Source organism: Endozoicomonas sp. ALC020 (assembly GCF_049275935.1).
In the GTDB taxonomy this organism is placed as follows: domain Bacteria; phylum Pseudomonadota; class Gammaproteobacteria; order Pseudomonadales; family Endozoicomonadaceae; genus Endozoicomonas_A.
Genome location: NZ_CP184830.1, coordinates 3,265,001 through 3,322,671, shown reverse-complemented (window position 1 = coordinate 3,322,671; position 57,671 = coordinate 3,265,001). Strand labels below are relative to the sequence as shown.

43 protein-coding genes, 2 rRNA genes and 1 pseudogene (2 of these 46 running past the window's edge) are annotated in these 57,671 nt (G+C 47.5%); 26 read left to right on the top strand and 20 right to left on the bottom strand.

The genetic code is table 11. The annotated features are described in order from the left end of the window. The 4 genes in view from ACOJUO_RS12515 to ACOJUO_RS12500 are tightly spaced (at most 19 nt apart) and all read left to right on the top strand, a layout consistent with a single transcriptional unit that may run on beyond the window. Positions 1 to 3,578 carry the 3' portion of a response regulator gene (locus ACOJUO_RS12515; protein ID WP_422139966.1) on the top strand. It extends 580 nt beyond the left edge of the window, so only the last 3,578 of its 4,158 coding nucleotides appear in the window; the start codon falls outside the window, past its left edge; it ends in the stop codon at positions 3,576 to 3,578. Then, positions 3,575 to 4,405 carry a CheR family methyltransferase gene (locus tag ACOJUO_RS12510; RefSeq protein WP_422139965.1) on the top strand — a complete coding sequence of 277 codons (831 nt, stop codon included), beginning with the start codon at positions 3,575 to 3,577 and terminating at the stop codon, positions 4,403 to 4,405. The genes ACOJUO_RS12515 and ACOJUO_RS12510 overlap by 4 nt, the downstream gene beginning before the upstream one ends. After that, positions 4,405 to 4,980 (top strand): chemotaxis protein CheB, encoded by a 576-nt coding sequence (locus tag ACOJUO_RS12505; RefSeq protein ID WP_422139964.1) that lies wholly within the window; start codon positions 4,405 to 4,407, stop codon positions 4,978 to 4,980. Before ACOJUO_RS12510 ends, ACOJUO_RS12505 begins: the two co-directional genes overlap by 1 nt. 19 nt (positions 4,981 to 4,999) lie before the next feature. Beyond that, a complete protein-coding gene (locus ACOJUO_RS12500; RefSeq protein WP_422139963.1) occupies positions 5,000 to 6,364 on the top strand; it encodes a diguanylate cyclase domain-containing protein in 1,365 nt (454 codons plus the stop codon). A 635-nt stretch (positions 6,365 to 6,999) separates the two neighbouring features. Here the strand turns inward: ACOJUO_RS12500 and ACOJUO_RS12495 are convergent. The 3 genes from ACOJUO_RS12495 to ACOJUO_RS12485 all read right to left on the bottom strand — a co-directional run bounded on the left by ACOJUO_RS12495 (position 7,000) and on the right by ACOJUO_RS12485 (position 11,329). Further along, positions 7,000 to 8,538, bottom strand: coding sequence for a hypothetical protein (locus tag ACOJUO_RS12495; protein ID WP_422139962.1), 1,539 nt, complete (start codon positions 8,536 to 8,538; stop codon positions 7,000 to 7,002). A gap of 227 nt (positions 8,539 to 8,765) precedes the next feature. After that, entirely contained in the window at positions 8,766 to 10,994 is a 2,229-nt protein-coding gene (locus tag ACOJUO_RS12490) for a hypothetical protein (RefSeq protein ID WP_422139961.1), read from the bottom strand. Then, positions 10,991 to 11,329, bottom strand: a complete 339-nt coding sequence (locus tag ACOJUO_RS12485) for a hypothetical protein (RefSeq protein WP_422139960.1) — start codon at positions 11,327 to 11,329, stop codon at positions 10,991 to 10,993. Before ACOJUO_RS12485 ends, ACOJUO_RS12490 begins: the two co-directional genes overlap by 4 nt. A 321-nt stretch (positions 11,330 to 11,650) precedes the next feature. Between ACOJUO_RS12485 and ACOJUO_RS12480 the strand changes: the two genes are divergently transcribed. After that, positions 11,651 to 11,902 (top strand): hypothetical protein, encoded by a 252-nt coding sequence (locus ACOJUO_RS12480; RefSeq protein WP_422139959.1) that lies wholly within the window; start codon positions 11,651 to 11,653, stop codon positions 11,900 to 11,902. A 706-nt stretch (positions 11,903 to 12,608) separates the two neighbouring features. Here ACOJUO_RS12480 and ACOJUO_RS12475 read toward each other — a convergent pair. From ACOJUO_RS12475 to livH, 4 genes are all read right to left on the bottom strand, one after another. Continuing rightward, on the bottom strand, positions 12,609 to 13,328 hold the full coding sequence (locus ACOJUO_RS12475; RefSeq protein ID WP_422139958.1) for an ABC transporter ATP-binding protein: 720 nt from the start codon (positions 13,326 to 13,328) through the stop codon (positions 12,609 to 12,611). A gap of 138 nt (positions 13,329 to 13,466) precedes the next feature. After that, on the bottom strand, positions 13,467 to 14,234 hold the full coding sequence (livG, locus tag ACOJUO_RS12470) for a high-affinity branched-chain amino acid ABC transporter ATP-binding protein LivG (RefSeq protein WP_422139957.1): 768 nt from the start codon (positions 14,232 to 14,234) through the stop codon (positions 13,467 to 13,469). Positions 14,235 to 14,248: 14 nt separating this feature from the next. Then, positions 14,249 to 15,571: a high-affinity branched-chain amino acid ABC transporter permease LivM gene (locus tag ACOJUO_RS12465; RefSeq protein ID WP_422139956.1), complete on the bottom strand. Its 1,323-nt coding sequence runs from the start codon at positions 15,569 to 15,571 to the stop codon at positions 14,249 to 14,251. After that, positions 15,568 to 16,494 (bottom strand): high-affinity branched-chain amino acid ABC transporter permease LivH, encoded by a 927-nt coding sequence (gene livH, locus ACOJUO_RS12460; RefSeq protein WP_422139955.1) that lies wholly within the window; start codon positions 16,492 to 16,494, stop codon positions 15,568 to 15,570. Before livH ends, ACOJUO_RS12465 begins: the two co-directional genes overlap by 4 nt. Before the next feature lie 228 nt (positions 16,495 to 16,722). Here livH and ACOJUO_RS12455 point away from each other — a divergent pair, with 228 nt between their 5' ends. Then, entirely contained in the window at positions 16,723 to 17,871 is a 1,149-nt protein-coding gene (locus ACOJUO_RS12455; RefSeq protein WP_422139954.1) for a tyrosine-type recombinase/integrase, read from the top strand. On the opposite strand, the gene ACOJUO_RS12450 is transcribed toward ACOJUO_RS12455, so the two are convergent. From ACOJUO_RS12450 to ACOJUO_RS12430, 5 genes are all read right to left on the bottom strand, one after another. Then, positions 17,872 to 18,126 (bottom strand): pyocin activator PrtN family protein, encoded by a 255-nt coding sequence (locus tag ACOJUO_RS12450; RefSeq protein ID WP_422139953.1) that lies wholly within the window; start codon positions 18,124 to 18,126, stop codon positions 17,872 to 17,874. A gap of 216 nt (positions 18,127 to 18,342) precedes the next feature. Next, positions 18,343 to 18,645 carry a hypothetical protein gene (locus ACOJUO_RS12445; RefSeq protein WP_422139952.1) on the bottom strand — a complete coding sequence of 101 codons (303 nt, stop codon included), beginning with the start codon at positions 18,643 to 18,645 and terminating at the stop codon, positions 18,343 to 18,345. Between the two features lie 4 nt (positions 18,646 to 18,649). Beyond that, positions 18,650 to 19,159: a hypothetical protein gene (locus ACOJUO_RS12440; protein ID WP_422139951.1), complete on the bottom strand. Its 510-nt coding sequence runs from the start codon at positions 19,157 to 19,159 to the stop codon at positions 18,650 to 18,652. A gap of 12 nt (positions 19,160 to 19,171) precedes the next feature. After that, on the bottom strand, positions 19,172 to 19,375 hold the full coding sequence (locus ACOJUO_RS12435; protein WP_422139950.1) for a helix-turn-helix transcriptional regulator: 204 nt from the start codon (positions 19,373 to 19,375) through the stop codon (positions 19,172 to 19,174). A gap of 96 nt (positions 19,376 to 19,471) precedes the next feature. Then, positions 19,472 to 20,467, bottom strand: a complete 996-nt coding sequence (locus ACOJUO_RS12430; protein WP_422139949.1) for a DUF6387 family protein — start codon at positions 20,465 to 20,467, stop codon at positions 19,472 to 19,474. 561 nt (positions 20,468 to 21,028) lie between these two features. On the opposite strand from ACOJUO_RS12430, the gene ACOJUO_RS12425 reads away from it, so the two are divergent. The 5 genes from ACOJUO_RS12425 to ACOJUO_RS12405 are packed head-to-tail and all read left to right on the top strand — an operon-like array spanning position 21,029 to position 31,307. After that, a complete protein-coding gene (locus ACOJUO_RS12425) occupies positions 21,029 to 24,148 on the top strand; it encodes an anti-phage-associated DUF499 domain-containing protein (RefSeq protein ID WP_422139948.1) in 3,120 nt (1,039 codons plus the stop codon). Between the two features lie 50 nt (positions 24,149 to 24,198). Then, a complete protein-coding gene (locus tag ACOJUO_RS12420) occupies positions 24,199 to 24,837 on the top strand; it encodes an anti-phage-associated DUF3780 domain-containing protein (protein ID WP_422139947.1) in 639 nt (212 codons plus the stop codon). Positions 24,838 to 24,878: 41 nt separating this feature from the next. Then, positions 24,879 to 27,917, top strand: a complete 3,039-nt coding sequence (locus tag ACOJUO_RS12415; protein WP_422139946.1) for an anti-phage-associated DUF1156 domain-containing protein — start codon at positions 24,879 to 24,881, stop codon at positions 27,915 to 27,917. Positions 27,918 to 27,946: 29 nt separating this feature from the next. Further along, positions 27,947 to 30,682 carry a phospholipase D-like domain-containing anti-phage protein gene (locus ACOJUO_RS12410; protein WP_422139945.1) on the top strand — a complete coding sequence of 912 codons (2,736 nt, stop codon included), beginning with the start codon at positions 27,947 to 27,949 and terminating at the stop codon, positions 30,680 to 30,682. A gap of 28 nt (positions 30,683 to 30,710) precedes the next feature. After that, positions 30,711 to 31,307, top strand: coding sequence for a hypothetical protein (locus ACOJUO_RS12405; RefSeq protein WP_422139944.1), 597 nt, complete (start codon positions 30,711 to 30,713; stop codon positions 31,305 to 31,307). Positions 31,308 to 31,591: 284 nt separating this feature from the next. Here ACOJUO_RS12405 and ACOJUO_RS12400 read toward each other — a convergent pair whose 3' ends face one another. After that, positions 31,592 to 32,050 carry a hypothetical protein gene (locus tag ACOJUO_RS12400; protein WP_422139943.1) on the bottom strand — a complete coding sequence of 153 codons (459 nt, stop codon included), beginning with the start codon at positions 32,048 to 32,050 and terminating at the stop codon, positions 31,592 to 31,594. A gap of 279 nt (positions 32,051 to 32,329) precedes the next feature. On the opposite strand from ACOJUO_RS12400, the gene ACOJUO_RS12395 reads away from it, so the two are divergent. Then, positions 32,330 to 33,346, top strand: coding sequence for a hypothetical protein (locus ACOJUO_RS12395; RefSeq protein WP_422139942.1), 1,017 nt, complete (start codon positions 32,330 to 32,332; stop codon positions 33,344 to 33,346). Between the two features lie 262 nt (positions 33,347 to 33,608). Here ACOJUO_RS12395 and ACOJUO_RS12390 read toward each other — a convergent pair whose 3' ends face one another. Next, positions 33,609 to 34,052: a terminase small subunit gene (locus tag ACOJUO_RS12390; protein WP_422139941.1), complete on the bottom strand. Its 444-nt coding sequence runs from the start codon at positions 34,050 to 34,052 to the stop codon at positions 33,609 to 33,611. 233 nt (positions 34,053 to 34,285) lie between these two features. Here ACOJUO_RS12390 and ACOJUO_RS12385 point away from each other — a divergent pair, with 233 nt between their 5' ends. Continuing rightward, positions 34,286 to 34,846: a recombinase family protein gene (locus ACOJUO_RS12385; protein ID WP_422139940.1), complete on the top strand. Its 561-nt coding sequence runs from the start codon at positions 34,286 to 34,288 to the stop codon at positions 34,844 to 34,846. Positions 34,847 to 35,338: 492 nt separating this feature from the next. Here ACOJUO_RS12385 and ACOJUO_RS12380 read toward each other — a convergent pair. Further along, positions 35,339 to 35,443 (bottom strand): annotated as a pseudogene (locus ACOJUO_RS12380) (branched-chain amino acid ABC transporter permease LivH); the annotation flags it as partial. 419 nt (positions 35,444 to 35,862) lie between these two features. Here ACOJUO_RS12380 and ACOJUO_RS12375 point away from each other — a divergent pair. From ACOJUO_RS12375 to ACOJUO_RS12340, 8 genes are all read left to right on the top strand, one after another. Continuing rightward, positions 35,863 to 38,097 carry a type I restriction-modification system subunit M gene (locus tag ACOJUO_RS12375; protein WP_422139939.1) on the top strand — a complete coding sequence of 745 codons (2,235 nt, stop codon included), beginning with the start codon at positions 35,863 to 35,865 and terminating at the stop codon, positions 38,095 to 38,097. Continuing rightward, positions 38,094 to 38,684 (top strand): DUF1016 N-terminal domain-containing protein, encoded by a 591-nt coding sequence (locus ACOJUO_RS12370; protein WP_422139938.1) that lies wholly within the window; start codon positions 38,094 to 38,096, stop codon positions 38,682 to 38,684. The genes ACOJUO_RS12375 and ACOJUO_RS12370 overlap by 4 nt, the downstream gene beginning before the upstream one ends. Further along, positions 38,684 to 40,063 carry a restriction endonuclease subunit S gene (locus ACOJUO_RS12365; RefSeq protein WP_422139937.1) on the top strand — a complete coding sequence of 460 codons (1,380 nt, stop codon included), beginning with the start codon at positions 38,684 to 38,686 and terminating at the stop codon, positions 40,061 to 40,063. The genes ACOJUO_RS12370 and ACOJUO_RS12365 overlap by 1 nt, the downstream gene beginning before the upstream one ends. Before the next feature lie 149 nt (positions 40,064 to 40,212). After that, a complete protein-coding gene (locus ACOJUO_RS12360; RefSeq protein ID WP_422139936.1) occupies positions 40,213 to 40,806 on the top strand; it encodes a nucleotidyltransferase domain-containing protein in 594 nt (197 codons plus the stop codon). Further along, positions 40,803 to 41,219: a hypothetical protein gene (locus ACOJUO_RS12355; protein ID WP_422139935.1), complete on the top strand. Its 417-nt coding sequence runs from the start codon at positions 40,803 to 40,805 to the stop codon at positions 41,217 to 41,219. The genes ACOJUO_RS12360 and ACOJUO_RS12355 overlap by 4 nt, the downstream gene beginning before the upstream one ends. Before the next feature lie 59 nt (positions 41,220 to 41,278). Further along, complete coding sequence (locus tag ACOJUO_RS12350; RefSeq protein WP_422139934.1) at positions 41,279 to 42,238, top strand: PDDEXK nuclease domain-containing protein; 960 nt, start codon at positions 41,279 to 41,281, stop codon at positions 42,236 to 42,238. A 238-nt stretch (positions 42,239 to 42,476) separates the two neighbouring features. Next, positions 42,477 to 43,697, top strand: coding sequence for an RNA-guided endonuclease IscB (iscB, locus tag ACOJUO_RS12345; RefSeq protein WP_422139933.1), 1,221 nt, complete (start codon positions 42,477 to 42,479; stop codon positions 43,695 to 43,697). Between the two features lie 209 nt (positions 43,698 to 43,906). Then, entirely contained in the window at positions 43,907 to 47,194 is a 3,288-nt protein-coding gene (locus ACOJUO_RS12340) for a type I restriction endonuclease subunit R (protein WP_422139932.1), read from the top strand. Positions 47,195 to 47,258: 64 nt separating this feature from the next. Here ACOJUO_RS12340 and ACOJUO_RS12335 read toward each other — a convergent pair whose 3' ends face one another. Next, positions 47,259 to 47,546 (bottom strand): hypothetical protein, encoded by a 288-nt coding sequence (locus ACOJUO_RS12335; protein ID WP_422139931.1) that lies wholly within the window; start codon positions 47,544 to 47,546, stop codon positions 47,259 to 47,261. Between ACOJUO_RS12335 and ACOJUO_RS12330 the strand changes: the two genes are divergently transcribed. Continuing rightward, a complete protein-coding gene (locus ACOJUO_RS12330; RefSeq protein ID WP_422139930.1) occupies positions 47,533 to 47,847 on the top strand; it encodes a hypothetical protein in 315 nt (104 codons plus the stop codon). The genes ACOJUO_RS12335 and ACOJUO_RS12330 overlap by 14 nt on opposite strands. 139 nt (positions 47,848 to 47,986) lie before the next feature. Beyond that, complete coding sequence (locus tag ACOJUO_RS12325) at positions 47,987 to 49,039, top strand: PDDEXK nuclease domain-containing protein (RefSeq protein WP_422139929.1); 1,053 nt, start codon at positions 47,987 to 47,989, stop codon at positions 49,037 to 49,039. Between the two features lie 109 nt (positions 49,040 to 49,148). Here the strand turns inward: ACOJUO_RS12325 and ACOJUO_RS12320 are convergent, their stop codons facing one another. After that, positions 49,149 to 50,264 carry a branched-chain amino acid ABC transporter substrate-binding protein gene (locus tag ACOJUO_RS12320; protein WP_422139928.1) on the bottom strand — a complete coding sequence of 372 codons (1,116 nt, stop codon included), beginning with the start codon at positions 50,262 to 50,264 and terminating at the stop codon, positions 49,149 to 49,151. A gap of 243 nt (positions 50,265 to 50,507) precedes the next feature. On the opposite strand from ACOJUO_RS12320, the gene ACOJUO_RS12315 reads away from it, so the two are divergent. Further along, positions 50,508 to 50,630 carry a hypothetical protein gene (locus ACOJUO_RS12315; RefSeq protein ID WP_422139927.1) on the top strand — a complete coding sequence of 41 codons (123 nt, stop codon included), beginning with the start codon at positions 50,508 to 50,510 and terminating at the stop codon, positions 50,628 to 50,630. Positions 50,631 to 50,734: 104 nt separating this feature from the next. Here the strand turns inward: ACOJUO_RS12315 and rpiA are convergent, their stop codons facing one another. Next, on the bottom strand, positions 50,735 to 51,406 hold the full coding sequence (gene rpiA, locus ACOJUO_RS12310) for a ribose-5-phosphate isomerase RpiA (RefSeq protein ID WP_422139926.1): 672 nt from the start codon (positions 51,404 to 51,406) through the stop codon (positions 50,735 to 50,737). A 188-nt stretch (positions 51,407 to 51,594) separates the two neighbouring features. Here rpiA and ilvA point away from each other — a divergent pair, with 188 nt between their 5' ends. Together ilvA and ACOJUO_RS12300 are read left to right on the top strand one after the other, a co-directional pair. After that, complete coding sequence (ilvA, locus tag ACOJUO_RS12305) at positions 51,595 to 53,109, top strand: threonine ammonia-lyase, biosynthetic (protein ID WP_422139925.1); 1,515 nt, start codon at positions 51,595 to 51,597, stop codon at positions 53,107 to 53,109. Positions 53,110 to 53,662: 553 nt separating this feature from the next. Continuing rightward, positions 53,663 to 54,559, top strand: coding sequence for a hypothetical protein (locus ACOJUO_RS12300; RefSeq protein WP_422139924.1), 897 nt, complete (start codon positions 53,663 to 53,665; stop codon positions 54,557 to 54,559). 674 nt (positions 54,560 to 55,233) lie between these two features. On the opposite strand, the gene rrf is transcribed toward ACOJUO_RS12300, so the two are convergent. Then, positions 55,234 to 55,349: ribosomal RNA gene (rrf, locus tag ACOJUO_RS12295) — 5S ribosomal RNA — on the bottom strand. 166 nt (positions 55,350 to 55,515) lie between these two features. Next, positions 55,516 to 57,671, bottom strand: a 23S ribosomal RNA gene (locus ACOJUO_RS12290) (it continues 1,326 nt past the right edge of the window).

Sequence of the window (57,671 nt, the reverse complement as noted above, 5' to 3'; positions counted from 1 at the left end):
AGAAAGTCAGTTTTTTTATTTTGCCGCTGGTGGACGAGAGAGAGAAAGCCATTGGTTTTTTGGCGGTTCAGATTCTGGCTCACAACGTTCAGGACATTTTTGAGAGTGAAAACCAGTTTAGTGATGCTCTGAAATCTTATCTTATTGGTGAGGATGGCTACATTCGCTACGGTACAGACCTGGATTCAAGCCAGTCCATGATATTGAAAGCAGATAACATCCTGACGCAGGACTGGATAGCTCATATTGATGTCGAAGGTGTATTCCATGAAATCCATGACCATGACACGGAGGATGAAAGTCACGGTCTTGATAGCGATGCAGAGTTGAATGAGCTTTTTGGCGGAGAGCTTGATCTTCACTCGGAAGCCTCCGACAGTCATAAGGTCGATCAGCATTTTCATATCAAGAGCTACACCAATGTTTACGGCGAGAGGGTTCTGGGAACCTTTTATGCCATTGAGGTAGCCGGCACACCTATGGCACTTATCTCTGAAGTAAGCCAGAAGGATGCCTTCGACTCAGTTGTTCAGTTCAGAAACCGCCTGATCTATATCACAGCCATTACAGCCCTGATTGTTATTCTGATTGCACTGGTCATTACCCGAAGGTTGGTCAGACCTATCAGAGCCATCACGGCCTGGGTCAACCGGGTTGCGTCGGGAGATTATGCCCAGGGAGCTGTGCTCAGTGGCCACAATGAAATCAGTGACCTGAGTCGCAGCTTCTCTGAGATGACGGAGAAGTTGAGAAATGTCATCAGTGATAACGATCGCAAGAGCTGGCAACAGGAAGGTCAGGCAGGCTTGAATAACTGTATGAGGGGAGAGCAGGAGTTATCAGAGGTCTGTAAAAACATCGTTTCCTACCTTGCCCGTTATCTTGATATGCAGACGGGTGCCATGTATGTCATGGATGATGAGAAGCGGTTGCAGCTGATGGCATCCTACGCCTGGAAAAAACGCCAGCAAAGCAAAAACAGTTTTGAGATTGGGGAAGGTCTGGTGGGTCAGGCAGCTATGGAGAAACAGGCCATTGAACTGACCAGCATTCCCGAAAATTACATCAAAATTGAATCGGGGTTGGGCAATACATCTCCAAAAGTGATTATTACCGTACCACTTGTCTATGAAGGAGAAGTTAAGGGTGTTCTGGAGTTTGCCCTTATAAGGGAGCTGACGGATGAGCAGAGAGGCTTTCTGGAAGATGCCCTTGAGAGTGTCGCTATTGGCATCAATTCTGCCCAGTATCGAACTCGTGTCAATCAGCTGCTCGAAAAGACCACACGGCAATCGGAAGCCATGAAAGAGCAACAAGAAGAGTTGCGTTCTGTGAATGATGAGCTGGAAAGCCGTGCCAGAGTGCTGGAAGAATCTCAGGAAGAACTGAAAGCCCAAAGTGAGGAAATGCAGAAGTCTAACGCTGAGCTGGAGGAGAAAACCGAGCTGCTTCAACAACAGAAAGCCGAGATTGAACGCAAAAACCTGGATATTGAGCTTTCAAGAAAAACCCTGGAAGACAAGGCAAAAGAGCTGGAACAGGCCAGTAAATACAAGTCTGAGTTCCTGGCCAATATGTCCCATGAATTACGCACGCCTCTCAACTCACTGCTCCTTCTGGCGCAGATGCTCGCAGATAATGACGAAGGTAACCTGAATGAAGACCAGATTGAATCCGCGCAGGTGATTTACAGCGGTGGTAAGGAACTTCTGGATCTGATCAACGACATTCTCGATTTATCCAAGGTTGAAGCCGGTAAGATGAGTATCAACCTTGAGGATATGGATATCGAAGAGTTGTGCTCCAGTATGCGGACTCTGTTCAAACCTCTGGCTGATAACAAGGGGCTGGATTTTGCTGTGGATATTGATCCGGGCACGACCAGGGTGATTCTCTCCGATAGCCAGAGAGTTATGCAGGTTCTCAAAAACTTCCTGTCAAATGCCTTCAAGTTTACGGAGCAGGGTGGTGTCTATATTCGGGTCTTTAATTCAATCCGCAAGACAGACCATGGCAATGAAACCTATGTCGGTTTTGCGGTCAGGGATACCGGGATAGGGATCCCGAAAGAAAAGCAGGACGCCGTGTTTGAAGCATTCCAGCAAGCGGATGGCTCCACCAGCAGAAAGTACGGCGGAACCGGGTTGGGCTTGGCTATCTCACGTGAGCTGTCTTCTATGTTGGGTGGTTATATCGGCATAGAGAGCGTTGAAGGAGAAGGGACAACGTTTACTGTGTATCTGCCTGATAATGCCGTCTGCTCACTTGATGGCGGAGAAGTGATGGCTGACAGTCATTCATCCGCTACCAGTGACGGCTATCAAAAAATAGCCTCTGCTGCTGAAAAAAAAGCCAAAGCTCAACCCGCTCCTGAAGCTGAAAAAATTGCGACCAAAAAGAAGACGTCAGAGGCTGGCAAGAATATTTTGATCATTGAAGATGACCAGCACTTTTCGGATATCGTCAAACAGCTTTCCGGCAGCCATGGTTATCAATGTCTGGTGGAGGCCAGTGGTAAAGAAGGGATTCAGACAGCGATCGAAGAACAGCCTATGGCTATTATCCTTGATCTGGGCCTGCCAGATATGGATGGTGAAGAGGTGCTCAGGCAGTTGCAGAAGAATGAAGCGACAAAAAATATACCGGTGCATATCGTGTCGGGTCGTGATCCTGATGAGTCAGAGCGACAGGGCGCGGTTGGGTACCTCGTCAAGCCGGTGTCTATAGATGATCTGGAAATGGTTTTCAGCACGCTTGAAACGGTTCTGTCAGAAGATATCCAACATGCCCTGCTATTGGACAGTGATGCAGAGAGTCGATCGCACCTGGCGAAAATGCTGACAGAAAAGGGGATGAACATCGCCGGGGTCTCATCCGCTGAAGAAGCCGAAAAGTCGATGGCAGAGAATCAGTGGCAGTGTCTGGTGATGGATGTTGATTTACCCGACAGCAGTGGTCTGGAGTTTTTACAGAAACTGCAGGAAAAGATGGGCGACAATATGCCATCAATCGTCATTCATACCGATAAGAAGTTGTCGACTGAAGACCAGAAAGAGCTGCAGAAATATACCCGTGCTCTGGTTATGAAAGGAGATTACGCTTCTGAGAGGGTGATGGATGAGGTCAGTCTGTTCATCCATTCGGTTGAAAAGTCGGCTCCCGCTGAATTCAAGCCAGCAGCAGAGACCCTGAGTAACAAATCGCTGGAAGGTCATAAAATCCTGCTGGTGGATGATGATCTTCGTAATACCTTTGCATTGTCGAAGGGCTTGCAGGGGCTGGGGCTGGAAGTGGTCATTGCTGACAATGGACAAAATGCCCTCGATAAGCTTGATGAAGAAGACGGTATTGAGCTGGTGCTGATGGACATCATGATGCCGGTGATGGATGGCTATGAAGCCATGACCAAAATGCGTGAAATTGAACGGTTTAAGAGCATGCCAGTCATTGCATTGACAGCCAAAGCCATGTCCGATGACAAGGCGAAGTGCATAGAAGCAGGAGCCAATGATTATATGACCAAGCCAGTGAATATCGACAAGCTGACAGAAATGATGAAAGTCTGGTTATTTAAATGACAGAACCCGTGGATTCGGATCAGGATTTTGAACTGAAACTACTGCTAAGGGCTGTTCAGGAAAAGTATGGTTATCAGTTTGGCAGCTATGCCAGGGCATCCTTAATGCGCCGTGTCAGAAGGCACATGAAAATGTCGGGTGTTCAGCACATCAGTGACTTGATTCCATTGTTTCTTCATGATGAATCTGCTTTCGCCGCTTTTGTTAAAGATATGTCAGTGGTCGTGACAGAGATGTTCCGGAACCCTGATTTCTTCAAGTCTCTGAGGGAAAACATAGTCCCGATTCTGAAAACCTACCCGTTTATCAAAGTCTGGCATGCAGGTTGCGCCAGTGGGCAGGAAGCATACTCCATGGCTATTCTCCTCGATGAAGAGGGTCTGCTGGATCGCAGTCAGATCTATGCCACAGACTTTAACGATCAGGCATTGCGTCATGCCAAAACCGGTATCTATCCCGAAAAAGAGATGGCCCTCTACGAAGAGAACTACCAAAAAGCAGGGGGCAAGAAAGAGTTATCAGATTACTGTCACAGAGGGTATGACTCTGTGAAGTTCAATGGACGACTGACCGAGCATATTACCTTTGCTAATCATAATCTGGTCACAGATGGTGTATTCGGAGAAATGAACCTGATTCTCTGTCGAAATGTACTCATTTATTTCAATCAGGAGCTTCAGGATCGGGTACTGCAACTGCTGTTTGACAGCCTGTGTTCCAGAGGCGTGCTCTGTGTTGGCAAGCGGGAAAATATTCTCTTCAGTGCCATCAGTAATCAGCTGGAAGTAACGGATCGGGACCAGCGTATCTACAGGAAGAGTCTCTGATGAACGACGGGGTTGTGGTGATCGGAGTCTCTGCCGGAGGGCTTGCGGCACTGGAATTCCTGCTCCAGAAGCTGGGAAGTCATTTTGCTTGCCCCGTTGTTATTGCCAAACACCTGGCATCAGGTGATGAAGAGGGTTTATTAAACGTTCTGGACAAAACATCACCACTGGCGGTCAGTATTGCTTATGACAAGCAGAAGATGACCGACAATCATGTTTATCTGGCTCCCGGTGGTTACCACTTGCAGATTGAGGACAGGGAAACCCTGAGTTTGAGCATGGATGAACCCGTCTGTCATTCGATACCGTCGGTGGATGTTCTCTTTCAATCCGCTGCCGATGTTTTTGCCACACAGGTGGTGGGTGTCGTCTTAACCGGCGCCAATAGAGATGGTGCAGAGGGTATCAGGGCAGTTAAACAGGCCGGTGGAATAACCATTGCCCAGAGTCCGGAAACAGCCGATATGCCAGTCATGCCCAATTCAGCTATTGCAACCGGTTGTGTAGACCATGTGCTGGACTTGAGTGATATTGCTATCTGTTTAAAAGCCGAGAATTTTAAACCTGGGACTTGACTGAGTCAGGAGGGCTGTCATGGATGACAAGCCAAGAGTTAAAATTCTGGTCGTGGATGATCGTCCCGAGAATCTGCTGGCCATGAACAAGCTTCTCAAGCCGTTGGGGGCCGAGATCCATAAAGTGGACTCTGGTGAAGCGGCTTTGTCAGAAGTTCTTCATCATCATTTTGCGGTGATCCTTCTGGATGTGCAGATGCCGGGCATGGATGGTTTTGAGACGGCAACTTTGCTTCACAGCAATAAGCAGACAGCCAGTATTCCTATCATTTTTGTGACCGCCCTTAACAAGGATCAGGCCTATATCAATAAAGGTTATCAGGCGGGTGCGGTTGATTATCTGCCAAAACCAATCAATCCGGATATCCTGTTGGGCAAGGTTAAGGTGTTTCTGCAATTGGAAGAACAGCGAATTGAACTTGAGCAGGTCTCCAGGAAACTTCGCTGGATCAGTCGCAAGAACAAGCTGCTGTTGGATAATGCCGGTGAAGGAATTGCCGGTCTTGATCCCGATGGCAGGATCTCCTTCATTAATCCAACCGCCTGCGCCATGCTTGAGGGAAAAGAAGAAAATCTGCTGGGAAAACACATCAGTCAGTTTATCTACGACACTCAAGGAGAAGAGGCTCTGGAAAAGTGGCAAGAGTCAGAGATACGTGAGAATACCATGGTCGGTGGAGGCGTCTTTCAAACATCCGAGAGACAACTCTGGACGCTTTCCGGAAACAGCTTCGCCGCAGAATACAATATGGCGGCTATTGTTAATGACAGACAGAAAGTGCAGGGTTGCGTTCTATTATTTCAGGACATTACCGAGCGTAAAAAGCTGGAAAATCAGTTGTTGCTGATGGCGAAATACGACAGTTTGACAGGGCTGGCCAACAGGACACTGTTCAGAGAATTTTTGGGTACTTCACTGGCCAGGAGTCAGAGGCGTAATAAGAGCACCGCTGTCATGTATCTTGATCTGGATCACTTCAAGGAAATCAACGATACCCTCGGACACGATGCTGGAGATCTTTTGCTGAAAAGTGTTTCACAAAGGTTGCAGGAGTGCGTCCGTGAAGGTGATCTGGTGGCCAGATTAGGTGGGGATGAATTTGCCATTATTCTGGATGATGTGGCGGAGGCTTCGGATGCCAAACTGATTGCAGAGAAAATTCTCACCTCAATCCGGGAGCCCCATGATCTTGATGGCGAAGCCAGACACGTAGGCACCAGCATCGGAATTGCAACGTCTGAAGATACCGGCTCCGACGCCGAAGCTTTGCTTAAGGCTGCCGATCAGGCCATGTACGTGGCCAAGAAAAGCGGGCGGGATGATTATCGGCTGGCGTCTGAGCTGGACAGTGAAGAGAGGGAACGGGCAGAACAGGGCAACTAAACGACACCTGAACAGACCCGGGTGGCTCTATAGATCTAAGGCCTGGGGTCATCGACCTTTTCCAAATCAACAGGCTTGTGTCGTTTTTAATCAAGCGGCACAGCTGATTCTTTATAGTCATCTGTATCGCTAATATCTGACGGGTTGCCTGACAGCAACAGCAGTATCGCAAAGAGAGAGTGTTTAATAATTCCACCCTTGCATTCTAGCAGCCTGTCGGACTTAAGACTGTCCTACTCGGCAACTGCTCCTGCGTTTCTCTAGCTCCTGCATCCATGCAGTCGTGCGGTTGCAATAAATTGGTCTAAAAATCCCTGTTTCTTCGTCAAATAGCTCGCTATTCTCCTCAGAAACAGAGATTTTTATCCTCAATTTCTTGCAATCCTCGCTACGGACACTTAAGTCCGACAGGCTGCTAGGAGCCTGACCGAGAATAGACTGCCCTACTGCGGCGGCAGCAAATTGGTCTGAAAATCCGCTTTTGTTCGTCAAATAGCTCGCTATTCTCCTCACAAAACCGAATTTTCATCCTCAATTTTCTGCCGTCCTCGCTACGGGCGCTACTCTCGGTCAGGCTCCTAGTGTTAAAACCAAAGGTTGCAACGGACAAAACCTCATCAAGAACGGGTGTCAGTTCAGGGAGAGTCATTGTTATTATCCGCATCGTCATGCGTACGTTTTCGGTGCTCTCTTTGGTGATCAAACAGCATTTGGTCACTCTTGCAGATCTTCCCGCATGGTTGAGACCGGCCATTACTAACCACGATCACGTTACAGGTTTTATGTCCGATGTGGGATCTGCTTTTGTGAGACAACAATGATTCGGCACTCTTGAAGACTTTTCCGCATGGCCGTGGCCGACCACCCTCTTCGACCACGTTTACGTCACAGGTTTGTTCCCCGGTGTGGTATCTGTTTTTGTGAAGCGACAGGGCCTTGGCACTATGACAGACCTCACCGCATGACCGCGTCTGACGATCCTCCCCGACCACTATCAGGTTACAAATTGAAAGACCTTTGACGCTTATATGTTGTGTTGCGCCTGTCCGGGTAACATTGGGTTGATTGTGATTCGAGTGGAGTGATTCAGTGGTTGTTTGTTGTGTCTCTGAATGGGCAGGGGTTAAGAAAAACTCGTCTTGTTCGTGAGGATTCTGATGGTCAATTATCCTGTCAAAGACCGTAAAATCATTGGTGGAAGGCAAATTCCAGGGCGCCGGTACATCAGGATTGGGGTTCCCGTTATAGGCTGCCTCTGCAATCACTGAGCCTGAGGCGACCCCGTCTGAGGCGACCCCGTCTAAGGCGACCCCGTCTAAGGCGACCCCGCCAAAAGAGAGGGAATCAATGTAAGGCTCCTGAAACGGCTGCTCAGAAGTATCTTGAAGTTGAACGTCAGACAGGTCACTCAATACAGTGTTGCCTGTCGATCGTTCTGGTGAACCCATTGTCCATTCAGCTGGCATCCTGATATCGGATGATGGTCGCAAGCGGCAAATGCCGTTACAGACCAAACAATTTAATCCCAGTGTATGTTGGTTTTGCTGATAACCTCCGTTGCCATCGTCATCACCAGAGCCAGAAGGCGGTGGGCCAAGGGAAGAGCCTATATTGTATTGGCTTGTCCCTGAAGCTCTGTGACCGGATGATCCCGATGAATGGCGTTGTTGTTGGCCTTGTTCAGGAACAGGAACAACCATCATAATAATGCTCGAAAACGGCCTATCCTGACTCGTCTCCTGTTGTTTAGTCGGATTGAACAGCAGCGAATCAGGGTTCCAATAGCTTTTCAAAAGCCAACCAACAACGACCACAATTTCTGCAGGAAGCCATGAATAGGAGGTAGCGCTTATAGGGGCTACTTTGGTGGTCAGGGTCAGTTCGTAAGCAACCAGCAGGTTAGTGACGTAAGGCAACTGCCATGAGATCGACTCAACAAGGGTCGTTGCTAACCTGTAGCTGAGCGATAAATGTCGTTTATTGCTAGTCAGAAGGAATGGCCCTCTATGGTCATTTGTGTCGACAGTCTCTGGCAGATTGCCGGGCAATGCACTCGGGTCATGCTTTATAGAGAAGCTCAGGTTTGGAGAACCTTTTTCCTGCTCAAGCGCGACAACAAAAGAATTTGTCCATGTCTCGGCCTGACAGATGAGAGACAAAAACGGTAGCAGCAACAGAGCTGCTAAAAGGAGTGAGTATTTAATAAATCTGTCCCTGCGTTGTTGTCTTCAGGGAGAAAGGATAGATCAAAAAATTAAGTGTGTTTGTCTGATAAAAGCCTTTTGTTAATAGTCAAAGTTCGCACTGAGGAGACCTTTGTGCGCCGAAGTGGCCGTCCATCCACTCCGATCAAGGTCTTGCCAGAGTCAGAATAAAAAGGGGCAGTGAAAAAGCCTGTTTTTTATTCAATTTGCATTTTTTTAGAGCTAAGTTTATCGTTCTCGTTCATATCAACAGGCTTGCGTTTTCGATGTGTTTTTTTGTGATCTGACAGAGATGCAGCACTCTTGCAGATCATCCAGCATGGTTGCAGCTGGCCATCTTCTCCGGTCACGGATATGTTGCAAGTTTGTTGCCCTGAGTGCTCTCTTCTTTTGTGCTCAGTCAGGTGCTGAGTACTCTTGCAAAACTTTCCGCATGGTCGCTTTTGGCCATCCTTGCCGACTGCGATTATGTTACAAATTTGTCGCCCTGAGTGCTCTCTTCTTTTGTGATCTCCCAGAGTTCTCGAGCTCGTGCAGACATTCCCGCATAGCTGCGGCAGGCCATCCTCTCCGACCAGAGTTACGTCACATATTTGTTGCCCGCTGTGGTTTCTTCTTTTGTGATCAGACAATGCTTTGGCACTCTTGCAGACCATTCCACATGGCCTTGGCTGGCCATCATCCCCGACCATGGTGAAGTCGCAAATCTTTTGTCCGCTGTGGGCGCATCTTTTATGATCCGTGAGGGCTTTCTGGTTGTTGCAGATCGTTCTGCATGGTCTTGGCAGGCCATCCTCCCCGACCAGGGGCATCTCGCAGATTATTTGCCTGGTATGTTCTCTTCTTTTGTGTTCTTTCAGGGCATGAGAACTTTTCCAGACCGAGCCGCATGGCCGCTTATAGCTACCGTCTCCGATCACAGTTATGTCACAGACTTGCTGCCCGGAGTGGTATATGATTTTGTGTGATGATATGGATTGAGCATTCTTGCAGACTGTTTCGCATGCTCGAAGCTGGCCATTCTCACCGACCATTATTACGTTACAGGTTTTTTGCCCGCTGTGGACTCTGCTTTTATGAGACGACAGAGATTGAGTGTTCTTGCAGACTTTTCCGCAAGGTCGCGTCTGGCCATCCTTGCCAGCCACTGCCAAGTCACAGGTTTTTTGTCCGCTATGGATGCTTCTTTTGTGTTTCGACAAGGCCTGAGCACTCTTGCAGACCATCCCGCATGGTTTCGGCTGGCCATCTTTCCCGAACACGGTTTCGACACAGCTTAATTGCCCGTCAGGTCCAGTTGTACAGGCTGCTACTACATTCAATGGGTTTGTGGCGATCCAGTTTGAGGCGACCCCGTCTAAGGCGACCCCGTCTAAGGCGACCCCGTCTAAGGCGACCCCGTCAACAGAATTACGGATATTGACTGAGTTGCTATCAATTTTATGTTCAGTTTGTCGTTCAAGTAATGGGCCAGCATGGCACTGGACTTGAATGTCAGGCGGATCTGTTTCGAAAGGCAGATTATGGTCGGAACCTGCAGCGTTTACAGGATCAGAATAGTCTACACAACTAAAACAGTATCCATCAGTCAAATGGGGGCACGAGCCTGGTTTTAATTTTGCTTCTGTGTGCCCTGTCGAATTTTCTACGAAATTGTGTGGACATTCTTTGGGTCCTCTGTTGCCGGATGACTGTCGTAATTTACACGCGCCATAACAGGGATAGACGAAACAATTTAAACCCAATGTATGTAAGTGTTGTTGAGGTCTTCTGCTGCCGCTGCCATAGTCGGTATTCAGTGGGCTGGTGTAAGAGCCTGTGAACTGGTTAGTTGTCTTTGGGGATTTCTGTCCGGATGATTTTGATGGCTGGCATTCCGGTTGGTTATGTCCAGAGCCAAACATCATATTGGTGGCCGTAAAGGACTGATCCTGAAGCAGCTCTTGCTTTTCATTCGGGTTAAACGGCGTTAAACCAGGTGTCCAGCAGCTTTTTAAAAGCCAACCGACAGCGCTAACCACTTCTACAGGTATCCATGAAAAATAGGTAGAGCTTAGAGGAGCGTCTTTGATGGTCAGGATCAGTTCATAACCAACCAGCAGGTTAGTAACATAAAGCCATTGCCACGTAATCGACCCAATAAGGGGTGTTCTTACGGCGAAGCCGCTAAGTCTGTGTGGTTTCTCATAAGTTAGTGAATCGGATTCTGTGTTGGCCATATCAGATGGGTTGCAGGGCAGAGTGCGCCGGTCAGGTTTTACTGAAAAGCTCTGCTTTGGAGAACCTGTATTCTTATCAAGCTCGACAACAAAACGTCTTGTCGACGGTTCGGCCTTGCAGATGAAAGACAAAGACAGAAGTAGCGACAGCGGTACAGCAAAGATAAAGAGTTTAATCACTCTGCCCTTGCATTCAAATTCAATCATCGTCCCGATTCCACATCAACAGGCTTGCGTTTTCGATGTACCCTTTTGTGATCCGTCAGGGCTCTGGCACTGATACAGCCGCTTCCGCACGGCTGTGGCTGGCCATTCTTCCCGGCCATGGTCAAGTCACAGGTTGGTTTCGCGCTGTCGTCTGTGGTCTGTATTGCATCTGCCAGGGAAAGATGAGGCAGGTACTGATCCCATTGGGGTGGCCCTCCTGTTGTTTGTTGTGTTTCTGAAGTCCCCGTTGTTTGTGTGACAAGTGCACAGTTCATAGCGGTTTTTTCGATAACACCAAGACCACGTAGATTGAGTAAAGCATTGACTATAACCAAATCATCAGCACTGATTGGCAAATCCCATTACAGGGATAAACGAAACAGTTTAAACCCAAAGTATGCAGTTGTTGCTGAGGGCCACCGTCACTGCCGCCAGAGTCAATATAAAAGGGGTTGCTGAAAGAGCCAGTGGATTGGGGGGGGCCTGTTAAAAGCCAGCCAACAGTGTTAATCACTTCTACAGATAGCCATGAATAAGGAGTGGTGCCCGGAGGTGTATATTTAGCGAAATCGTCATAAACCCTCGCCCAATCGAGGGTGTCGCAAAACCCCGCAAAAGCCGGTAATCTTAGATAAAGCAGTTTTACCGGCTACCTCATGACAACAAGACGCCAAATTAAGATTAATAACGACCCTCAGCTGGATATTTTCTCAACAGCAGCTCGCAACTCTGATCAAAGCTCTTTCAAGGAGTCTTGCAACTCAGATGACCAAGCTCAAACAAGACGTTTTGTTGCTCCAGACGCAAACTCCATTACCCTTGGCAATACAAGCTTAAAAGAGCATCTTGAGTTAACCGACCAGAAAGCACCATTCACTGTCGCTAGTCTTCTTGATGAACAGGATTGAAAATGGATCAGTCGGGAAAGAAACCCAGTAAAGCATCATACTTTGCTAAGGGAAGGGCTTTACTGGATTTGAATTTTGGCTTTTACGACATCCTCTAAAAGTACGGGGCTTTCCGCTCATTCAGGTAAATCATAGAGAGGATTTAGTCAGCAAGCGATCACCTCGACACGGTGTCATTGCCTCTGACCTGTTTAATACTCTGGCAGCCATTCAGGTTTTTCTGGGCAAAACAGCTGAAGCAGAAAAAACCATTCAACAAGGCTTTGATTTTGAACCTGACAGTACCATTTACAGCCCTCAGGATGCCCGGCACGATCTCGAAATAACTGATGAGCGTGTGCTTCAGGACTTCCCTCCCAAGTCACCCTGAAGCTTCTTGTCCAATCAATAAATTGTCTTGACCAGCCAGACCATGATGCTGGCCAGGCTGTAAAAAGAGCAGGTTAACAAAGCAACTTCCTGAAGGGACAGCCGATCATTCGAAACTTCCATAATGCTTACCTCGTACTTCATAATCGCTATTCAACATTACACTTCTCAGTGTAGCGATCAGAATCGGCGCCCAAATGGCCAGCAAAACTTCAGAAGCCTGATGCTAACAGGTGTCCAGTCTGTTTCGATCCTGTTAGTCTCCATAAGCAGGAATAGATGAACGGTCTTTTGATAGTCCAGACAAACTGACTGGCTGTTTTTCGCCAGAAAAGTGTCAGGCTCCCAGATAAGCCTTCTGGACAGCGTCGTCCGCCAACAGTTCATCACTGTCACCCTGCAGCACGATACGACCGTTTTCCAGAACATAACCCCGGTCTGCCAGTCTCAGAGCCTGATTAGCATTCTGCTCCACCAGAAAAACCGTAACACCTTCTTCCCGGAGGCGTTCAATAATTTCAAAAATCTGCTGAATAACAATCGGAGCCAGCCCCAGGCTGGGCTCATCCAGTAACAGCAGATCCGGGCTGCTCATCAAGGCTCTGGCGATCGCCAGCATCTGTTGCTCTCCTCCGGACATAGTGCCACCTCTCTGGTGCAGTCTTTCTTTCAGACGGGGGAAAAGCTCCAGTACAAATTCATAGTTTTTTCGGAAAGGCTCGCCATCCACAAAAAAACCGCCCATAGTCAGATTTTCTTCGACGGTCAGTCTGGAAAAAATTCTCCGCCCTTCTGGCACAACAGCAATGCCTGAGCGCATGATTTCAGAGGTAGGACGACCCGCTAACTCTTCCCCTTTGTAGAGTATGGAGCCAGATTCGGCCCTGGGCTCACCACAAATGGTCATCAGCAATGAAGACTTGCCAGCACCATTGGCGCCTATCAGAGTGACAATCTCACCTGCCGAGATATCAACGCTGACGGCAGCCAGAGCCTGAATCTTTCCATAGAAGGTAGACACATTTCGAATGCTGAGAAGTGGTTCAGGTGCTGACATACTGCTACTGCCCTTTATTTATTCTGATTGTTATCTATTCTGACTGTCTTGAGGAGTCATCGAAGATCGGAAATACGTCCGCAAGACAGCCCGAAGACTTCGGGACTATTACTACTGGAAGTCCCCAAAAATTTGTGACTATCCTTCACCCAGATAAGCCTTGATCACCTCAGGGTTGTTGCGAATATCCTGTGGTGAACCTGAAGCCAGAGGACGTCCCTGGTTAATGACATAAATCCGGTCAGAAATATCCATAACCAGCTTCATATCATGTTCAATCAGTAGCACAGTGACACCATGATCCCGTCGCAGATCAGAAATAAGCTCGTCCAGCTCTGCTGTCTCATTGGGGTTGAGACCAGCGGCTGGTTCATCCAGCATCAATAACTCAGGCTGAGTGACCATACAACGGGCAATTTCCAGTCTGCGTTGCTGTCCATAAGCCAGATTACCCGCTTCACGATTGGCAAACTCGGTCAGACCGACCTTATCCAACCAGAACTCTGCTCTTTCCATTGCTTGTTCTTCACTACGCCGATAACCCGGGGTCTTAAACAACCCCGCCAACAACCCTGTATTCAGATGTCGGTGCTGGGCAACCAAAAGATTTTCCAGCACGCTCATGCCCTTAAACAGACGCACATTCTGAAAAGTTCTCACAACACCGAGCCGGGCTATTTTATAACCCGGCATCTTTTCGATAGCCTGACCTTTGTACTGAACAGAGCCACCAGTCGCCTTATAAAAGCCCGTAAGACAGTTAAAAACGGTCGTTTTTCCGGCACCATTGGGCCCGATCATGGAAACAATTTCACCCGGACAGATTTTCAGCGCCATCTGATCCACAGCCAGCAGTCCGCCAAAGCGCATACTCAGATCAGAAACGTCCAGTAAACATTCACTCATTCTGATTCCCCCGTTTACACGCTTTCAGCCAATGATGCTGTCTTGATCGGGCTAACCGACTCAGACTTATCCGATTTAATCTTGATATGAGGCCGCTTCATGGGCATCAGACCTTCAGGACGCCATACCATCATGCAAACCATCATCAACCCGAACATCAGCATTCGGTATTCCTGGAATTCACGGGCAAACTCAGGGAGAACGGTCATGATCACAGCAGCAAGAATGACACCGACCTGAGATCCCATTCCGCCAAGCACAACAATGGCAAGAATGATGGCAGACTCGATAAAAGTAAACGACTCCGGACTAATAAAACCCTGACGGGCAGCAAAGAAGGTCCCGGCGAAGCCAGCAAATGCGGCCCCTATAGTAAATGCAGACAATTTGATGGCCGTAGGATTCAAACCCAGTGAACGACAGGCAATATCATCTTCACGCAACGCTTCCCAGGCTCTGCCAATAGGCATTCGAAGCAGTCGATTGATCACAAACAGCGTGGCAATCACCAGCAACACTGCCAGTATGTACAGAAAAATCACCTTGTACTCACTGCTGTAATCAATACCAAAATATTCGTGGAAAGGAGCATTCCCTTCTTCCTGCGCCCTGCGTCCAAATTCAAGGCCAAACAAAGTCGGTTTCGGAATCTGACTGATTCCGTTAGGACCACCGGTTAATGTCGTCCAGTTGTTGAGCAGGATTCGAATGATTTCACCAAAACCCAGAGTTACGATGGCCAGATAATCGCCCCGAAGCCTGAGCACCGGAAAACCAAGAATAAAACCAAAGAAAGCCGCCAGAATACCACCCAGCACCAGACTGCTCCAGAAGTCGAGCCCCAAATATTGATTCAATAAGGCATAACTGTAGGCACCCACGGCATAAAAGCCGACATAGCCCAAATCAAGAAGACCGGCCAGGCCCACCACAATGTTCAGACCCAGCCCCAGCATGACGTAAATCAGGGCCAGAGTGGCGAGATCCACAGCCCCCCTGGAAACAAAGAATGGCCAGATCATCAATCCTGCTACTGCAAAGCAGATTAAAAAGGTCCTGGTCTCTTTGTTCCTGGTTGCTTTGGTCAGCTTTTCTGCATTAATAGATGGTAACTGTTGTTTTATTCCGGAAAGCCTCTGATCGATGAGGGCTCTGAACAGCTGGAAGAAGAAGACAGCAACCACACCGGCAGCTATCCAGGAGAGGGAAGAAGGATCGGCTAATGTCACCTCAAGTCCAACGCCCGAGGGCTCAAGACGAACCCCCATCATCAGGCTGGTTAGTATCAGCAAAACAACTGCCGAGAGTATTGCCGGAGTAAAGCGTAATGACTTCATACTTTTTCAACCTCCGGCTTGCCCAGAAGGCCGGTCGGCCTGAACAGAAGAATCAGAACGAGGAGACTGAAGGCGACAACGTCTTTATATTCCGCACTAAAGTAACCTGCGGTGAAGGCTTCCGTGACCCCCAGAATCAAACCACCCAGCACAGCTCCGGGTATACTTCCGATTCCTCCCAGCACCGCAGCAGTGAACGCTTTAAGACCTGCCATAAAGCCAATGTGGGGATTGATTACTCCGTAATACATGCCAAGCAATACACCGGCTACCGCAGCAAGAGCGGCCCCGATCACAAAAGTGATCGAAATAATCTGATGCGTGTTGATACCCAGCAGCCCGGTCATGCCAAGATCTTCAGCGCAAGCTCTGCAGGCCCGTCCCATTTTTGATCTGGAGATAAACAGAGTCAGGGCCGTCATGGCAATAAACGTCACCACAAATATAATTAACTGCATGTACGACACAGTTACATTAAAACCGTCTTCAGGACCAAAGGTCCAGCCACCACTGATCATGCTGGGCATGGCTATATCCCTTGACCCCTGGGCCAGGCGGACATAGTTCTGAAGGAAAATGGACATACCAATGGCGGAAATCAGGGCAATCAGCCGGTTGCTGTTCCTCAAAGGCCGATAGGCAACCCTTTCAACAGCAAAGCCATAGGTACTGGTGATAATGATGCTGATGACAAAGGCGGAAACCAGCATCAGAGAAACACTGTCTATTCCCATCATCGCTAACGCGGCCAGTACCGCAAAAGCGATGTAACTGCCAATCATGTAGATCTCACCATGAGCAAAATTGATCATGCCAATGATGCCGTAAACCATGGTATAACCGATAGCAATCAGAGCGTAAGTACTACCTATCGTCAGTCCGTTAAGTAGTTGTTGAATAAGGTAAAAACCTGAATCCCCCATTCCACGACCTCGTTTTTTTATTCTTGCGAAACGTTATTTTTTCTACTATTTCTTACTTTTCTTAATATGGTTTGCCCTGATTTTGCCCCAAGCAAACTAGCGATATATCATCTTGGGGCAAGTTGGGGCAAAGCACATATATCAGGGCTGAAGATCAATAATAATCCCCTAATGCCAAACCGATTCTCTCATACGACAACGGCTCTTGGTAGGGAAGGAGCAAAAGTAGTGCCTGTAGAAGTTACACCCACTAGAAACAAGCAGAATAAGAGAGTTTTTCGGATTAGAGTGAGGGTTCGAAAGCAAGACTTTAAACGCAGCCAAACCCAGACATTCAGCGATAGGCGACTTGGGCTCTCCTGGGGAAACCGCAAAGAGGAAGAGTTTCTTAACGAATACGAGCTTATACAGAGCGGCCGCCCGCCCGAGCCAAAAGGCAGTAACCTGACCCTTGCTGAATACCTGCAAAAGCTTCTGGATTACATGGAAATACTTCCAGAAAGCGACAGGTTCCGTACAGCCGACCTGTCCTGTCTTCGTAAATGGCAAAAAACACCATTGGCAGACATCAAACCGTCCCAGCTGTCCGGTCAAGAACTGATTAATTTCTTTGAATCAAGAATCAGAGAGCAGCGTATCAGTCCGGCGACCAATCACTCGGACCTGTGTGTGCTGACAAAAGCACTCAAGTGGCACAAGCGGCTAAATATTCCGTTTAATAACTTTATTACTGATGAGCTACGCCAGGAACTCTGGGATTTAGGTCTAACAGGAAAGTCGCGGCATAAAGATATTCGACCCAGCGAAGATCAAGTACTAACACTCTATCGCCACTTTCTGAATACTGATCATCATCCAGCCGCGACTATTCCTTACCGTCATCTTTTGCTATTTGCGATCTACAGTACATTCAGAGTCAGTGAAATATGCCAGTTGAAATGGCAGAACTATAACCCTGAGACGGGTGAGGTGATCATAGAAAATAGGAAGGACCCCAAAAACAAATGGGGGAACCATGAGAAAATCCCACTGCATGATGAGTGCATCAAGCTGATCAGTCTGCAACCTCAAACAGACGACAGAATTTTCCCATGCAATTCGGACAGTGTTTCAACCAAGTTCAGCCGTATTACCAAGCAACTGGATATGCCTGAGATCGACTTTCATTGTCTAAGGCATGAAGGCATCTCCCGGCTGTTTGAACAGGGCTACAACATCCCGCAGGTTGCACTGCACAGTGGTCACAAGAACTGGAATAACCTCCGCCGATACACCCACCTACTTGAGAAATCACCGCCAGACTTGTTTGCAACCTGCATGAAACTGGAAAAAGACTACTTCAACCAGATGGCGGAACGATACAAGGTCGAGGAGTAATTAACTCCTCACCTTCTCCCAATCATCCCGGTAATTGGCATACTGCTCATCCAGATAACTGGCCAGGTCACTGACTTTAACCAAGTAAGGCGACTTTTGACTGTGGCTGCCTCGCATAACAGGGATCGGAAGTTCCCCTCTGGCAGCCAACTGTTTGGCCTTCTGGGGGCCAATATTAAAGAAGTCCTGGCAAACGATTTCCAATGGTACAAAGGACTTTTCATACTGAGCTAACAGTGCAAATTCCGTTTTCATAACATGCCTATGATTGTCACATTATTGAATGGGCTGAAGAATATAAACAGCCTTATGGTATATCTAAGAAGTTGCCCGAAATCCGGTCTCGTAAAAGCTCGTTTTTATCATTTTCAGGTACAGATTCCGTTCTCTATTCTGTCTGCGTTAGAGGATTTCACTCGAATAGAGTCCGGATTCTGTACTCGTATGGGTACGAATTCCGGGCATGTATTTCTAGTAATTATGCTCACGACAGAGAACTCGTACTTCTGGAATAACCTCCCTATCGAGCTTTGAAGCCAATGCCCTCGTCAACATAAACCCTGACGATCTCAGCATGGGCAATATCTGATCAAGTGGTATGATTTGGTCTCGCAAAGCTGGATCGTTATGAAACAGACAGCCTTTTAACGCTGTCAAACCATGGTCTTTTAGTAAGGGCACAAAGTCCTTGACCGCAACATACAGTCGGTTATCCAAAACAACGATGCGAATAACCCCCAAGGGTGGGTATTCAAAGCTGAAAATATTTTCCATAATATTATCTCCGTTTGTGTTCAGCTGATTGTTCTGTTGGCGCAGATATGGGTTTGATACGAACGGATTTTTTATCAGGCGGTTTGTATAACGCCTTTTCTATTTTCCATCTCCCTGAAGGCTTCCGTGTGGGCGCAACATCCAGCTTGCCCTTGCACTCATCAATAGCCAGAAAAGTGACGGCATACAGGTTTGGCACCCCCTTCACCAATGTCAGCCCCTGGCGGGTTTGCTCAATAAAGCCGTAATACAGCAATTCTTCCCTGGCTCGTTGCAGAGTGCTTTTGGAACGCCACCCTCTGTTTTTCATCAGTGACCAGCTAACACACAAGTCACCGTTATTCTTGGTTCCGCCATCCTTCTCAAAACGAAGCTGTGCCATCATTTGCATAAGCAGCTTGATAGCAAACCCACTGGCTTGCATGAAGTTCTGGCTATTGATGACAGCATGAGGCAAAACAGCAAAGTTGCCTCCTTCCCTGCGACCTTTTGCCTTAGAGCGAGTTATTGCCATAATCGCCCCCAGTTAACGTGCCTTGTTGGCCTGCTCTTCCATCCACTGATGGACATCTTCTTCCAACCAGACATTGATGCGGGATTGTGGAGATAGCTTAAAGGAAGCTGGGAATACTCCCTTTTTGATCAATCGCTCGATAGTGGAGGGCGACAGGCTGGTGATTTCAACAACCTGTCCTTTTCGGATGTAGCGGGGTGGTGTTTTTGTGGTCATTTATGATGGCTCCTGCCTTATTATTATGCTTCAGGAACCAGCATAGGCTTCAACACTTAGTCATCGAAGATTGATTTTTCCTTTAAAAAAACATTGTTAAATTTCTTCATGCTTTTTTCGGAGTTTTTTCTTCTCTTCATTTTCCCCTTTTTTCTTGAGTGTATTGATGAATTGAGGTTCTAGTGCAGCTAAAGCTAAAGGCCGGACAGTATCTTTTATTTTTTCATCCCCGTACTGACCTTTATACAATACGCAAGCAGCAACAGTGTCGGTTACTTTTTTCTGATACAGACTCCCCCATAAAAAAAGATCTATATAGGCCATCACCTTAAACTGAATCAATTTTCTTTGGTTACAGTCACTAACAGCCTTAGCAGGCTCATTTACACCTGCATGATCACGTAAAATGGGAAGAATTTGTTTCAACTCATCACATAATGCTGTATTTGTTGCCTCTAAATTCAAACTAAGATGTACCGTTGAGTTATTTTTTTGCTTTAGCAAATCATCCAACCGGATCATCGGCGACCCCAAATCACTTCGATATACATCCTTATCCCGGTTATAATCTAATATCGCATCAACATCATGCAGGCAAGTAGCCCGTATAAGTCTGCTATCAAGGGGTTGAAGCTTTGAGGTTCTCCAAACAAGAGACATTTTCAACTCGTAGGCATTCATTTCTTCTAAAAACTGATCTATTGTTTCAGGGCTGTATCTAGGATCAACATCCTCTTCGGGAATCAACTCTGGAAAAATATCAATTTTTGGAATCGCCTCTGTACTCCTGAACATTGAACGCCAATCTTCATAGCTCATTTCATCCTCACATTCAGGAAAATTAGCGACTAACGTATAATCCTCAATATCATGAAAAAGACTTCTCTTTCGTTCAATGTCTTCGGTTCGTAGTATGAGTGCACGAAGGGCAAGCTCTTCGGCCAGTTCCTCGGTAGTGAATTTTGCAACTTTTTCATAGTTATCAAGTTTGAACCATTCTGGCAGATCTTCTGTTGTTCTTATCAATTCAACCATCTCTACACCCTCAAAAATTGGCCATAACACTATATGGCGGACATTGACATAAGCCAATACAACCCCCTCATAAATTCACCTCATCCAACCTTTCCTGTAATCTATCCCCTATAAATCAGTCAAAGCAGTCCGACCCAATCAGGCACCAAGCAGCCTCCCCGGACATCAGCATTACCAGTTACCTATATGCCCAACACCCAAACCTCTAACAACCTCGCCGCTTTCATCTGATCCGTAGCCATTCTTCTGCGGGACGATTCCAGGCGGACCCTGTATGTTCAGACCATCTTGCCGTTTCCCCTGCTGCACCATCTGGTATTCTTCAACACTGGCATCGCAACCTATGCACGGGTGCTGTCCAATGAAAAGCCCGACAAGCACAGAGGTTAAGTACAACTCATTAACAGTGTGAACCTTTTACAAAAACAACAGAAGCAAACTCTTCAACCAAAACCTTCGACAGCCATGAATCAGGCTGCTGTCGCATTACCACGGAACCTGTATTTTGCAGAATAGTGCTTTTTATCAGCGACTGGGTACAATGACTCCGTTTTCACCATTATGCTTCAACTGTCCGGTAGGTCGAATACGCGGAATTGAACAAAGGAGTCCAATGCAATGCTCAAGACAGTCAAACAGGCATGCCGGTTTAACCCGATAATCCAAGACTACCGGATGAGCCAGGGTATAGAGAATCTGGCTGACCTTATCAATGATGAAGGCGATGGTAAGGAATTCTTTTCCCGCAATTTCGTGACACACGGCATGGGGCAGCTGTTTCGCGAAGGGATGCTGCGCTTGTCTGGTAAGTCCGATCAGGCTGTTTTTGAGCTAACACAGGCTATGGGTGGTGGTAAAACCCATATGATGATCGCTCTTGGCCTTCTCGCTCGTCACCCTCACCTGCGTCAAGAAGTTTTAGACGCTGAACTTAGTGAAAGAGTGGACTTTTCCGCAGCTCGTGTTGCTGCGTTCAGTGGGCGAAATAATCCAGCGAATTTTATCTGGGGCGATATTGCTACCCAACTCGGTGAAGCAGAAGCAGTCAAACCTTATTGGGCAAACGGACCACAAGCTGTAGATCAGTCTGGATGGAAAAAAATCATTGGCGACAAGCCAACTTTGATCATGATTGATGAGCTGCCTCCATACCTTGATAACGCCAGTACCCGTGTTGTAGGTGAAGGGACATTGGCAAAAATGGTGGTGTACAGCCTCAGCTGCCTGATGAGTGCCGCCCTTGAACTACCAAATTGCTGTATTGTTATTGCCAACCTGTCCGGTAGTTATCAGTCACAAACCAAGGCACTGGCTGAAGCCATCTCGAACCTGCAACAGGAAACCCGTCGACAGGCCAGTATGATTACCCCGGTTCAGCTGGCAGGTAACGAAATATACGAGATTCTAAAAAAGCGGCTTATAGAAGAAATGCCCGATGACAGCGTTATTAACGATGTTGCAGAAGAATATGCTCAACGGGTAAAACTGGCTGAAGACAGTGGTTACATTACCGCCAGCAGTATTGAACAAATTGCCGAACAGGTTCGTGAAACCTACCCCTTCCACCCCTCTTTTAAACATCTTGTTGCTTTGTTCAAAGAGAATGAAGGTTTCCGCCAAACACGGGGGTTGATGCAGTTTACCGCTCGCCTGTTAAAAAGTGTGGATGACCGCACAACCGATGATGTATTCCTTATTGGCACACAGCATCTAAACCTCAATGATGAAGCGGTAAAGGATGAAATTGAGCGTATAGCGCCTTCTCTGCGCCCTGCCATTACCCGTGATATTGCGGACAATGGTAATGCCATTGCCGAAACCATAGACGATCAGCTCAACAGTGATGCTGCCACACAGCTTGATACCCTTTTGCTGGCTTCATCCTTGTCCCGTGCAGTGGGTGGTCGTATTGGCCTGACCGAAGGAGAAATCATTGAGTTCCTCACTGCGCCAAACCGTAAGCCTGATGAATTCCTGACCGCACTGGAAAAACTGAGAGAGCAAGCCTGGTACCTGCACAAAGAAGATCAGCGATTCTTTATCAAAGAGACTGAAAACCTGTCTCGCCAGATTGAACGCAATGCCAAGGATATTCCTCAACCGAAGATTGATCAGTCATTGGTCAACAAACTGACCGCCATCCTGCAACCTCAAAACAAAAAGGCATATCAGGTATTACAGGTAATGCCTCTCATGGATGACATCAAGCTCACAGGGCCGAGAGTCCTCATTGTTATCCGACCTGATGGCAGCATGCCACCACAGAAACTCACCAACTACTTTGAATACCAGCAGGAAAAAAACAACCTGTTGGTATTGTCTGGTCATGACAGCCATATGGCAGACGCAGTAGAAGAACGCCTGCGGGAACTGTACGCCATTGAGAAAATTTTTAACCGTTTAAAATCCGGTGACAGCCTGTATGAAGAAGCCCGTGATCGACTGGAAGATGCAGAAGAGCGTTTTTTCAAAACCATAGCCGGAGCTTATAATCGACTCTACTTCCCCGGTCTGGACGAATCAGATGGCTCTGAACGTCTTATGCACGCAACCATCGACAATGGTTTGAAAATGGGGGAACGTGAACATTCTGCTGAAAATCAGATTGAAACCCTGCTAGCAAGCCCTCGAGCCAACTACAAGTTAGTGCTCGACTTGCAGGAATCGTTGCAGGAAAACTGGGCACAGGCAGAAGTAGAGCTTTGGCCTGAGCGTGATCGTCGTACGCCCTGGAAAGATGTGATGATGCGCTCCCGAACCAACCCGGCATGGCCCTGGTTGCCCGGAGCCAGTGGTATGGATACCCTCAAGTCAGAAGCACTGAAACAAGGCCGCTGGCGTATGGGGGAAGATGGTTACATAGAGAAAGGCCCGTTCCCGAAAGAAAAGACCTCTATCAATATCCAAACCCAAAACATCAACACGGCAACGGGTGAGTCCCAATTGTCACTGACCCCGCGCAACGGTGGTTCAAGCCCGGTGGTGTATTATTCCACCAGCGCCAGTGTATCGGTCAAAGATACACAAGTGGACGATCTTGAAAACTTCACCACCAAAGAAGCCACTTTGTACTTTTTGGTAGAAGATACCGCTGGCAAGTATGAAACGGGCGATCCTGCACGCTGGACGGCGGAACTGAAAATACGCCATGAAATCCACTCAATAGCAGACAAGCGTTATGTCGAATTGCGCTGTACACCAGAAGCCGAACTTTTCTATACTCTGGACGGCTCTAACCCCAAAGATGGCAACCGCTACGAAGAACAGTTTGAAGTCAACTCCAAAGCATCCCGCCTTTTGGTGTTTGGCAGGGCCGGTGAAGCAACACACACGAGTGATTTTCAGATCCCCAGCGCGGGTGATAAAAAGCCTGTAATTGATGACACCAAGCCCGCTAAATTAAGTGACAATAAGCGTGTTACGCTGGACTCTACCGACAAGGTATTTGGCGTTCTGAACAAATTCAAAGAGCGCGAAAATGTGAAGCTGAAAGGCGTACGGGTAGAAATCGGTGAAGGTGAAAATACCGTCATGGTTCGTTTTCATGAACGGGAAGTGACTTCTGCCATTATCACCAGCACCATCGAAAATCTTCGTTATGTATTGAAAGAAGAACAGGCCCCGGTGACGATCACTATCAGTAGCGGCATTGCTTTCGATAATGGCTTTTCCGCAAAAGAGTTTGCTGAAATCAGTGGCATCGAGCTGAGACCCGGCGATGTGATTCAGGATGTATAATCTTTTGCTCAATAAATCACGATTTACCAGTGAAGCAGGATAAAGGGCGGATGACTGAACACGCACCCACCGGCAAAAAGAGCGTCGAAACAAAGACAAAGCGCGGACAGGGAAAATCACGGTTTGCCCATCCGACTCTTGGCTTTGGGGTGCCTGCCACCACAGACCCCCATCATTTTCTGGTCTCTATCCCGAAAAACAATAATGGCGTGGTGCTCATTTCTGAATATTTGGGTATGCAGGCGCAGGATCAAAACGCCGCCATTATGGATCGGGTGCTACTTGAGCGACGACGCTGGACTGCCATGCGAAGTGAGGTTCAACGGGCATTCAATGTCCGTTTGAAAGAACACAAGCTGCAAACCTCAGCCTGGAAAGTGGGCGACAACATGGTTGACCGACTCCTGGGCAAAGAACTCTGTGTGCTCGCTTGGGCGATAGAGGCCATGGAGTTTGACCATATTCCCATTGCCGTCAGAAACTGGCTGGCATTAAGGCCGGAAGAACGCTGGTGGCTATACGGTATGGCAGCTATCAGTACCGGTGGTGTAAAAGATGGTAACAAAGGCTGGCGGCTCGCCCTGCGCCACGCTTTGGGCGATGTTGCCCAGAATGAACAGATTATTCAGTATCGTAAAGCCATGACTCCCAAAGCTGATCAAAATGATCCTGCCTTGAGCTTGTTTTAGCGCTGGCTTGACCGAACGTATTCAGGAATCTTATAAGCTACATGACCACTCCCGAACTGAAACCTCTGGCACTGAAAGACGCGCCCGCGTTGATTGAAGCCGTGTTCCCGGCCCAAAAGGTATCTTTTGAAGCCCAGCGCGAACGTAAAGCCGGTGCCGGGCAGACACTAACGGCACTCGGCTCTTACTGGAAAGGCAGGAAGCCACTGATCCTGGTAAGGGCGATTGTACTGGGCAGTCTGCTGCCACAAACAGACGATACTGAAAAAGATCTGGAAATCTTTGAAAAGCTGATGGGGTTTGATGATGTTGGTTTAGCTCGTAGAGCTGTACCGCAAAATGCTCTGAAACCTAAAGACCTTGCGCGGCTAATTACGTTGGAAAACCCGTGGCAGCATTTTGCATACACCATCAAAGATAAGAGTCTTACCAAGGAAGAAGTTTTGCAATGGCATTTTCCTTTGGATGCTGATGACGAAGGTATCACTCTTCGCTGGCAACGGGACGTAAGCGACGATATTAAAGCCAAATACTACCTGCAAGCACTGAAGACATATTCCACATATGAAACCAAATCCCTGCTATGCAAGCGCCCTGAAGAGGTGAATCAAGAATGGTTATATCAACCCGTCTGGGATTCGGTAAATCTTCATCTGGGTCACTTAGGCATTAACGTTCACTCCCATCAGGAGCTGGTAGAACAACTGGGTATCTTGCGTTACGGACACAAACCCAGAGTAGGTGATACTTTTTCGGGTGGTGGCTCTATTCCCTTTGAGGCCGCTCGGTTGGGGTGTGATGTGTATGCGTCTGACCTGAATCCGATTGCCTGCATGCTGACTTGGGGTTCATTAAATATTACTGGCGCAACTGCTGATTTCCAAACTGAGCTTGAACAAGCGCAAAAACAAGTTGCAAAACTGGTTGATGATGAAGTCACAAATCTAAAGATAGAACACGATGAGTTAGGCAATAGAGCGAAAGTCTATCTTTATTGCATGGAAATAAAGTGTCCAGAAACAGACTGGTTGATACCTGTTTGCCCAAGCTGGATAGTTTCTGCACAACGTAACGTAATTGCCAGACTGCAACCAAACTATTCAAGGAAGGGTTTTGACATTGAGATAATTAGCGGCGTCTCTAGTCAAGAAATGGAGGTCGCTGGTACCGGCACGCTTCAAGGGGGAAAAATCGTTTACGAGCTGGAAGGCAAAAAATACCAGATTCCCGTAAAAACCCTGCGAGGTGACTATAGAGATGAGGAAGGCAACACACAAAACCGCATACGCCGTTGGGGAAAAAATGACTTTATGCCCTGTAATGACGATCTATTTCAAGAACGCCTCTATGCTATCCAATGGATTGATAAAGATACTTTGAAAAAAGGGCGAAAAGAAACATTCTTTGCAGCTCCGACGTGTGATGACCTTGAGCGGGAAAAAAAAATTGAACAAATAGTCTGCGAGAGTATCGGCCAGTGGCAAGCGGTAGGGCTGGTGCCGGATATGGTTATTGAGCCAGGTGATGAAACCACCAGACTCCAACGTGAGCGAGGCTGGACTCATTGGCATCATTTGTTTAACCCACGACAGTTATTGATGTTTAGCTTGTACAGGAAATACGCAGAATCTATACAGGTTAAGAAAATCAAAGCTGCAATCGTAGCGGCGCAGAGCAAGTCGATTGAATGGAATAGTCGTCTATGTCGGTGGGCAACATCATCCAGACATGAAAATCAGGTTAATACATTTTCCAACCAAGCACTAAATACGCTTTATAACTTTGCAGTTCGTGCCACATCCAATCTTGAAAATCACACCCTTGTAGAGTTTTCAGGCAGCACTTTCTCAGCAACCGGTAACACTAATGTTAAGTCTTGCCCTGCCAGTGCTGTCAGCCACACAGCAGATCTCTGGATTACAGATCCCCCCTACGCCGATGCCGTTCATTACCACGAAATCACCGAGTTTTTTATCGCCTGGCTGCGCAAAAGCCCACCAACTCCTTTTGACCAGTGGAACTGGGACTCCCGCCGGGCACTGGCCATCAGAGGTTCCGGCGATGATTTCCGCCGGGGCATGGTGGGTGCTTACAAAGCGATGGCCGACCATATGCCCGATAACGGAATGCAGTGCGTGATGTTCACCCATCAGGATACCGGCGTCTGGTCTGATATGGTGGGCATTTTCTGGGCAGCCGGTTTACAGGTGGTAGGTGCCTGGTACATTGCCACCGAAACCACTTCGCAACTGAAAAAAGGCGGTTATGTGCAGGGCACTGTGACCCTGATGCTGCGCAAACGCCCTGCTGGTGAAAAGTCAGGTTTTAAAAACCGGATTCTGCCCGCTGTACGCCTAGAAGTGCAAAACCAAATTCAGCAAATGATGCACTTGAACATCGAGGTCAAAGAAAAACTCGGCGAGCCAGTGTTCAATGATTCTGACCTGCAAATGGCGGGTTATGCTGCTGCATTGAAGGTGCTAACGGGTTACACGCATATCGGCGGAGAGGATGTTACCCAGTTTGCCCTGCGCCCCCGCCAGAAAGGTGAGGTAACGGTTGTAGACGAAATTGTTCAACAAGCCGCAGAAGCTGCTAACAGCTTGCTGGTACCAGAAGGCTTGGAAAAAGAAACCTGGCAAGCCATACGAGGTATTCAGCGTTTTTACCTGCGCATGATGGATATGGAAGAAGGAGCAGGTGCATCCAAACTAGACAATTACCAGAACTTTGCCAAGGCATTTCGGGTGGCTGATTACACCGGCGTCATGGCCAGCATGACCGCCAACAAAGCTCGTTTGAAAGGTGTGAAAGATTTTACTTCCCGCGACCTGACTGACAGCACTGAGCTTGGCCCCACCCATCTTGGCCGTGTGGTGATTGCCTTGCAGCAGCTGCTGGCAGAAACCGAGCCACAAGTAGTGATCTCCCAGTTACAGGAAGACTTACCGGACTTTCTTGAAAGTCGGCCGCTCTTGATTGATCTGGCCAGTTTCATCAGCAAGAAATCATCGGATCAAGCGGTGCGTGATGTGGCCGAAGTGCTTTCTGGTCGCCTGCGTAATCTGCGTTTGGGTTAAACCTTCAATATCATCAGTAAGAGGCATTAATGAGTATTCGGCGCTTTTCATCCCGCACTCACCAACTGGATAAAACCTTTCTGGCGGATCATCTGAAAGGCGCCCGGAGCTACAAGCGTATTGCAGGTTATTTTACCAGCTCACTGTTTGAGGTGGCTCACGAATGGATTGAAGACATACCCGATGTAAAAATCGTTTGTAATGTGGATATTCATCCCGACGACCTCAAAGTAGCGCAGCTGCGTGAATCGAAAATGATTGGGCGCTGGAACAAAAATGATATTGAAGCCGAGTCTTTGCTCAACCGCTCCCGCTATAAACGACTGGACGAGTTTCTGGCAAAGCGGGGGCAGGTGATTCGGGTTGCTCCAGACAGTGTGTGTGGTTTTGTCCATGGCAAGGCTGGCGTGATTGAGCTGGCAGATGGCAGAAAACTGGGCTTCATTGGCTCAATGAATGAAACCAGTAGCGGTTGGCAGAGACACTACGAAATTCTTTGGGAAGACAGCTCACCGGAAGGCGTGGCATGGATAGAGGAAGAATTTGATTACCTCTGGAATGCCGCCCGCCCATTACCGGAGGCAGTATGCAGGGAGATTAAACGCCGTGGTCGTCGTCATGAAATCATCGTGGATGAAATCAGCAGCGATGACAACCTGGCGCCTGCTGCATTGGTAGAAAGCCCGATGTATCGGGAGGGCATGAGTTTGCAGCCTTGGCAACAGGGGTTTATCACAGAATGTCTGAGCCACTACCGGAATTATGGCGTTGTTCGGTTATTGCTGGCCGATGAAGTCGGGTTAGGTAAAACCCTTTCTATGGGTACTGCGATGTTGGCGCTGTGCCTGCTGGCAGAGAAAGAAAAAAAGCGACGCAAGCCGGTTATCATCTTTGCCCCTGCAACACTCTGTGAGCAGTGGCAAACCGAAATGATGGATAAGCTGGGTGTCCCCTGTGCTCGCTGGAATACCGAGAAAAAGGTCTGGTGGGATCACGATGACCGGGCGGTTTCGCCTTCTGGTACAGAACACATCGCCAAATGTCCGCTCCGTATCGGTATTGTTTCTACCGGTCTGATGATGCGTGACTCTCTGGAAAAACAATACCTGCTTGGATTAAATTATGGCCTGGTGATTCTGGATGAGGCACACAAAGCCCGGAGTCGACAAGGTTTTGGTAAAGATGCCGGCAGTCCGAACGCCTTGCTCGATTTTATCAGGGAAGTCGCCGCTCGTTCTGACCACGTGTTGTTGGGGACTGCAACCCCTATCCAGACTCGACCAGAGGACCTTTGGGATTTGGTACGGGTTTTACATCAGGGGAAAGGTCGTTTTGTGTTGGGTAATGACTTTGCCCCCTGGCATAGCCCAAAAGACGTGCTGCCGATTTTTTCGGGAGAAGAGGAGGTGACAGATCCGCAATATGCATGGGAACTCTTACGTTCACCGCTGCCGACATTGAACTCCACTAATGAAGGTCGTGCACGACGTTTATACAGTGCTATCCGACAAGATTTAGGCATTCCCAAAGACAAATGGCAAGGCGGATCTTATACGGATTTGAGCATCGATGTGCGGGAAGATTTGCAATTTGCTCTGGAAAGCACCATTGCAGGAGCCAGTTTCTTCCAGAGGGAAAACCCTTTTGTACGCCATGTTGTATTACGAAAACGTACCACGCTGGAAGATGCAGGATTGTTGAAAAAAATTGGTGTTGATATTCACCCAAACCTGAATCTGGTCCGGAAAGTGAATGACTTTCATGCCTTATTTGAAGGGCAGGCGCTGCGCACCAGCGAGCATTTCCGGGAAGCCTATGCCGAAGCAAGGGTATTTGGGAAAGCGCTGAGTAAAGACGGCAAAGGTGGTGGCTTTATGAAGAACCTGATGGAACAACGAATCTGTTCCAGCGTGATTGCAGGCATCAATACTGCACAAAAATTACTGGAAGGTCGCACCATCCACGAAGAGACAGATGATGAAGATTTTGATCTTGTCGTTCAGAACGATGCTGAGCGGTCAGCACTGACCACACTGCTGCACCGCCTGAAACAGGTCAAAGAAGACCCCAAGCTGAACGCTGTAATCCATTATCTGGAAACAGAAGGCTGGCTTGAACATGGCGTTATTATCTTCAGTCAATATTACGATACAGCACACTGGGTAGCGGATTCGTTAGCCAAACGATACAAGCAAGAAGCTGTTGGACTTTATGCTGGTGCAGGACGAAGTAAGTTATACCGTGAAGGTGAGGCAGTTGGTATTCAGCGGGAAACCCTCAAAGAAATGGTGGCGGATCGCGAACTCAGAATTATGGTGGCGACTGATGCTGCCTGCGAAGGTCTTAACCTGCAAACTCTGGGCACACTAATCAATATTGACCTGCCCTGGAACCCCACAAAACTGGAACAACGAATCGGGCGTATCAAGCGTTTCGGACAAGCTCGTGATCGCGTGGATATGTTAAATCTGGTCAACGAACAAACTGTCGATGAAAAAGTGTATGACCGCCTTTCAGAGAGAATGCGTGATCGCTTTGACCTGTTCGGTTCATTGCCGGATACCATCAAAGATGAATGGATTGAAGATATTGAAACACTCGGCGAAAAAATGGACGAATATATTCACGACCACAGAGAAGCCACTGGTTTCGACTTGAGATATAATGCGTCTATGCAACCATCGGATAATGAATGGAGAGACTGTTCCCAAGTGCTTTCACAGCGGGATTTTGCCAGCCTGATGCGAGAAGGGTGGAGCAGCTGACCGTTGTTAAATAAGGAGGCTGCCTTCCATGAAATTAAAGCTGGGTAAGTTTACTGGCGACTGCTATCAGTTCGTGAAAGAAATTCAGGAAGAAAGTGCCCAAGAAAAAATGCGTCTGATCTGTCAGAAGGCTAAAAATATTTACCGCTATGCGGAAGAAGTCATAGGAGCAAGAACTGAGATAGGCAATCGATACTCTTTTGCCAAAGATGGTAACTTTGAAGTCACGGGTGATTTTTTCATCTATCTTGCTGCTTGCTTCCGATTTGAAAACACACACCTTTTTCAAGTGCCACTACCTATTGAATGTGACTTGTCGAACCTTGCAACACAAGCCTATCGGGAGCTGTATCGTGATGATCAAATGGAGTTAGCCGGGATCGCTTGCAGTAATGATCATCGTGATCATGTTTCGATTATCCGCTGCCTTTGGGATGAATTTTTTGAGAAAGAAACAGATTCTCTCTTGAAGGAGGAGCCTGAGCTGGTTCGCTGGACAGTTGATGCAGCCACCTCCCCTCCCGGACATCTTCATATTGACTATTGCAAGCAGGAAATTAGAAAAATACTTTATGTGTTGTTTTATGATCTGACTTATCAATCCGAATTGAAGGCTGCTGTTTGAATGTAATGAATAGAATACCGACAGCCGCCCTGTGCGGTGTGGTTTTTCGCAAGAAGCTTGACAACTCAATATTGAGTTATATTTACTGACGAACATTATGGAATCTGATGGGAGGTGGTATGAAGCCCTGTCAGTATTTCTAGTGCTAATTGCCCCGTCATACCTGCATTGGGACCTTGTAATATTACAGCCTGCAAAAGAGCATGAAAGCATTATAAACGAAGGGTGGTTCAAGCGGCTTATGTCATAAAAGAGTAAGACCAACGGAGTAGAAAAAATCAAACTCACAGGCCGATTATGGTAATACACTTCTTGTTTTTGAGTTGCTCCTCGATCCAGTCAACCAGCTCTTGAACAGTCTTCTTAAAAATACCCATGTTATCATCGAACCTCTGTTGAATCAGGCGATTAATGCCATCACCATAAATATCCACATAAGGCTTTAAGTCGCTGAGGTGCGTAGCTGTTTCAAGCTCTACCAGTAGTTTTTTATAAAGCTCTAGTATTTCAAGCCACTCTGATTTTTTTATGACCGTGTATCCATAAAAACCATATCGGCTAACCGCAGATTTGATCACCCTGTCGAAATAACTGAAATGGTCATCCATGATGAAAATAGAGTTATCAGACCAATGCTTACCATTAAAGTGGCCGGGCTGTAGTTCAACAAAATGAGTGCCGTCCAACTCACTTTTATTTCTTATGATTTTCAGGTCACTCATTACAATCCAATCTGAATCCATTAAAACCTCAGCTTGCTAATTATTTTTAGAGAAGAAAGCTCTGACAATCCAGGTAAATCCAGTGAAACAAAATTATAGCTCAGGTGATAGTGTCTATTTGGCAGTACTACATGAGCCAACCCATTGACTGAGGGTTTGTCCTCGAAAACTATACCAACCACAAGGTAGCCTATCAGATAGCAGAATATGATGTTGCAGTACCCGTCTAAACCTCAGCTGAATCGTGGCTTTGCCCGGTTTGTGTCTGATATATTGGAAGGGTAAGAGGGTAATAGAGCTATGCCAATTTATGAAATCACCAGCGATTCACTAACCCCCGTTGAAGCGACTTCATTTGAACAAGAGAACCTGAAAGAGAGGCAAGACCTTCAACGACTTCTGAAAGCCAATATTGAAGCCATCAGCCCGGATACATTGATCATTGCGGAAGAGTATGGCGATTTTGTCGAATCAAACCGACGCATTGACCTACTGGGCATAGACACCAATGCCAATCTGGTTGTAATTGAGCTGAAGCGGGACGATCTGGGCGGCCATATGGAGCTACAAGCTATTCGTTATGCAGCAATGGTTGCCAATTTAACCTGGGACCAGGCCATCAATGCCTATAAGCAATTTCTGACCGACAACGACCAGGACGCAGATGCTGAAAGTTCACTACTGAGTTTTCTGGGTTGGGACTCCCCCTCCAGCGAGGACTTTGCTCAGGAAACCCGCATTGTTCTGGCTGCCCGGAACTTTTCAAAAGAAATTACCACGTCCGTATTGTGGCTCAATGACCGTGATCTCGACATAACCTGTGTCCGACTGAACCCATTACGGTTCGAAGACCACCTGCTACTGAACGTTGAACAGATTATTCCTCTGCCTGAAGCAGTAGATTATCAGGTTAACGTCCGGCACAAGAAGCGGGAGGAGCGAGCGGCACGAACAGACAATAAAGACCGATCCCTGTTAAGCCTTCACATCGATGGAGAACCCTTCGAAACTGGCTTTAAAAAGTCCAACATTGGCTATCTGGCAGTCAAAGCACTCGAACATGCAGAACTGATTGATGAAGCAACATTTGAGTTCCTTCGAAATAATACTTCCTGCGCATTTCGACTGCTTAAGACCCTGGATGAAATTACAGATAATGAAGAGAAGTACAGAAGGTACAGAACCCAACAAAAGGCTGAGTTCTTCTATCAAGGCCAGGAGTACTATATCGCCCGTAACTGGGGTGTCTCAAACATAACCCCTTTTATCCGAGAGATTGAGAGCCGTTTTCCTCAGATAAAAATCACCATCGACTGAATTTAGGGGCCTATGATCCCTCATGAAAAAGGCCATTTTTTTAAACAGCTCCATGAAACTTCTTTTTTGTCGCTGGCTCCCAAAACAGAAAATACTCCATCATGAGTTTTTTACTTGTTCAGTATAAGACTGTTATGCAGGGCAAATAGCTTATATGACATGTATTTTCTGTCACTAGAGTTGTGCGTATTGCTCCCCCACATATGAACTAAAGTATCATCGGGACTCCCTGTCCAGCTCCCCCCCTGGTCTCCCCCCCCTATCATTCTTCTTGGTGAGCGGTGACAACAAATTGCTGATCTTTCAAATGACCACTGCTGTCACCAAACTGCTGGATGAAAGTCACTTGTGGTAGTTCATTACCAGCCTGTTTGTATTCCCCATCCATCTTGTTTAACTCAGCAACAGCTGCTGTCGCTGCCCTCGGGTTTCTCATGGAGAACTCACCATCGACCCCTTCCACAACCTCACTGCAAAACTGAGCAATCGCCCAAAGCTTTCTGCGCTTGTCAGCAGCCGTGATTTTGAGTTCAGTACTTAGTTGCTCCTGCTGCTCACGAAGAGCGATCTGAATGTCAGCATTTGTCAACAGGCGAGAGCCCTGGCTTCTGGCTGTCTTTGGGCTGTAACCAGCGGCTATAGCGGCCCTGGTTGCGTTTTGATCAATGAGGTATTCAGCTAGAAAGCGAGCGTGTTTATTGTTCATGCCATCGGTCCTTGATGAGATTCTGTTTCACTATACCATCAAAGGCCAAAGGTCCTGAGCCTCTCCAATTGACCCTCCACCTTGTAAAATTGAGTGTACCTTCTGGACACCTAATCCCTTGCTTCTAAGCCATTGATTTAGTGTGTCAAATAACCTTTGATCTGATCAATTGGACACGATGTAAAACAAAGTCTAATTTCTCTTTTACTCGAAGAAGTAAAGGACGTAGTTGAATGAAAGGCCAAAATGTCGGATACATCAGAGTCAGCAGTATTGACCAGAACACTGCCCGGCAACTGGAAGATGTTGAACTGGATACCTGCTTTGAAGACCATTGCAGTGGCAAGGACACCAATCGGCCTCAATTAAAAGCCTGTCTGCGCCATTTGCGAAAAGGTGATCATTTACACGTCCACTCCATAGATCGACTTGCACGCAGCCTTAAAGACCTTCAGAAGCTGGTTGAAGACCTAACCAATCAGGGTGTTACCATCCAGTTCCATAAAGAGAACCTGACTTTCACCGATGGCAGCAATCCTATGCATACACTCATGCTTCAAATGATGGGAGCCTTCGCAGAATTCGAGAGAAGCATGATTAGAGAGCGGCAGCGGGAAGGTATTGTGTCCGCCAGGAAGAAAGGCAAACAGATCGGAGCCATGCCCAAGCTAACAGAAAAACAAGTAGCTGAATTGAAAGACCGAGTAAGTGCCGGTGAACAAAAGAAAGCACTGGCTCATGAGTACGGCATTAGCAGGCAGACTCTCTATAACATCGTGGGCACAAGGACATAGAGGAAGCTACTCCACTCCATCTCTACTAGTCCGGTTTATTCTTAACTTGCAAAGCGAGTGCATGGTTGCTTTAGGTAACTGGCCATTAACTCTATAAATGCTTGAAAGTTCGCATATCATCATAGCGTTTCTTTTTAGCCAGCTATCGGGATAACAACCGTCCCTCCACAGCTCAATAACATTACTATTGTCTGGCTCATTGCTGACTCAATACTTTGATCTTGCTTCAGTCATAGGGTGAACACAATATGCTGATATGAAAGCCGATGAGTATAAGTGTCAGAAAGAAAACCAGCAGATAGATTTTTCAAATTAAGGTTCCCTTTTTTATAGTGGTATAATTACTTTTTTTGAGTATTGGCAAGACAGGACTATTTAGAACCCTCTTAAACCTATTCACACTATTTTAGATGTTCGAGGTTCAAAAATATGTCCCTGAAAAATCATCACTCAATATAACTGATTGATTTTATTATCTATTAGAAAAGTAAAAATCCCATAAACCATGGTATAACCGATAGCAATCAGAGCGTAAGTACTGCCTATCGTCAGCCCGTTAAGCAGTTGCTGAATAAGGTAAAAACCTGAATCCCCCATTCCACGACCTCGTTTTTATTCTTGTGAAAACCCCTAATGCCAGGCTGATTCTCTCATACGACAACGGCTCTTGGTAGGGAAAGAGCAAAAGTAGTGCCTGTAGAAGTTACACCCACTATCCTGACACAGAGGGCCGCCCGCCCAAGCCAAAAGGCAGTAACCCAACCCTCGCTGAATACCTGCAAAAGCTTCTGGTATTGCCATTACCTATTAGACGACAATAACAATATGCCCTTACGATTCAGAGACTTCTATTTTTATAGTTTTCGAATGTGCAACCCTGAACGCCAGAGCTTGGGTAAACATATTTCGCTATTCGTTAATACTGAACTTTTGATGTACTCTAGCAGCATCAAAGTCAATCAATTGGTCACTTTTGCTGACTCACCTGCCAGCCAAAAGCTCAATCTGGTCAAGATATGCCCAACACCCAAACCTCTAACAACCTTGCCGCCTTCATCTGGTCCGTAGCCGACCTCCTGCGAGGCGATTTCAAGCAATCCCAGTACGGGCGCATCATCTTACCGTTTACCCTGCTGCGCCGCCTGGAATGCGTTCTGGAGCCCACCAAGGAAGCAGTGGTTGCCCAGCACGAAAAAGTAAAGGCCATGAACCTGCCTGAAGAAGGCATGGAGAAGATGCTGCTGCGTGCTTCTGGATTGTCGTTTTTCAATACTTCACCCATGAACCTGTCGAAGATGGGTCAGGGCGATATCAAGGACAACCTTGAAAACTATGTCCTCTCCTTCTCCAAAGATGCCCGTGAAATCTTTGAGCATTTCAAGTTTGATGAGTTTGTAGGCAGCCTGAACGAAGCCAACCTGCTGTTCAAGGTACTGCGGAAGTTTGCCACCATCGACCTCAGCCCCAAGGCGATCAGCAACCACGATATGGGCTTGGTGTTTGAAGAACTGATCCGTCGCTTTGCCGAATCTTCCAACGAAACCGCCGGTGAACACTTTACCCCAAGGGATATTGTCGAGCTCACCACTTCACTGGTGTTTATGGAAGATGATGATGCTTTAACCAAAGAAGGGATCGTTCGCAGTATTTATGATCCAACGGCAGGTACAGGCGGCTTTCTCTCTGCGGGAATGGAGTACGTATACAAGCATAATACAAAAGCTCGTATGACGGCCTTTGGCCAAGAGCTGAACCCGGAGTCCTACGCCATCTGTAAAGCCGATATGCTGATCAAGGGTCAGGATGTCAGTCGCATCAAACTGGGCAACACTCTGTCGAACGATCACCTCAGTGGCGACCAGTTTGACTACATGCTGTCTAATCCGCCATTCGGGGTGGACTGGAAAAAGATCGAAGGCACCATTAAAGATGAGCATGAACACAAAGGCTACGACGGTCGCTTTGGCCCCGGCCTGCCAAGAGTGTCCGATGGTTCGCTGCTGTTCCTGATGCACCTGATCAGCAAGTTCAGGGACATCACACCAGAGAACCAGAACCCCAGCCGCATCGGCATTATCCTCAACGGTTCGCCGCTGTTTACCGGCAGTGCAGGCAGTGGTGAAAGCGAAATTCGCCGTTATATTCTCGAAGCCGACCTGCTCGAAGCCATTGTCGCCCTGCCCACAGACATGTTCTACAACACCGGTATCGCTACCTATGTGTGGGTGCTGACCAATAAAAAGTCCGATGAACGCAAAGGTAGAGTGCAGCTGATTAACGGCGTACACCTGTGTGGCAAGATGCGTAAGTCCCTGGGCTCCAAGCGGAACATAATGAGCGAGGCTGACCGTCGCCTCATTACCCAAAACTTTGGAGCCTTTGCAGAAGCATCCGAAGAAAACTTTGCCGCCAAAATTTTCGACAGTCATGAATTCGGCTACCGTCGTATTACCGTGGAACGCCCACTTCGCCTGTCCGCCCAGATTACGGATGACGCTGTAACGGGTCTACGCTATGCACCCAGGCCGTATAACGCCGTTATGCGCTGGATGGTTGAGGAATTCGGCACAGAGTGTCATACAACCTTGGCAGACAATGAAGAAGCCATCCGCACCAAAATCAAAAAAGACTTCAAAGAACTGAAAGAGAAGCAGATCAAAGAGGTACTGAACGACAAACTCTGGCTGTTCCAGCGGGGGCTGATGGAGAAAGCCCAAACTCTGCAAAATACAGTCGGAACGGTACTGTCTAACGACTTTAACCAGTTCGATAAAGACCTGAAAGCCGCCCTCAAAGCCGCTAATTTAAAGCTGGATGCCAAAGAGAAAAAGCAGTTCCTCGATGCCGTCACCTGCAAGAACCCCGAAGCCGAACCTGTTATCAAAAAGGTACTGGAAGAAGAAACCCAACCACTTTACGGCGCATTCGAATACAAAGGCAAAGTCGTCGAATTCCAGACCGATGGCGACCTGCGGGATAACGAGAACATTCCTCTTGACCCATCAATGCCCACCCATATCCTGATCGAAACCTACTTCAACCGGGAAGTGGCTCCCCATGTACCCGATGCTTGGATCAATGCCGATAAATGCGATGCCCAGGATGGTGAAGTTGGAATTGTGGGTTACGAGATTCCTTTTAACCGACACTTCTATGTGTATCAGCCGCCCCGTGCGCTGGAAGCGATTGATGCTGATCTGGATGCGGTGAGTGCTAGAATCATGAGTCTGTTACAAGAGGTTCACTCATGAGCAAGCCAAAAAGCAACATTAACCTGAGCCTGAATAAGGAATACAAAAGCTGGCTGAAAAACCTTAAACAGAAGGTGCTGGCAACCCAACTCAAGGCCGCCGTTCAGGTGAACTCCACTCTGCTGAATTTTTACTGGGAACTGGGGGAAGACATTGTTCGGCGGCAGGTTGAAGCAAATTGGGGTGATGGTTTTTTAAAGCAGCTGAATAAGGATTTAAGCAGCGAATTCCCTGATATTAAAGGCTTTTCCCTCAGCAACATCAAATACATCCGTCAGTGGCACCTGTTCTACCGAGATGAGGTTGAAAAAAGCCAACAGCTTGTTGGCCAATTAACGTCGATTCCCTGGGGACATAACCTGAAGATAATCAGCAAGTGCCAAACAACGGCTGAAGCTCTGTATTACGTGGGCAAAACCATAGAACGTGGCTGGAGCCGAAACGTCCTGGCGGAATACGCCCTCAGCGATATTCAAAAGCCTATTGGTGTTTCGGAATACCAACTGACCCACTCACTGCCAGAAAATCTGCAATCGCAACTGCCCAGTATTGAAGAAATTGAGCAGGGACTGAGGGGTGAGTTGTGATGGATGGAAACAGCCTTGAGCGCAAAAAATATGCGGCTTATCCGGAATATAAGGATTCTGGGGTTGAGTGGTTGAGTTCCATCCCCAAACATTGGAACTTAAAAAAAGTCCGCTATGTGCTTAAAGATGGCTCTGAAGGCATAAAGATCGGCCCTTTCGGCAGTGCCTTAAAGCTCGACGATATGGCTGAGCATGGTCACAATGTCTACGGGCAAGAAAATGTAATTAAGAAGGATTTTTCTTTAGGAAAGAGAAAAATTACTACTGAAAAATTCCAAGAAATGAGTCTTTATCAGGTATTCCCGAATGACATTCTGATAACCATGATGGGTACAAGTGGGAAGTGCGAAATCGTTCCTGAAGGTATTCCGTCAGGGATAATTGATTCGCATCTTTTGAGAACCAGAGTTAAAGAGCATGAAATTGATCCAAGATTCTTCAAGATACTGATTGATGAAACACACGAGATTGGTTTTCAGATTAAAACTCTCGGTAAAGGATCAATCATGCACGGTTTGAATTCCGGAATTGTGAAAGACTTGGTTCTTCCACTGCCAGATAGAGTCGAACAGGACACTATTCTTAGGTTCCTCGACCACGAAACCGCCAAAATCGACACCCTGATCGAAGAGCAGCAATCCCTGATCCGGCTGTTGAAAGAAAAACGACAGGCGGTGATCAGTCATGCCGTCACCAAGGGGCTGAACCCTGATGCACCGATGAAGGATTCCGGTGTGGAGTGGCTTGGGGAAGTGCCGGAGCATTGGGAAGTTAAGCGTCTAAAGCATGTTGCTGATGTTGTCGACTGTCGAAACAAAACTCCAGAATACTTCGATGATGGCGAATATTTTGTTGTCAGAACCACAAATGTGAAAAACCAGAAGCTCAACTTTAATGGTGCTTTGTATACCGACGAAAGAAACTTCAAGATTTGGACTCAACGGGGCATTCCACCTGCTGGTTCGATTTTGTTCACTCGTGAAGCACCTGCGGGTGAAATCTGCCTCGTCCCAGAAAACCTTAAGTTCTGTCTTGGTCAAAGAATGATGAATTTCATTTCCCATGATCCGGACTACAAGAGTTTTCTGTTTGATTTCCTCTTATCTGATTGTCTTGAGCGATATATCGAGAGTGTTTCGCATGGAAGTACCGTTACTCACTTGCGTGTCGAACAGGTAGAAAATATTCCTGTGATCGTGCCTCTAAAAGAAGAAGCTGAAGCAATTCATAGCTACCTCAGGGGCATAAAGTCCAAGTATGAAGAATTAACTCATGAAGCTGAGCAAGCAATTGCTTTAATGCAGGAACATCGCACCGTCCTAATCTCCGCCGCCGTCACCGGCAAAATTGACGTACGTGACTGGGTCGCTCCGCCATAATATCTGAGCCTGCGATTGTCTCCGCACTTTGGAGACAATTTGAAAAAAGTCCCAATTTGAGACTAAAAGGTCTTTTTTTGGGACCTTGAAAAGTCCCAATATGAGACCTATAGTTCCCATATTGATACCTCTATAGGAACTTCGTCACTGTGTCATCCATTGCCTCCGTACTGTTCACCAAAACTCAGCAACGTCTGCTGGCTGTGCTCTACGGCAAGCCGGACTGCTCTTTTTATCTGAACGAGGTGGCAAGGCTGGCCGGGGTCGGCAAGGGCGCTGTGGTTCGGGAACTCAAGAAAATGACCGAAGTCGGATTGCTCACCACTCACCAGCAGGGTAACCAGCAGCATTATCAAGCCAATCCCGATAACCCCGTGTTTGAAGAGCTGAAAGCCATTACCCGCAAAACCTTTGGCGTACAGGGTGTGATTAAAAGAGCACTGTCGCCCGTTTTAAGTCAATGTGACATGGCATTTATTTATGGCTCGGTAGCAAAAGGACAGGAACACGCGGGCAGTGATATAGACGTTTTGCTGGTGGGGCATGATTTAAGTTATGGCGAGATTATGGAGCATCTGGAACCAGCAGAAAATCAGCTGGGGCGAATCATTAATCCTACACTGCTGACGCCTGAAGAATTCCAGCAAAGAGTAGACAGTCAGCAAAGTTTTGTCACACGACTTATGGAGCAGCCCAAACTCTGGCTGACCGATCAACCCTTAACCGGAGACAAGCCATCGTGAAAAAGCTGGATAATCTGGTCAAAATCAACAAGCTCAAACAAGAACCCCCCGATGCACAGGAATTTGCAGGGATGGTTCGGGCGGCTGAAACCAAACTCAAAGATGCTGCCATCAGTGGTTTATCCGTCGACAGTCAGTTTTCTCTGGCCTACAGTGCGGCCCATGCTTTGTCACTTGCTGCATTACGCTGGCACGGCTACCGCTCTGAAAGCCGTTATCTGGTGTTCCAGTGTTTGCAGCATACATTAGACTTGAGTCGTGCAAAATGGCGGGTTCTTGATCAATGCCACAAGCATCGTAACCTGGCGGAATACGAAGGGCATCTGGATATTAACCCGCAACTGTTGAAAGAACTGATTCTGCTAACCCATGAGCTGTTAAATCTGGTTAAATCACTCCCTGAAATCTCTTAGGACGTACGTGACTGGCAACCAGAAGCACAACAACAAGAACAACCCGCAGAGGCCACCGCATGAGCAAAACACCCGCTTCATCAAAAGAGCCGGATAACCTGTTCGGCGAAATCAAAGACCTGATACAAAGAGCCAAACAACGGGCAGCGGTGGCACTCAATGCCGAGATAACCGCACTCTATTGGAAGGTCGGTCAGCGTATTCAGCAGGAAATCCTGAAGGGTAAGCGGGCAGACTACGGCAAACAGGTTATTTCCGACTTGTCCCGCCAGCTCTCCGGGCAGTTTGGTAAGGGCTGGAGCCCTCAGCAATTGAGACATTGTATTAAGTTTGCCGAAATCTGTGAGGCTGATGAAATTGTCTCTACAGTGTGGAGACAATTGAGCTGGTCACACCTGAAACTGTTGATTTACATTGATGACCCATTAAAACGTGAGTTCTATATGACCATGGCGATTCAGGAGCGATGGTCTGTCCGCACCTTCAGCGAGCGTATGGATTCCATGCTGTTTGAGCGTACTGCCTTATCCCGAAAGCCGGAAGAAACCATTGTTCACGATCTGAAAATGCTGAGGGATCAAGGGAAAGCCGATCAGGATATCGTTCTGAAAGACCCTTACATTCTGGATTTTCTTGAGCTTAATGATACCTACGTGGAAAAAGATCTTGAGGATGCTATTTTGCGGGAAATGGAGCATTTTCTGTTAGAAATGGGTATGGGCTTCACTTTTGTCGCACGCCAGCACCGAGTTCAAATTGATGAAGATGATTTTTATATTGATCTCTTGTTCTATAACCGAAAACTGAAGCGACTGGTTGCTATTGAACTGAAAACAGGCAAGTTTAAAGCTGAGTACAAAGGACAGATGGAGTTATATCTACGCTGGCTGAATAGATATGACCGTCAGCATGGAGAAGACCCCCCTATCGGCATCATTCTTTGTGCAGGTAAGAAGCAAAAGCAAATTGAATTACTTGAACTGGGTCAACTACCCGTCCCTAAAGGAACGGGCTTGTAAAAGCCCTTGTTGACTAGACCACTATTTAGGAGAGGCAAAAAATAGTAGACGTTATTTCGGATGTAGATACCTTGGAATGTCGCCTTAGTTCCTTGCTCTATCGTGGCTCTGTAAACAGTCTTATTGGGTTATAGACAGTCAACCACATTGCGAAGCCGTTATAACTGGTCGAAAGGAAGTCTGAAACTGGTTTGATCCTACAAACCAGCGTAAGCACAACTCGAAGGAGGTAGACTGAATGCTAGTTTACGTACTCAACAAGAATGGTGAACCATTAATGCCATGCAAGCCCCAACGGGCCAGAAAGCTCTTGAAAGAGGGTAAGGCTAGGGTTGTTTCAAGGACACCATTCACTATACAGCTACAGTTTGGCTCTACAGGCTATAAGCAAACTGTAGTGGCTGGTATGGATACCGGCTCTAAGGTTATCGGCTGTGCTGCTATATCTAACGGCAAGGTTGTATATCAGTCTCAAGTCAAGCTTAGAACCGATATTAAGAAAAAAATGGATCAAAGGAGAATGTATCGGAGCAATAGACGTAACAGAAAAACCCGATATAGAAAGCCCAGATTTTTGAACAGGAAAAACTCAACCATGTTTGGAAGGCTTCCACCTTCTGTAAGGTCTAAGGTTCAGTCCCATTTCAGGGAAAAGAAACAGGTTGAAATGATTTTACCTGTTACCCGATGGAATGTAGAAACGGCCAGTTTTGACATTCACAAGATAACCAACCCTGAAGTGTCGGGAAGGGGCTATCAGGAAGGAAAACAGAAGGATTATTACAACGTCAAAGCCTATGTCCTTGATCGTGATGGATACAAATGTCATTCAAAACAGAAGGTTAAGCATAGTGAAAAATTACACGTTCATCATATTGTATTTCGATCAAATGGTGGAACAGATGAGCCTGGTAACCTAATAACCCTATGTGAAAGGTGCCACAAGGATTTACACGATGGGAAATTTGAGATTAAGAGCCAGAAAAGCAAGACTAAACACGCCACCCAAGTCAGCACCATCAAGGAAGTGTTAAAGAAAAACTGGTCATTCAAAGAAACCTTTGGGTATGAGACAAAATTCAAGCGTGAAACGATTTTAAAATTACCCAAAACCCATTTCAATGATGCTGTAGCTATTTGCAGTGAACATTGGGAGTTGGTTGAACCGAGTCCAATTGTGTATAAGAAGGTTCATGTCTCTAAAGGTGACTATCAGTTACACAAAGGGCAGAGATCAGAAAAGAAAATTCCTGTTGGCAAGTTGTTTGGCATTAAAAAGTTCGACTATGTAAATACCCAAAAGGGTAAAGGATTTATCAAGGGTAGAATGTCTACAGGATATGCTGTATTGATGGATATAGAAGGTAAAACTACAATAACCAGCACAACAATTAAGAAGGGCTGTAAAAGGTTAAGCGCCAGAAGCACAACCCTGATCGACTTCGAACATTGTGCATAGCGAATCTTGGCGGATTCGTTGCTTACATCCCCCCGCTGAAGCGAGGGGTTTTACGCAAAATTCGATAAAACTGAATAGTGGAATCCTCGAATTGTCTCCGCAGTGTGGAGACAATTCAGCCAGATTGATACATTGTGCAAACACTGTCTGCATAATCCCTGAAAAGTCCCAGATAGAGACCTTCAGGTACCATTTTGAGACCTTGAAATATGGACAGTACCAGCGAATCCACCTTCCAGAATGATATGATCGCCCGCCTGCAAGCCAAAGGCTGGCTGCTGGGCAGTGGTGACCAGTACGACCGGGAAACGGCGTTGTATACCAGCGATGTACTGGATTTTGTGAAGAACACCCAAGCGAAGGAATGGCAAAAGTTCTGCAAAAGCTTTCCGGTGGATTCGGAACAGCATTTTATCAGCCATCTGGTCAACCAGTTAAAGAAAGCCGACGCCAATGCCATTGATAAGGAGCTTCGCAGCTTTGGCACCCTGGGCGTGTTGCGTCATGGCTTGAAGATTCGCAATGCCCGGTTCTCTCTATGCCAGTTTATGCCGGAACATACCCTGAACCCGGATACGCTGGCTCGCTATAAAGAAAACCGTTGTCGTGTGGTGCCGGAGCTGGTTTACAGTCCTTATGTCAATCTTGTCCCCCCATCCCAACCTTCCCCCGAGGGGGAAGGCGTCGACGTTCATCTGGCAGAAACCGGTAAAAAAGCCAAGGCATGGCGCATTGACCTGGTGCTGTTTATCAACGGTCTGCCCGTGGCAACGCTTGAGCTGAAATCGGAGTTCAAACAGGCCATTGAAAACGCCAAACGACAATATCAAAAGACCCGTCTGCCCAAAGACCCGGAAACCGGCAAGCCGGAACCGCTGCTGACCTTTAAACGGGGGGCGCTGGTGCACTTTGCCGTGAGTCAGTACGAAGTGTATATGGCGACCAAGCTGGCGGGCTGCGATACCTTCTTTCTGCCGTTTAACAAAGGCACGGCAGAAGGCGGTGCAGGCAATGATATTCCCAAAAACAAGAATGATTACGCCACCGAATACCTGTGGAACGAGGTGCTGCTGCCCGACAACCTGCTGAATATTATCTGTCGATTTGTGCATTTGCAGATCGAAGAAAAGGAAGACTGGGAAGGCCGCAAGTCGAAAAAGGAAACCCTGATCTTTCCCCGTTATCACCAGTGGGATGTGGTGACCAAGCTGATTGCGGCAGCAAAGGCGGAAGGCACGGGCAACAAGTATCTGGTGCAGCACAGTGCCGGTTCCGGTAAATCCAACTCTATTGCCTGGACCGCCCATCAGCTTTCCACCCTGTACGATGGCGAAGGCAACAAGCAGTTCCATTCAGTGATAGTAATTACCGACAGAACCGTGCTGGACGATCAGCTACAAGACACCATCTACCAGTTTGAACACGCCGACGGTGTGGTGGGGCGCATCAACAAAAAAGAAGGCGATGGCTCCAAGTCGGAGAAACTGGCAGCGGCTTTGGAGAGTGCTCAACCGATTATTATTGTCACCATTCAAACCTTCCCTTATGTATTGGCGGCCATTGAGAACAGTACCAGACTGAAGGAACGCCGTTACGCCGTGATTGCCGACGAAGCCCACTCGTCACAAACCGGCTCCACCGCCCGCAAGCTGAAGGAAGTGTTGATGGTGGATGGTGCTGATGACGGGGATGAGGACAAAGAACTGTCTTCAGAAGATATGCTGGACGCAACCATTGCTTCACGCCGGGGCAGCAGCAACCTGAATTACTATGCGTTCACTGCGACACCCAAGGCGAAAACCCTGGAGCTGTTTGGTCGCCTGCCCAAACCTGATGAGCCTGCTTCCGAGAAGAACCTGCCTGAAGCCTTCCATGTGTACTCCATGCGCCAGGCCATTGAGGAAGGCTTTATTCTCGATGTGCTGAAAAACTACACCAACTACAAGGTGGCCTATCAGCTGGCCCAAAAAATAGAGGCCGAGGACGAAGAGGTAGACAGCAAAAAAGCCAAGGTAAAACTGAACCGCTGGGTGCGTCTCCATGAGTACAATATTTCCCAGAAGGTGAAAGTCATCACCGAGCACTACAAAGAGCATGTTATGGGCTTGCTCGCTGGTCAGGCAAAGGCCATGGTAGTTACCAGTTCCCGTAAGGAAGCGGTGCGTTATAAGCTGGCGTTTGATAAATATCTCTCAGAGCACAAAAGTTCTATAGCCGTGATGATTGCCTTCTCCGGCGAGGTGGAATTCCATAAGGACGATCCGGACAGCTCTGCCCTGCTGGACCAAAAGTTCACCGAAACCAATATGAACCCAGCTCTAAAGGGCCGGGACATGCGCAAAGCATTCGATAGCGACGACTACCAGATCATACTGGTTGCCAACAAATTCCAGACTGGCTTTGATCAGCCGAAACTCTGCGCCATGTATGTAGACAAGCCCTTAGGTGGTGTGGAATGTGTGCAAACCTTGTCCCGTCTGAACCGTACCTATCCCGGCAAAGCCGAGTGCGGCACTTTTGTATTGGATTTTGTCAATGAGCCGGAAGAGATTCTGGCCGCATTCCAGCCGTATTACCAAATCGCTGAACTGGCGGATGTGACAGACCCGGATAAGGTATTCGACCTTTACGAAAAACTCCGTGCCAGCGGTATCTTTACCTGGAACGAAGTAGAACAGTTCTGCGAGGCGTTTCTTTCCAAGAGCAAAAGCAATGCAGCGGTGAGCAACATCTGCAAGCCCGCTGTGGATCGCTGGCAGAAGCGATACAGTTCTGCCATTGATGCTTATGTACGTGCCAAGGAGATGTTCGAACGAGCCAAGAAGACTAAAGATGCCGTGTTAATCGCTAATGCTGAAAACAGTTTCAAAGAGTGCAAGCTGGAAAAAGACCGGCTGGAAATCTTCAAAAAGGACTTAGGCACCTTTACCCGTTTCTACGAGTTTATGTCCCAGATTGTGGACTACGACAACAAAGATCTGGAAAAGCTCAGCCTTTATGCTCGCTACCTGCGCCCACTGCTCCGTGAAAAGGTCATTGAAGAAGATGATATTGACCTGGATAACGTGGTGATGAGCCATTACCGGTTGTCCAGGATTCGCCAGCAAGACATTGAACTGAAGGAAGACGCCGAGGGCTATGAACTGGAACCCTCCAGCGATATCGGTTCCGCCAAACCCAAGGACAAGAAAGAAGAGTTCTTATCCCAGATTGTCGCTCGGCTGAATGAGCTGTTTATTACCGACAACCTGACCGATGCTGACTTGATCAACTACGCCTTTACCGTGCGGGACAAACTGGCCGAAAACGAAACGGTGATGAAGCAGATTGAGAACAATACGGCTGAACAAGCACTGCTCGGTGACTTCCCGCAAGCCATTGATGATGCCGTGATGGACAGCAACGAGGCTCAACAGGAGATGATGTTGCAGTATCTTTCCAACCCGGAATTGGCTCGGGGCTTTGCTCGGGTTGTGTTTGATATGTTGAAGGCGTGAGTGAGTGCCCTGCACTGGGCTTCATTGCTGAAGTGCAGGGTAAGATTTCTATATTTGTTCTGACTCAAAGGACTTCAGCACCAGGAATAAATCCACCAGCTAGCGCGATCTGTGTTTTGATAGATTCTTCTGGACTGTCAGCCGCACCAACCCACTTTCTGATTTTCTCGATTTCTGAAATTGACATCCTCCCCGCAGTGAAGAGGCTGTCGCAAAACTCTGGTTCCCATGCTCCAGCGTGGGAACCCATACCCATCTCGCGCTGCAGAGTCCCCTTTTCAGGGGAGGTATGCATTCCCACGCAGAGCGTGGGTGTCGCAAAACTCTGTGGGAACGATTTGACTCCCATCATTCCCAGCTTCATTCCCATCATTCCCAGCTTCATTCCCGTCATTCCCAGCTTCATTCCCGTCATTCCCGCGAAGGCGGGAATCCAAACTGACTCACCACCAGAACCATACTGCCCGGTGCCCTCCTGGCCTTGTCATCCCCGAGAAGGCAGAGATCCACCGTTGGCGCTGGATTCCCGCCTTCGCGGGAATGACGACCTAAGAGCATGGGAACGAGCTGTTGGAGTTTTCCGACACCCTCAGAGCGTGAGAACGAGTTGTACCTGCATCCCCCATTCTACGACCTCGTTTTTATTCTTGTGAAAACCCCTAATGCCAGGCTGACTCTTTCATACGACAACGGCTCTTGTTAGGGAAGGAACAAAAATAGGCAGCAGAATGCTGACATTGAATTCGGGCAATATCTCAACTAAGTTTCAGCGGTGTTAAAAGAGGTTCACTCATGAGCAAACAAAAAAACACCGTCAACCTAAGCCTGAACGGCGAGTACAAAAACTGGCTGAAAACCTTGAAGCAGAAGGTACTGTCAACTCAGCTTAAAGCCGCTGTTCAGGTGAATTCGACCTTGCTGGCTTTTTACTGGGAACTGGGGGAAGACATTGTTCGTCGACAGGCTCAGGCTAACTGGGGTGAAGGCTTCCTCAAGCAGCTTAGTAAAGACTTAATGTCAGATTTCCCTGAAATTAAGGGGTTTTCTCGTCGAAATCTTGAGTTAATCAGGCAATGGTACACGTTCTGGTCTGATAACGGGGCAATTGCGCAACAGCCTGTTGCACAATTAACTCAAATTCCTTGGGGGCATAACCAGCTCATCATCAACAAATGCAAAAGTAAACAGGAAGCCCTGTATTACGTTCAGAATACTATCAAACACGGCTGGAGCCGAAGCGTACTCACTCACCAGATAGAAAGCGGCCTCTGGCAGCGAGAGGGACAGGCCGTCAGTAACTTTAGTACCACCCTGCCAGCCGTACAATCTGACATGGCGCAAGAAACCCTGAAAGACCCTTATGTATTTGATTTTCTCGCCCTGACCCAAAACTACAACGAGCGTGAGCTTGAGAAAGGTTTGACTGAGCATATCACCCAGTTTTTGTTGGAATTAGGGGCTGGATTTTCTTTTATGGGCAAGCAATTTCATATACAGGTGGGACAACGGGATTTTTATATTGACCTGCTGTTTTACCATGTCCGGTTACATTGTTATGTGGTGGTTGAGCTGAAGACGGTAGATTTTGAACCGGAACATGCAGGCAAACTGAATTTTTATATCAGGGCCGTGGACGAACAACTGCGTAAAGAGGGCGATACGCCCACCATTGGCATTCTGCTGTGCAAGAACAAGGACAAACTCGTGGCAGAGTACTCTCTCAGTGATATGCAAAAGCCTATTGGCGTCTCGGAATACCAGCTCACTCAATCACTGCCGGAAAACTTGCAATCGCAACTACCCAGCGTGGAAGACATTGAACAGGGATTGGGAACTAAAAGATGAGACAGAAGCAGACCGACAACTGAACATTTCAGCGTCGGCCTATGCAAGCTATTCCCTGTAATGAAAATACCATCACAGTTACAGTCGACGGTATTTCCCGATCGGACTCTTATTTTGAAGCCTCAGACTTGGTACCGTCAGCGTGCCATTCGTAAACGACAAAACTGAAGTCTTTCAGGTCTCCCTTGCCATCGAAGGCCAGGTTGCCTGTTGGCGTACTGAAGGTGTTTGAACGCAGAACGTCGGCTACTTCTTCAGGGCTTTCACTCTTGGTCAGTTCCATGCCTTCAGCCATAACCTGAACAGCAGAATAGGAAGGGAATACGAAAGGACCGGATGAATCTTCACCTTTTGCCTCGAAGGCGGCTACCAGTTTGGCGTTGGCAGGGTCCTGATCAAAACTCTTCGGCAGTGTCACGAGCAAACCTTCTGAAGCCTGACCGGCAATGGCTGAAATATCCTTGTTGCCCACACCTTCAGGCCCCATGAATTTAGCCTTCAAACCCTTTTCTGCGCTTTGACGCAGAATCAGGCCCAGTTCAGGGTGATAGCCACCGTAGTAAACAAAATCGACATCTTCTTTCTTCAACTTGGCAATGAGCGCTGAAAAGTCTTTGTCACCTGAAGTAACACCTTCAAAAACAGCCACATCAATACCGGCTTTTTCAACCGTATTCTTAACGGCTGTAGCAATGCCTTCACCATACTGTTGCTTGTCATGGATAACTGCCATACGCTCTGGCTTTATGCTCTCTACGATGTAGTTACCCGCAGTGGGTCCTTGCAGGCTATCGAGTCCAATTGTGCGGAATATCAGCTCATATCCACGACTGGTGATCTCCGGACTGGTGGAGGCGGGGGTGATCATCAGGATACCTTCATCTTCATAGATGTCGGTGGTAGGCTGGGTAGAAGCAGAACACAGATGCCCTACGACAAAACGGATATCGTCATTTACGATTTTGTTGGCAACCGCTACGGCCTGTTTGGGATCACAGGCATCGTCATAGACTACCGCTTCCAGCTGCTTACCATTGACGCCCCCCTGTTGGTTAATTTGCTCTACGGCCATCTTCGCACCGGTGAATTGCATATCACCATACTGGGCTACAGGACCTGTTACCGGGCCAGCCAGAGCAATTTTTATCGTGTCGGCGGCCTGAGCCAGACCGGAAGCCCCTGTTACGGCTGCAGATACCGCCAGAGCGGCCAGAGTTTTGTTCATTTTTCTTATCATGCTGTAGTTCTCTTGGAATGGAATTAATTCCATTTTCTCATTATCTAAATCCTTCTTTCTCTCGAAAAGTTATATTAAGGATTTTTTTCAGTCATAACAGCTTTTTTTCCAAACTTTTTTCTTCGACTTTTGTCTAAATCTATACGAACGTCTTAAGGCGGCAGAGCTATCACAGACCTAGAGTGAAAGCATTAAGGGAATACTCTAAACAAGGATGTAAGGAGAAGCAGTATGGATACGAATCAACATAATACTCAGGATAATGAACTGAAAAACGGCGAACTGATTATATTGTCACTTTCTTTAGGGAGCGTTCTGGCTTCGCTTCACTTCTTTTTGAACACCATTTTCTGACAACCATGGATTCAGGAAATCTTTGTTGTCCCATATTGGTGACAAATAATATTTCATAATAGAGGTCAGGGGAAATGGCCGGGTTTACAGCCGGCCCAGGTTATTTAAGCCCTGATGGTTTTAACCCCTTCCGCAGTGCCCAGAAGCAACACATCAGCAGATCGCGCCGCAAACAATCCATTGGTTACGACTCCCACAATCTGGTTGATCTTTTCTTCAAGACCCATGGCGTCAGTAATCTCCAGATTCCATACATCCAGAATGATATTACCATTATCAGTCATAACCCCTTCACGGTAAGCGGGGTCACCACCCAATTTAACCAATTCACGGGCAACATGACTGCGAGCCATGGGAATAACCTCGACAGGAAGCGGGAATTCACCCAGCACGTCTACCAGCTTGCTCTCGTCTGCAATACAGATAAACTCTTTCGCCACTGCAGCCACAATCTTTTCCCTTGTCAGGGCTGCTCCACCGCCTTTGATCAGGTGCAGGCGATTGTTAGACTCGTCAGCCCCGTCAATATAAAAGCGCAGTTCACTGATACTGTTCAGGTCATAAACCGGAATCCCGTGCTGTTTCAGACGATCAGCAGAAGCCTCTGAACTGGCTACGCAACCATCAAAACTGTTTCTGTGTTCTGCCAGAGCATCAATAAAGAAATTGGCCGTGGAACCAGTGCCAATACCGATAATCATATCTTCTTCCAGATGAGGGAGGATCCGCTGCAATGCAGCCTCGGCAGTCGCCTTCTTCAGCTCGTCCTGGGTCATGTCTCTACCTTGCGGTCATGTACAATGAAGCCAGGGATTATACCCCCGGAAACGATCCCCCGCTGAACTAAATACTTCAAATTCCGTATAACCTTTTGTTACTTGAAAACGATAAAAGATTGTTTCTTGTACACATGCCTGTTTAGAATCAGTCCAACCAAGATAAGTTATTACAAAAGTGAAGTCCCATGCCTCATCAGTACATAAGAATGATTCTCGAAGCCAAAGTTTATGATGTGGCGATTGAGACTCCTATTCATGAGGCTCCTTTTCTCAGCAAGCGTTTGAATAATCAGGTTTTTCTGAAGCGTGAAGACCTGCAACCCGTATTCTCATTTAAAATCCGGGGCGCTTATAACAAGATGGCCCAGTTAACCGCTGAAGAAAAAGCCTGCGGAGTGACCTGTGCTTCTGCCGGCAATCATGCCCAGGGCGTGGCCATGGCAGCCAAGACCATGGGAATTGAAGCCGTTATCGTGATGCCCGGTACTACTCCTGAAATAAAGTACAAAGCCTGCGAGGCCAGAGGGGCAAAGGTCATCCTTCATGGTGATACCTTTGATCAGGCACTGGCTTACTCCATGAAACTCGTTGAAGAACAGGGCTATACCTTTATTCATCCTTATGATGATCCCTACACTATCGCCGGTCAGGGCACGATCGGCATGGAAATTCTGCGTCAGCATTCCGGTCAGCTCGATGCGGTTTTTGTACCCGTCGGCGGAGGTGGTTTGGCCGCAGGCATAGCGACCTATATCAAGTATCTGCGCCCTGATATCAAGATCATCGGCGTTGAGTATGAAGAATCTGCCTGTCTGAAAGCAGCTCTGGAAGCTGATGAGCGAGTGACCTTGCCCCATGTGGGTCTTTTTGCTGACGGCATTGCTGTGGCTCAGATCGGCGAAGAAACCTTCAAGCTCTGCCGGAAATACATTGATGAAGTGATCACGGTCAGCTCTGATGAAATATGCGCATCCATCAAGGATATCTTTGATGATACCCGTTCGGTTTGTGAGCCTGCCGGTGCGGCAAGTGTGGCTGGCCTGAAAAAATATGTCAGCGAGACAGGTGCCAGCAATCAGAAACTGATGGCTATAGCCAGTGGCGCCAATATCAACTTTGATCGTCTGCGTTATGTTTCCGAACGTGCGGAATTAGGTGAGAAGCGAGAAGCGATCATCGCTGTCACCATCCCTGAACAACCCGGCAGTTTCAAAAAATTCTGTGAAACCCTTGGTAAAAGGAATATCACCGAATTCAACTATCGCTTCCACGACCCCAAAAATGCCCGAATCTTTGTAGGTGTCCAGGTTCATCCTGATCAAATGCCCATTGATAATCTGATCCATGAGTTGCAAGAGAAAGGTTATCCGGTAGAGAACCTGACCGACAACGAGATGGCTAAGTTGCATGTTCGTCACATGGTAGGCGGCCATAGTAAAGCTGTGAAGGATGAGGTGGTTTATTGTTTTGAATTCCCGGAACGTCCGGGTGCCTTGCTCAACTTCCTGAACAAATTGGGTGACCAATGGAACATCAGTATGTTCCACTACCGGAATCACGGCGCTGCCTATGGCCGTGTTGCTGTCGGTCTGGAAGTACCAGAAATGGAGAGACCACACATCGCAAAATTTCTGGCTGAGCTGGACTATTACTACTGTGAAGAAACGGATAACAAGGCTTATCAGGCGTTTTTGGGGTGATGACCCGCTGAGATGCCGGGTTTATTATCCAGGACTCAATTTCTCTCAGGAACAAAGCATTGGATAACCGGGATAGGGCGAAGCCTTACAGCTACGCTCCTCCCACAACACCCAGTTTACGGGTCCGTACTGGGCGTTTCGGTCAGTTAAGCAGCCAATAATCTAATCAAACCTAATTCATCGAACCAACTATTCGGCAATGCTAAGTGCAGCGCAGGACTCCGGCATACTCGCAACTGCCCTTTGCTAGATCCTACCGTCTGTCTCGTCAGTTCATCACTGACTCCCCGCCTTCTCAGCTCCGCATAACGCTTCGGACTTTTCTCCCATTGACACCAGAGCATAGTCTCGTTGGAATACAATTACTCAAGTATTATTACCATGGTCGTGATACCACTTGGCACACCTAGTAGCATCTGGTGCATCGGCAGACTGCCAGACTATAGGGTAATACTGCCACTCATTGTTATATTGGCTGACCATTTTGTTATGAACTTTATATAGGGTTGTGACTCCGAACAACATCAATCAATAAAAGAAAAGGAGTTGCATCATGACGACACCGGTCAGCAATATTTCAAATAAAAGATTGCTCTCAACAACAGATATGGCTTCAACACAAAACCCGTACAATTCACAAACATCTGGAGCAACGTGTTATAACAGGTCTGTGGAGTGTTTAGAGCCATCAGTATCTATAAAAATTGATAGATCCAAAAAAAGAGAGACTGCTTTCGTTGGGTTTCATGAGAGAGGCTTGAAGAATAGAGTGGTATTAAAGCATATCCCTTTTGAAATAGACGGCACTGTGTTTAATTATATCGATGGCAATAAAAGAGATGATGAGCTGGCAAAAAAAATGATTGACATTAGTGACGACAGGCCAAAAAGCTCTTTCACTTTTAATATCAAAACACAAAATGGCAATCACGACTATGCACCTTCACATCTATGGCAAAAGCAATTCTTAAAATGTGTAAACTCAGGATTGCAGATTTATTTCGATGATTGCCCTCCAGATAGATTAGTCCCTTTCTTAGGAAATAAGACAGTTGCTGAGATTTATAAAGGTAAAAAAATCCCAGCAACTTGCTATCAGTTTGTGAACTTTATGGAGTTTAATTCAACTTCATTTCTAGATAAATTCCGCAACGAGTATACAAACTTAAAAACTTTAGATACAAACAATCAATTCACTCCTATTGCAATTTTAAAAAACAACGATCCCGTTCATACATTTATTCACATTGGAGATAATGTTTGCATAGGTAAACTGGGGGACGGGAATATTTTTTTCCATACTGCTGAAGATATATTGAGTCATTATCAGGAATCTTTTGAAACTCCTTTGCGTTTGGCGATTGCAAATATTCAACCTTTACAGTTGTGTGGCAACCAACGTCACACTCACTGGCAAAGTCAAGCGCAGCACACAGCTTCGGTTGATTAAGATCCGGCCTTATTGCGTTTAACTCGCTGTAAGGCTCTTGTTAAATTATTGGGGTTGGTGATACGTTCCATCAGGCTCGTACCACCCGCCGGGCTTTCGTAATCCTGTGATACCGACACGACCTCAGCTCTCATAGCCTCGCAGCCTCCGTTTCCGCCGTGACCACTTGGTATGAGTTCCAGTGTTTGCTGGACTTGTCTGCGTCCGGTGTATCGAATGACAAAAACTACTCACCACTCTTTACCGTTCGGGCCTTTACTGACATACGCCAGCTACTATGCCGTCTGCTGACTTCTGTGTAGCGATCAGGACACCTTAGATGACCTCAGTCTGAAATGTCAGACACTACACAGACCTCCCGAGGTAAGTCACACCGCCTTCACTGAACAACTGCCGGATCTACTGCCTGAATGTCCGGATGAGTATGGGACTTCGTTATCAATTGCTAACTCGTCCCGACGCAGACAGCCTCATATCCGATTTCTGTTCGTTAGCTCGCAGTTTTGCTCCACACTGCCTTCAGCCTGCACCTCGCGATACAAACCTTGATATTTCGCTAACCCTTCGCCCTCATCTGGCTGAGCAGGGGACTTTCACCCCCAAGCTGTGCAACATGCTCGACACACAACAAAAACCCCGGTCAATCTCTCAACCGGGGTTCTGCTTTATTCAATGCCTGGCGATGACCTACTCTCACATGGGGAAGCCCCACACTACCATCGGCGATGTGTCGTTTCACTTCCGAGTTCGGGATGGGATCGGGTGGTTCCAACACTCTATGGTCACCAGGCAAAACTGGTCGCTAGTATCAAGAAACAAGTTTCAAGATAAAAGCATGGAATCCAAATCTCTTTTACAAGCTGCGTCGTTTATTCTTGCTCAACACTCTCGTGCATGGCTCCTTGAAACTTGTCTCTTGACACTAGTCTCTAGTTTCCAGATCGCTTTGGCGTTATATGGTCAAGCCTCTCGAGTCATTAGTACGGGTTAGCTCAACGCCTCACAACGCTTACACACCCCGCCTATCAACGTCATAGTCTTTAACGTCTCTTATGGGCCTTGCGGCCAGGGAAGTCTCATCTTGAAGGGGGCTTCCCGCTTAGATGCTTTCAGCGGTTATCCCGTCCGAACTTAGCTACCGGGCAATGCGTCTGGCGACACAACCCGAACACCAGTGGTTCGTCCACTCCGGTCCTCTCGTACTAGGAGCAGCTCTCCTCAAACTTCCAACGTCCACGGCAGATAGGGACCGAACTGTCTCACGACGTTCTAAACCCAGCTCGCGTACCACTTTAAATGGCGAACAGCCATACCCTTGGGACCGGCTTCAGCCCCAGGATGTGATGAGCCGACATCGAGGTGCCAAACACCGCCGTCGATGTGAACTCTTGGGCGGTATCAGCCTGTTATCCCCGGAGTACCTTTTATCCGTTGAGCGATGGCCCTTCCATTCAGAACCACCGGATCACTATGACCTACTTTCGTACCTGCTCGAGATGTACCTCTCGCAGTCAAGCTGGCTTGTACCATTACACTAACCGCACGATGTCCGACCGTGCTTAGCCAACCTTCGTGCTCCTCCGTTACTCTTTGGGAGGAGACCGCCCCAGTCAAACTACCCACCACACAATGTCCCCGATCCTGCTAAAGGACCTGGGTTAGAACCTCAATATTGCCAGGGTGGTATTTCAAGGTTGGCTCCATGCAGACTGGCGTCCACACTTCAAAGCCTCCCACCTATCCTACACAAGCAACATCAAGATTCACTGTGAAGCTGTAGTAAAGGTTCACGGGGTCTTTCCGTCTAGCCGCGGATACACTGCATCTTAACAGCGATTTCAATTTCACTGAGTCCTGGGTGGAGACAGCGTGGCCATCGTTACGCCATTCGTGCAGGTCGGAACTTACCCGACAAGGAATTTCGCTACCTTAGGACCGTTATAGTTACGGCCGCCGTTTACCGGGGCTTCGATCAACCGCTTCTCTTGCGATAACAGCATCAATTAACCTTCCGGCACCGGGCAGGCGTCACACCGTATACGTCCACTTACGTGTTAGCACAGTGCTGTGTTTTTAATAAACAGTCGCAGCCACCTGGTATCTTCGACCACCGCCAGCTTACGGAGCAAGTCCGATCACCGGCAGCGGCGCACCTTCTCCCGAAGTTACGGTGCCATTTTGCCTAGTTCCTTCACCCAGGTTCTCTCAAGCGCCTTGGTATTCTCTACCTGACCACCTGTGTCGGTTTCGGGTACGGTCCCTTTTGACCTGATGCTTAGAAGGTTTTCCTGGAAGCCTGGCATCAACCACTTCCCCACCTTGGTGGGTTCGTCATCAGTTCTCGGCTTTGTGAACCCGGATTTGCCTGAGTCCACAGCCTACGACCTTAAACAGGGACAACCATCGCCCTGCTGGCCTAGCCTTCTCCGTCACTCCATCGCAGTCAAAAGGGGTACAGGAATATTAACCTGTTTCCCATCGATTACGTCTTTCGACCTCACCTTAGGGGCCGACTCACCCTGCGCCGATTAGCGTTGCGCAGGAACCCTTGGTCTTCCGGCGAGGGAGCCTCTCACTCCCTTTATCGTTACTCATGTCAGCATTCGCACTTGTGATACGTCCAGCCCACCTCCCGGTGAACCTTCAACCGCTTACACAACGCTCCTCTACCGGTTCAGTTGTCAGTTTGCAGTTGTCGGTTGTCAGTTTGAACTGAGTTATTTAAAACTCTTGTGCAAACTAACCAACATCTTACTGACTTGGTTGTATTCGGTTTTGAGGTCTTGCCATTGCTGATCGTCAATGTAATTGAGATCAAGGCAGTACCTTAACCAAACTCTCATTTCGTCAGATGATCCGATAGCCATCAATATGAACCTTCGAAACTCTGCTTTTGAGATGATCAGTTTCCCATGTCCTTCAGCAATATTTGCACAGATTCCTTTACTGGCTCTGCGCATCTGATCAGCAAGTCCATGCATTTGTTCAATTCTCGGAAATTCCAGCGAGAGCTTGTGAACTTTCAAAGAAAGCTTATAGGCCCGTTGAAATACTTCTAAATCTTCAAATCGCTGCATACTTACTTCTCATACTGCCAACTGACAACTGTAAA

Excerpts from the sequence above, each read along its gene's own strand:
- ACOJUO_RS12510 (WP_422139965.1), top strand. The coding sequence starts at position 3,575 with ATGACAGAACCCGTGGATTCGGATCAGGATTTTGAACTGAAACTACTG.
- ACOJUO_RS12505 (WP_422139964.1), top strand. The coding sequence starts at position 4,405 with ATGAACGACGGGGTTGTGGTGATCGGAGTCTCTGCCGGAGGGCTTGCG.
- ACOJUO_RS12500 (WP_422139963.1), top strand. The coding sequence starts at position 5,000 with ATGGATGACAAGCCAAGAGTTAAAATTCTGGTCGTGGATGATCGTCCC.
- ACOJUO_RS12490 (WP_422139961.1), bottom strand. The coding sequence starts at position 10,994 with ATGATTGAATTTGAATGCAAGGGCAGAGTGATTAAACTCTTTATCTTT.
- ACOJUO_RS12480 (WP_422139959.1), top strand. The coding sequence starts at position 11,651 with ATGACAACAAGACGCCAAATTAAGATTAATAACGACCCTCAGCTGGAT.
- ACOJUO_RS12475 (WP_422139958.1), bottom strand. The coding sequence starts at position 13,328 with ATGTCAGCACCTGAACCACTTCTCAGCATTCGAAATGTGTCTACCTTC.
- livG (WP_422139957.1), bottom strand. The coding sequence starts at position 14,234 with ATGAGTGAATGTTTACTGGACGTTTCTGATCTGAGTATGCGCTTTGGC.
- ACOJUO_RS12465 (WP_422139956.1), bottom strand. The coding sequence starts at position 15,571 with ATGAAGTCATTACGCTTTACTCCGGCAATACTCTCGGCAGTTGTTTTG.
- livH (WP_422139955.1), bottom strand. The coding sequence starts at position 16,494 with ATGGGGGATTCAGGTTTTTACCTTATTCAACAACTACTTAACGGACTG.
- ACOJUO_RS12450 (WP_422139953.1), bottom strand. The coding sequence starts at position 18,126 with ATGAAAACGGAATTTGCACTGTTAGCTCAGTATGAAAAGTCCTTTGTA.
- ACOJUO_RS12445 (WP_422139952.1), bottom strand. The coding sequence starts at position 18,645 with ATGGAAAATATTTTCAGCTTTGAATACCCACCCTTGGGGGTTATTCGC.
- ACOJUO_RS12440 (WP_422139951.1), bottom strand. The coding sequence starts at position 19,159 with ATGGCAATAACTCGCTCTAAGGCAAAAGGTCGCAGGGAAGGAGGCAAC.
- ACOJUO_RS12435 (WP_422139950.1), bottom strand. The coding sequence starts at position 19,375 with ATGACCACAAAAACACCACCCCGCTACATCCGAAAAGGACAGGTTGTT.
- ACOJUO_RS12425 (WP_422139948.1), top strand. The coding sequence starts at position 21,029 with ATGCTCAAGACAGTCAAACAGGCATGCCGGTTTAACCCGATAATCCAA.
- ACOJUO_RS12420 (WP_422139947.1), top strand. The coding sequence starts at position 24,199 with ATGACTGAACACGCACCCACCGGCAAAAAGAGCGTCGAAACAAAGACA.
- ACOJUO_RS12415 (WP_422139946.1), top strand. The coding sequence starts at position 24,879 with ATGACCACTCCCGAACTGAAACCTCTGGCACTGAAAGACGCGCCCGCG.
- ACOJUO_RS12410 (WP_422139945.1), top strand. The coding sequence starts at position 27,947 with ATGAGTATTCGGCGCTTTTCATCCCGCACTCACCAACTGGATAAAACC.
- ACOJUO_RS12405 (WP_422139944.1), top strand. The coding sequence starts at position 30,711 with ATGAAATTAAAGCTGGGTAAGTTTACTGGCGACTGCTATCAGTTCGTG.
- ACOJUO_RS12400 (WP_422139943.1), bottom strand. The coding sequence starts at position 32,050 with ATGGATTCAGATTGGATTGTAATGAGTGACCTGAAAATCATAAGAAAT.
- ACOJUO_RS12395 (WP_422139942.1), top strand. The coding sequence starts at position 32,330 with ATGCCAATTTATGAAATCACCAGCGATTCACTAACCCCCGTTGAAGCG.
- ACOJUO_RS12390 (WP_422139941.1), bottom strand. The coding sequence starts at position 34,052 with ATGAACAATAAACACGCTCGCTTTCTAGCTGAATACCTCATTGATCAA.
- ACOJUO_RS12385 (WP_422139940.1), top strand. The coding sequence starts at position 34,286 with ATGAAAGGCCAAAATGTCGGATACATCAGAGTCAGCAGTATTGACCAG.
- ACOJUO_RS12375 (WP_422139939.1), top strand. The coding sequence starts at position 35,863 with ATGCCCAACACCCAAACCTCTAACAACCTTGCCGCCTTCATCTGGTCC.
- ACOJUO_RS12370 (WP_422139938.1), top strand. The coding sequence starts at position 38,094 with ATGAGCAAGCCAAAAAGCAACATTAACCTGAGCCTGAATAAGGAATAC.
- ACOJUO_RS12365 (WP_422139937.1), top strand. The coding sequence starts at position 38,684 with ATGGATGGAAACAGCCTTGAGCGCAAAAAATATGCGGCTTATCCGGAA.
- ACOJUO_RS12350 (WP_422139934.1), top strand. The coding sequence starts at position 41,279 with ATGAGCAAAACACCCGCTTCATCAAAAGAGCCGGATAACCTGTTCGGC.
- iscB (WP_422139933.1), top strand. The coding sequence starts at position 42,477 with ATGCTAGTTTACGTACTCAACAAGAATGGTGAACCATTAATGCCATGC.
- ACOJUO_RS12340 (WP_422139932.1), top strand. The coding sequence starts at position 43,907 with ATGGACAGTACCAGCGAATCCACCTTCCAGAATGATATGATCGCCCGC.
- ACOJUO_RS12335 (WP_422139931.1), bottom strand. The coding sequence starts at position 47,546 with ATGATGGGAGTCAAATCGTTCCCACAGAGTTTTGCGACACCCACGCTC.
- ACOJUO_RS12325 (WP_422139929.1), top strand. The coding sequence starts at position 47,987 with ATGAGCAAACAAAAAAACACCGTCAACCTAAGCCTGAACGGCGAGTAC.
- ACOJUO_RS12320 (WP_422139928.1), bottom strand. The coding sequence starts at position 50,264 with ATGAACAAAACTCTGGCCGCTCTGGCGGTATCTGCAGCCGTAACAGGG.
- ACOJUO_RS12315 (WP_422139927.1), top strand. The coding sequence starts at position 50,508 with ATGGATACGAATCAACATAATACTCAGGATAATGAACTGAAAAACGGC.
- rpiA (WP_422139926.1), bottom strand. The coding sequence starts at position 51,406 with ATGACCCAGGACGAGCTGAAGAAGGCGACTGCCGAGGCTGCATTGCAG.
- ilvA (WP_422139925.1), top strand. The coding sequence starts at position 51,595 with ATGCCTCATCAGTACATAAGAATGATTCTCGAAGCCAAAGTTTATGAT.
- ACOJUO_RS12300 (WP_422139924.1), top strand. The coding sequence starts at position 53,663 with ATGACGACACCGGTCAGCAATATTTCAAATAAAAGATTGCTCTCAACA.